General features: G+C 63.5%; 38 protein-coding genes and 1 tRNA gene (1 of these 39 only partly in view). 22 read left to right on the top strand and 17 right to left on the bottom strand.

Going from position 1 to position 57,671, the window contains the following annotated elements:
* Positions 1-100: 100 nt before the first annotated feature.
* Both asd and FKL89_RS16565 read left to right on the top strand, forming a co-directional pair.
* A complete protein-coding gene (asd, locus tag FKL89_RS16570; protein ID WP_156863844.1) occupies positions 101-943 on the top strand; it encodes an archaetidylserine decarboxylase in 843 nt (280 codons plus the stop codon).
* Between the two features lie 26 nt (positions 944-969).
* On the top strand, positions 970-1,965 hold the full coding sequence (locus tag FKL89_RS16565; RefSeq protein WP_238363399.1) for a catalase family protein: 996 nt from the start codon (positions 970-972) through the stop codon (positions 1,963-1,965).
* A gap of 101 nt (positions 1,966-2,066) precedes the next feature.
* Here the strand turns inward: FKL89_RS16565 and FKL89_RS16560 are convergent.
* The 7 genes from FKL89_RS16560 to nudC form a co-directional block, all read right to left on the bottom strand.
* Positions 2,067-2,142: transfer RNA gene (locus tag FKL89_RS16560), tRNA-Ala, on the bottom strand.
* Positions 2,143-2,155: 13 nt separating this feature from the next.
* The gene (locus FKL89_RS16555) at positions 2,156-2,899 is read right to left on the bottom strand and encodes a UDP-2,3-diacylglucosamine diphosphatase (protein ID WP_156863843.1); all 744 of its coding nucleotides are present in this window, start codon (positions 2,897-2,899) and stop codon (positions 2,156-2,158) included.
* A 100-nt stretch (positions 2,900-2,999) separates the two neighbouring features.
* Positions 3,000-3,509, bottom strand: a complete 510-nt coding sequence (locus tag FKL89_RS16550; protein WP_156863842.1) for a peptidylprolyl isomerase — start codon at positions 3,507-3,509, stop codon at positions 3,000-3,002.
* Between the two features lie 7 nt (positions 3,510-3,516).
* Positions 3,517-4,107: a peptidylprolyl isomerase gene (locus tag FKL89_RS16545; protein WP_156863841.1), complete on the bottom strand. Its 591-nt coding sequence runs from the start codon at positions 4,105-4,107 to the stop codon at positions 3,517-3,519.
* 46 nt (positions 4,108-4,153) lie between these two features.
* Positions 4,154-5,320, bottom strand: coding sequence for a L,D-transpeptidase family protein (locus tag FKL89_RS16540; RefSeq protein WP_162527557.1), 1,167 nt, complete (start codon positions 5,318-5,320; stop codon positions 4,154-4,156).
* A 148-nt stretch (positions 5,321-5,468) separates the two neighbouring features.
* A complete protein-coding gene (locus FKL89_RS16535; RefSeq protein ID WP_156863839.1) occupies positions 5,469-6,593 on the bottom strand; it encodes a nuclear transport factor 2 family protein in 1,125 nt (374 codons plus the stop codon).
* A 181-nt stretch (positions 6,594-6,774) separates the two neighbouring features.
* Positions 6,775-7,611 carry an NAD(+) diphosphatase gene (gene nudC / locus FKL89_RS16530; protein WP_156863838.1) on the bottom strand — a complete coding sequence of 279 codons (837 nt, stop codon included), beginning with the start codon at positions 7,609-7,611 and terminating at the stop codon, positions 6,775-6,777.
* A gap of 797 nt (positions 7,612-8,408) precedes the next feature.
* On the opposite strand from nudC, the gene FKL89_RS16525 reads away from it, so the two are divergent.
* The 4 genes from FKL89_RS16525 to FKL89_RS16510 all read left to right on the top strand — a co-directional run bounded on the left by FKL89_RS16525 (position 8,409) and on the right by FKL89_RS16510 (position 28,946).
* A complete protein-coding gene (locus tag FKL89_RS16525) occupies positions 8,409-18,875 on the top strand; it encodes a beta strand repeat-containing protein (protein WP_162527556.1) in 10,467 nt (3,488 codons plus the stop codon).
* A 14-nt stretch (positions 18,876-18,889) separates the two neighbouring features.
* On the top strand, positions 18,890-27,067 hold the full coding sequence (locus FKL89_RS16520; protein WP_156863836.1) for a beta strand repeat-containing protein: 8,178 nt from the start codon (positions 18,890-18,892) through the stop codon (positions 27,065-27,067).
* A gap of 151 nt (positions 27,068-27,218) precedes the next feature.
* A protein-coding gene (prfB, locus tag FKL89_RS16515; protein ID WP_337786217.1) for a peptide chain release factor 2 occupies positions 27,219-28,356 on the top strand; the annotation gives its coding sequence in 2 pieces (ribosomal slippage) (positions 27,219-27,293 and positions 27,295-28,356; 1,137 coding nt in all).
* Complete coding sequence (locus tag FKL89_RS16510) at positions 28,356-28,946, top strand: GNAT family N-acetyltransferase (RefSeq protein WP_162527555.1); 591 nt, start codon at positions 28,356-28,358, stop codon at positions 28,944-28,946. The genes prfB and FKL89_RS16510 overlap by 1 nt, the downstream gene beginning before the upstream one ends.
* A gap of 160 nt (positions 28,947-29,106) precedes the next feature.
* On the opposite strand, the gene FKL89_RS16505 is transcribed toward FKL89_RS16510, so the two are convergent.
* The 3 genes from FKL89_RS16505 to FKL89_RS16495 all read right to left on the bottom strand — a co-directional run bounded on the left by FKL89_RS16505 (position 29,107) and on the right by FKL89_RS16495 (position 32,244).
* Positions 29,107-30,582, bottom strand: coding sequence for a TRAP transporter large permease (locus FKL89_RS16505; protein ID WP_156863833.1), 1,476 nt, complete (start codon positions 30,580-30,582; stop codon positions 29,107-29,109).
* 12 nt (positions 30,583-30,594) lie between these two features.
* Positions 30,595-31,089, bottom strand: coding sequence for a TRAP transporter small permease (locus FKL89_RS16500; protein WP_156863832.1), 495 nt, complete (start codon positions 31,087-31,089; stop codon positions 30,595-30,597).
* 186 nt (positions 31,090-31,275) lie between these two features.
* Positions 31,276-32,244 (bottom strand): TRAP transporter substrate-binding protein, encoded by a 969-nt coding sequence (locus FKL89_RS16495; RefSeq protein WP_156863831.1) that lies wholly within the window; start codon positions 32,242-32,244, stop codon positions 31,276-31,278.
* Positions 32,245-32,423: 179 nt separating this feature from the next.
* Between FKL89_RS16495 and FKL89_RS16490 the strand changes: the two genes are divergently transcribed.
* A complete protein-coding gene (locus FKL89_RS16490; protein WP_156863830.1) occupies positions 32,424-32,777 on the top strand; it encodes a DMT family protein in 354 nt (117 codons plus the stop codon).
* A gap of 20 nt (positions 32,778-32,797) precedes the next feature.
* Here FKL89_RS16490 and FKL89_RS16485 read toward each other — a convergent pair whose 3' ends face one another.
* Positions 32,798-33,178 carry a tautomerase family protein gene (locus FKL89_RS16485; protein WP_156863829.1) on the bottom strand — a complete coding sequence of 127 codons (381 nt, stop codon included), beginning with the start codon at positions 33,176-33,178 and terminating at the stop codon, positions 32,798-32,800.
* Positions 33,179-33,431: 253 nt separating this feature from the next.
* Here FKL89_RS16485 and FKL89_RS16480 point away from each other — a divergent pair, with 253 nt between their 5' ends.
* Positions 33,432-34,334: a LysR family transcriptional regulator gene (locus tag FKL89_RS16480; RefSeq protein ID WP_156863828.1), complete on the top strand. Its 903-nt coding sequence runs from the start codon at positions 33,432-33,434 to the stop codon at positions 34,332-34,334.
* A 147-nt stretch (positions 34,335-34,481) separates the two neighbouring features.
* Here the strand turns inward: FKL89_RS16480 and FKL89_RS16475 are convergent, their stop codons facing one another.
* Positions 34,482-34,904, bottom strand: a complete 423-nt coding sequence (locus FKL89_RS16475; RefSeq protein WP_156863827.1) for a hypothetical protein — start codon at positions 34,902-34,904, stop codon at positions 34,482-34,484.
* Positions 34,905-35,009: 105 nt separating this feature from the next.
* Here FKL89_RS16475 and FKL89_RS16470 point away from each other — a divergent pair, with 105 nt between their 5' ends.
* Entirely contained in the window at positions 35,010-35,711 is a 702-nt protein-coding gene (locus tag FKL89_RS16470) for an ECF-type sigma factor (RefSeq protein ID WP_162527554.1), read from the top strand.
* Positions 35,704-38,400, top strand: coding sequence for a serine/threonine-protein kinase (locus tag FKL89_RS16465; RefSeq protein WP_156863825.1), 2,697 nt, complete (start codon positions 35,704-35,706; stop codon positions 38,398-38,400). Before FKL89_RS16470 ends, FKL89_RS16465 begins: the two co-directional genes overlap by 8 nt.
* An 80-nt stretch (positions 38,401-38,480) precedes the next feature.
* Here FKL89_RS16465 and rho read toward each other — a convergent pair whose 3' ends face one another.
* Together rho and trxA are read right to left on the bottom strand one after the other, a co-directional pair.
* Entirely contained in the window at positions 38,481-39,743 is a 1,263-nt protein-coding gene (rho, locus tag FKL89_RS16460) for a transcription termination factor Rho (RefSeq protein WP_156863824.1), read from the bottom strand.
* Between the two features lie 189 nt (positions 39,744-39,932).
* On the bottom strand, positions 39,933-40,259 hold the full coding sequence (gene trxA, locus FKL89_RS16455; protein ID WP_156863823.1) for a thioredoxin TrxA: 327 nt from the start codon (positions 40,257-40,259) through the stop codon (positions 39,933-39,935).
* Between the two features lie 184 nt (positions 40,260-40,443).
* On the opposite strand from trxA, the gene FKL89_RS16450 reads away from it, so the two are divergent.
* From FKL89_RS16450 to lolA, 5 genes are all read left to right on the top strand, one after another.
* Positions 40,444-41,127, top strand: a complete 684-nt coding sequence (locus tag FKL89_RS16450; protein ID WP_156863822.1) for an outer membrane beta-barrel protein — start codon at positions 40,444-40,446, stop codon at positions 41,125-41,127.
* A gap of 168 nt (positions 41,128-41,295) precedes the next feature.
* Positions 41,296-41,622, top strand: a complete 327-nt coding sequence (locus FKL89_RS16445) for a c-type cytochrome (protein ID WP_156863821.1) — start codon at positions 41,296-41,298, stop codon at positions 41,620-41,622.
* On the top strand, positions 41,622-41,942 hold the full coding sequence (locus tag FKL89_RS16440; RefSeq protein ID WP_181955204.1) for a c-type cytochrome: 321 nt from the start codon (positions 41,622-41,624) through the stop codon (positions 41,940-41,942). The genes FKL89_RS16445 and FKL89_RS16440 overlap by 1 nt, the downstream gene beginning before the upstream one ends.
* Positions 41,943-42,069: 127 nt before the next feature.
* Positions 42,070-44,448, top strand: a complete 2,379-nt coding sequence (locus tag FKL89_RS16435; RefSeq protein ID WP_156863819.1) for a DNA translocase FtsK — start codon at positions 42,070-42,072, stop codon at positions 44,446-44,448.
* 5 nt (positions 44,449-44,453) lie between these two features.
* Positions 44,454-45,077, top strand: coding sequence for an outer membrane lipoprotein periplasmic chaperone LolA (lolA, locus tag FKL89_RS16430; RefSeq protein ID WP_162527553.1), 624 nt, complete (start codon positions 44,454-44,456; stop codon positions 45,075-45,077).
* Between the two features lie 149 nt (positions 45,078-45,226).
* Here the strand turns inward: lolA and FKL89_RS16425 are convergent, their stop codons facing one another.
* Positions 45,227-46,951: a sensor domain-containing diguanylate cyclase gene (locus FKL89_RS16425; protein ID WP_156863817.1), complete on the bottom strand. Its 1,725-nt coding sequence runs from the start codon at positions 46,949-46,951 to the stop codon at positions 45,227-45,229.
* A 390-nt stretch (positions 46,952-47,341) separates the two neighbouring features.
* Between FKL89_RS16425 and FKL89_RS16420 the strand changes: the two genes are divergently transcribed.
* From FKL89_RS16420 to htpG, 3 genes are all read left to right on the top strand, one after another.
* Complete coding sequence (locus FKL89_RS16420) at positions 47,342-48,631, top strand: replication-associated recombination protein A (RefSeq protein WP_156863816.1); 1,290 nt, start codon at positions 47,342-47,344, stop codon at positions 48,629-48,631.
* Positions 48,632-48,655: 24 nt separating this feature from the next.
* Positions 48,656-49,573, top strand: a complete 918-nt coding sequence (locus FKL89_RS16415; RefSeq protein ID WP_156863815.1) for a DMT family transporter — start codon at positions 48,656-48,658, stop codon at positions 49,571-49,573.
* A gap of 124 nt (positions 49,574-49,697) precedes the next feature.
* Positions 49,698-51,644 carry a molecular chaperone HtpG gene (gene htpG / locus FKL89_RS16410; RefSeq protein WP_156863814.1) on the top strand — a complete coding sequence of 649 codons (1,947 nt, stop codon included), beginning with the start codon at positions 49,698-49,700 and terminating at the stop codon, positions 51,642-51,644.
* A gap of 62 nt (positions 51,645-51,706) precedes the next feature.
* Here the strand turns inward: htpG and FKL89_RS16405 are convergent, their stop codons facing one another.
* Complete coding sequence (locus FKL89_RS16405) at positions 51,707-52,441, bottom strand: class I SAM-dependent methyltransferase (protein WP_156863813.1); 735 nt, start codon at positions 52,439-52,441, stop codon at positions 51,707-51,709.
* Between FKL89_RS16405 and FKL89_RS16400 the strand changes: the two genes are divergently transcribed.
* The 3 genes from FKL89_RS16400 to FKL89_RS16390 all read left to right on the top strand — a co-directional run bounded on the left by FKL89_RS16400 (position 52,413) and on the right by FKL89_RS16390 (position 56,511).
* On the top strand, positions 52,413-53,414 hold the full coding sequence (locus FKL89_RS16400; RefSeq protein ID WP_337786216.1) for a LysR family transcriptional regulator: 1,002 nt from the start codon (positions 52,413-52,415) through the stop codon (positions 53,412-53,414). The two genes, FKL89_RS16405 and FKL89_RS16400, sit on opposite strands and share 29 nt — an antisense overlap.
* Before the next feature lie 36 nt (positions 53,415-53,450).
* Positions 53,451-55,031, top strand: coding sequence for a protein adenylyltransferase SelO (locus FKL89_RS16395; protein WP_156863812.1), 1,581 nt, complete (start codon positions 53,451-53,453; stop codon positions 55,029-55,031).
* Positions 55,032-55,233: 202 nt separating this feature from the next.
* Entirely contained in the window at positions 55,234-56,511 is a 1,278-nt protein-coding gene (locus tag FKL89_RS16390) for a M20/M25/M40 family metallo-hydrolase (protein WP_156863811.1), read from the top strand.
* Between the two features lie 24 nt (positions 56,512-56,535).
* Here FKL89_RS16390 and FKL89_RS16385 read toward each other — a convergent pair whose 3' ends face one another.
* Complete coding sequence (locus FKL89_RS16385; protein WP_156863810.1) at positions 56,536-57,396, bottom strand: DUF3592 domain-containing protein; 861 nt, start codon at positions 57,394-57,396, stop codon at positions 56,536-56,538.
* Positions 57,397-57,669: 273 nt separating this feature from the next.
* Between FKL89_RS16385 and FKL89_RS16380 the strand changes: the two genes are divergently transcribed.
* Positions 57,670-57,671: a 2-nt sliver of an ABC transporter substrate-binding protein gene (locus FKL89_RS16380; protein ID WP_238363397.1), read on the top strand. Its footprint extends 994 nt past the window's final position; just 2 of its 996 coding nucleotides fall inside the window; its start codon straddles the right edge of the window (only 2 of its three bases are visible, at positions 57,670-57,671); its stop codon lies off the right edge, out of view.

The raw sequence follows: 57,671 nt of genomic DNA, 5'->3' as shown, positions 1-57,671 counted from the left end.
TGAAATGCTAGCGCGCCATTGAATGCCCAAAGAGCCGGGAACGGCGTCCGGATCGCAGACAATACGCAAACCAGACTGTTCCGCCAGATACGCGTTCGCCATGCCAACACTTCAACACTTTCTGCCCAAGCGCGCGCTCACACAGATGGCAGGCTCTTTTGCCGGCTGGCGTGGTGGTGCACTGACAACGCTGGCGATCAAGCGCTTTGTGCGCCGCTACGGCGTGAATATGGACGAGGCGGCGAACCCCGACCCTGCTGCATACCCGACCTTCAACGAGTTCTTTACCCGGCCGCTGCGCGATGGCGCACGTCCTTTCGCTGAGGCCGATTTTCTTTGTCCGGTTGACGGCGCGATCAGCCAGTTCGGCCCGATTGCGGGCGACCAGATCTTTCAGGCGAAAGGCCACAGCTACAGCACGCAGGCACTGGTCGGTGGCGATGCGGCGCTGGCGGCGCGCTTTCAGGATGGCGCCTTCGCCACGCTCTACTTGAGCCCGAAGGACTATCACCGTATCCATATGCCCTGCGACGGCACGTTGCGGCAGATGATCTACGTGCCTGGCGACCTGTTTTCGGTCAACCCGGCAACGGCGCGCTCGGTGCCGGGGCTGTTCGCGCGCAACGAGCGCGTGGTGTGCGTGTTCGACACGGCACACGGCCCGTTTGTACTGGTGCTGGTTGGGGCGACCATCGTTGGCAGCATGGCAACCGTGTGGCACGGGGTGGTCAACCCACCACGCCTGCCGGAGGTGAGACGCTGGGACTATCCGCAGGCGGGCAACGGCGCCGTTGCGCTAGAACGGGGCGGCGAAATGGGCCGCTTTCTGCTGGGCTCCACCGTGGTGATGCTATGGCCAGCGGGCGCCATCAACTTCAACAAGGCCTGGCAACCCGCTGCGGCGATTCGCATGGGCGAGGCGATGGGTCTGCGGGCAAGCTGAGCCAAACACTTTTGAGGGGAACACGCATGGCTGACACGATGCAACCCAGCACTCACTGGAAGGAGCAGATTGCCGCTGACGAGGCTGAGCGATTCGCGCGTTACGGTGAACAATTCGCGGCGATTCAGGCGCGCAAATCAGCCAAGTACGGCAATGGCCGCGCGCTGCATCGCAAGCAACTGACTGCCGCACAGGGCACACTCGAGGTATTACCCGATCTGCCGGAATTCGCCCGCCACGGCCTGTTTGCATCGCCCGGAGTGCATGAGGTCTGGGTACGGCTTTCGAATGGTGGCATGGATCGCGCGCGGGATGCTGTGCCCGATATTCGCGGATTTGCGCTCCGCGTTTTCGGTGTGCATGGCGACTCTGCGCTGGGCAACGGGCCGGCGAAAAGTCAGGATTTCACGCTGATCAATCAGGAGAAATTCGCGTTTGCACGGAGCGACGAATTTGTCGATTTTGTGGTCGCTGCCGCCAATGGAAATGGTGCGCTCCTGAAATTCCTGATCAAGCGCTATGGCCTGTTTGGCGGACCTGCCCGCATTGCGCAAATGCTCAAGACCGTCAGCAGGCCCTTTGGCGGTTTCGCGACGGAAGCGCTGTTCAGCAACGTGCCGATGGCCTGTGGGCCTTATGCGGTACGGGTGCGCCTGGTGCCGGCCGACAGCAACGGCAAGGCGACGCCCGGTGCCAACAAGGACTGGGGCGGCGATTTCAGCGCCCGTCTGCGGCAGCAGGCACTGCACTGGGACATGCAACTGCAGCCCTACGTCAGCGAAAGACTGACGCCGATCGAGGATGCGTCGATCAACTGGACCAGCCCTTACACCACGGTCGTCCGTCTCACACTGCCACAGCAGGACACCACATCGACACAGGGACGGGAACTGTCCGAAAAAGCAGAAGCCTCGGTGTTTGACCCGTGGCAGGCACTCGCCGAGCACCGCCCGCTGGGCGATGTGCAGCGGGCTCGCAAAGTGGTTTATTTCGTTAGTCAGAAAGGGCGCGGTGCGGCGTAGTGGCGTAGCGACCGGTTGCAATGACCGTTGTCGCACACTTGCGGCAGCTCGACACCCAAAAAACAAAAGGCCAGTCACGCGGACTGGCCTTCAAGATGAGTTGGTGGAGAGGAGGAGGATCGAACTCCCGACCTTCGCATTGCGAACGCGACGCTCTCCCAGCTGAGCTACCCCCCCAACGTGGATCTGATTATAGCGAGGCCGGTTGCACGGTGCTTGCTGGCCAGGGGTGAACCGCGAAGTGGCCTTCTTCCCACGCCAGGTAACCGTAGTCCTGCTGCCAATCGGACAGCACCCAGCGCTCGCCGGCGCCGGAAAGCACGTGATGCGCAGGTCGGTGGGTGTGGCCGTGAATCAGGCAGTCGACACCGTGGCGCGCCATGACTTTTGCGATAGCGTCTACATTGGCGTCCATGATGTTCAACGCGGTGCCGGCCTTGTGTGCCTCGCTCGCGCGACGTAGACGCCGAGCGATGGCGGCGCGGAGGACCACTGGCAGACTGTTGCCAAAGACACGAAACGCAGCTGAGCGCAGTACGCGTCGGGCGCGCTGGTAGGCAACATCGTCTGTACACAGCTCGTCGCCGTGCAGCAGCAGTGCGCGGTGTCGGCCCAGCGTGACGATGGTCTCGGACGGAAGCAACTCTGCGCCGCAAGCCTTGGCGAATGCAGCCGCGATCATGAAATCGCGGTTGCCACGCGCGATGAAGACTTTAGTGCCGCGCGAGACCAGCTCGGCAAATCGGGCGCAGATGCTCCGCGCGTAGGCGTCGCGGGCGAGCAAGGCGTCACCCAGCCACACATGGAGCAGGTCACCGAGCACATAAAGCCGATTGGCCTTCGGCGCGACATCGCGCATGAAAACGTCAAAGCGTGCTTCGGTGATGGCGTCCTGTTCGCCGAGATGAAGGTCGGAAATGAAAATCGCGCGCATGAATCGCCTATTCTCCCCGAGGGTAAGCGGCAATCGTTACCGACTGCGCGCGGGTGAGGGACGATTCAGTGCGCGCGAAGTGCACCGGACTGTCGGCCGATCAGACGATGGTGGCCTTACTCACCAGAACGTCATCAACCGGCACGTTCTGATGGAAGCCGGCATTACCGGTCCGAACATCCTTGATCTTGTCCACGACATCTGTGCCCGACGCAACCTTGCCGAACACCGTGTAGCCCCAGGAATTGCCGGACGGCGCCTTGAAATCAAGGAATGCATTGTCGGCGACGTTGATGAAGAACTGCGACGAGCCAGAATGCGGATCGTTGGTGCGCGCCATGGCAACCGTGTATTTGCTGTTCTTCAGACCTGCCATGCTGGTGACCTGACCTTCATGCTCGATCGGCGCGCGACCGGCCTTCTGCTTCATGCCCGGTTCGAAGCCGCCGCCCTGGATCATGAAGCCGTCGATCACGCGGTGAAAGATGGTGTTGTCGTAGTGGCCGTCGCGGACGTACTGCAGGAAGTTGGCTGCTGTGTTGGGGGCGTTCGCCTCGTCGATGTCGAGGGTGAATTCGCCGTGATTGGTGGTGAATTTGACCTGTGCCATGAGGAGCCTATTTCTTTCCTAGCAGGGTAACTTTTTCGATAGTGACCGTGGTTTGCGGCACGTTTTGATGCATGCCCTTCGGCGACGTCGGCAACTCCGCGATCTTGTCGAGTACGTCCAGGCCGCTCACGACGCGACCGAAGGCGACATAGCCCCAGCCATCACGGCTCGGGAAGTTGAGCATGTCGTTATTGCCGTGATTGATGAAGAACTGCGCGGTGGCGGAATGCGGGTCGCCCTTGCGTGCCATGGCGATGGTGCCACGGTCGTTCTTCAAGCCGGCCTTGAGTGCCATTTCCGCTTCGTTCTGGATTGGGGCGCGGGTGGCTTTCTCGCTCATGTCGGCAGCGTGACCACCGCCCTGAATCATGAAGCCCTTGATGACGCGGTGAAAGATCAGGCCGTCGTACTGGTGCGACTTCACGTACTCGAGGAAGTTGGCAACCGTTTTGGGGGCCGCCGCCGGGTCCAGCTCAATGACCATGCTGCCCTGGCTTGTTTTCATTTCGACGCGCGGTTTGTCCTGCGCATGCGCAGCTGGTGAAAGCAGGGTGAGTGCGGCGAAGCCTGCGGCCGCCAGTTGAAGCAGTTTTTTCATGATGACTCAGTAAGTGAAGTGACTGAAGGGATGGGGCGTCGCGGGCTCAGGCCGAGCCCTCGTAAATGATCTGCCAGCGACCGTCAATGCGCTGCCAGAGCTGGCGCTTGCGAGTCTGCCCGCTCAGATTGCTGCTCTGGTAGTTCTGGTCAAAGGTGACGATGGCAAGGTCCTTCTCGCCCGGATATTGCACGGCGGAAAGATTGGCCAGTTCGATCTTTGCCCAAGTCTTGGCGGCATTGACGGCTGCTTTCTGCTCGCGCCATTCCGCCAGACGTTGCGTATCGCTGGTGAAGTTGCTGGCGTAATGCTGCAGGTAGCGGGGCGTGTCGAGGGCCTGCCAGTCGCTGCGCCAGCGTTCGACGGCGGTGAGCAGCCCCTGCGCATTTTTGCCCGCGGTATCTGGATCAACCCAGTCAATCGAGGTGGCGATCACGAACGGCGTACGGCCCGGCGTGACAAAGCGCTCAATGAGCTTGAGGTCGGGGTTGGATACCACCACGCAACCGTCGCTGGCGCGCGGTGCACGGGCGTAGGTATCGGCCGGAACACCGTGCAACCAGATGCCGTAGCCGTTGCGCCCCTGGCGCTTGTCCCATACGTTCGGGTAGTCCAGCGGAAAAGCGCCGGCACCATAGAAGTCGGTCAGTTTCTCGCGGGCGATTGAACCCTGCAGGATGTACGCTCCCAAGGGAGTGCGCTGATCGCCTTCACGCGCCTTGCCACCACCCGCCTTGCCGACCGTGGCATAGAAATCGGCGACACGAACCAGACGCCCGGCCTGGTTCTCCAGCACGTAGAGGCGTGACTTCTCGACATCGACGGCGAGCGCGAACTGCTGTGTCGGCGGCAGCCGCCAGAAATTGGTGGGCACCTGATCGGCACGTACCGAATCCACCTCACGCCGCACACGAGCTGCCGCTTCAGCGCGCAGCCCTTGCAGCTGATCTACCGGCTGCTGCGTATTGCCGACGCTTTGCAGTGGCCGTGCCTTGGCGAGCCAGAGATCGCCCTGCACCAGATGTGCAAGGCGGAAATTCGGGTAGCGATCCAGCAATTGCGCAATCGTCTGCCGCGCATGATCGAGCTGGGCGAAACGAATTTCGCGCAATGCCTTCAGCAACAGCGTTTCGGCATCGCTATAGCCCAATCCGGCGCCGCCCATCACCCCTGGCGGCACCAGCAACAACGCACCGACCAAGGTGGTCTTCAACGTCGACCGCAACATCAAGGGCCACTTCGAAGCGCCAGCGGCCCGGCGGCGGATCGGGCGCAACTGCAACGAGCGGCTCGCTGAGGGAAGCGCACTGAGGCCGCGTGGGCGCCGGATGGAAGATGGGAAACGCATCTGCACCGGATGGTCAACCCACGCGCTCTCGCGTGATGAGCCAGCGTGAGCCCTCCCTGGCGAGCGTCAGCGTCTTGCGCGAGCGGGTCTGCAAGGTGTCGGACGAATAGGCTTGACGGAACGTCACCCGCGCCTCGTTGGCAGAAACTGCCTCGACGGTGGTGCCAAGCAGCTCAACCTTGATCTTGCGCGGTGTGGTGATGCGTTCGCGTCGGGCGGCACTCCAGGCCGCACGCGTGCTGCCGTCCTCCGGTTTGAAACTCGGGGAGTAGGCGGCGAGGTAGCCGTCCGGATTGCGTGACGCCCAGTCTTTGGCCCACTTGTTCACCACAGCCAGAATTTCGGCATTGTTGTCTGGGGCTGCCGCAGCAGCAGGCGCTGCTGGTGCCGGCGCAACCTTGGTAGCTGCAGCGACCGGTGCAGGGGTCGGCGCAGCCGGCGGTGGCACTGGCGCTGCCGCTACGGCGGCGGGCGGCGATTTGGCCGCAGCAGCCACGCCGTTGGCAATGACTGCTGGCGGCGGTGTCGTTGACGGCAGCGCGGCAACGGTGGCAACCGCGCGTGGTGCAGTGTTTGCCTTTGGATTGGTCGAGAATAAATCGCGCACCAGATTGAGCTTGGTTGCGACGGTGCCGTTTCCCTTGTCCAGTTGCAACGCCCGGTCATAGGCCTGGCTGGCCAGCTTGGCGTAAATGTCGCCTAGGTTCTCATGGGCTGTCGAGTAGCTGGGGTGAGTCTGAATGGCGAGTTCGAGCGCAACGCGTGCCTTCTCGAACTGGCCCTTGGAGCTATAGAGTACCGCCAGATTGTTGTACGGCTCCGGTAGTTCCGGGTAGTCCTCCGTCAACGACTGGAAGGTCATGATGGCATCGTTGGTCTTGCCAAGCTCCGCCTGCGCGAGGCCGCGGATAAACCGGCCAACCGCATCTTTGGGGCGCCCGGTGAGGTAGGTGTTGACGCGGTCGAGCGCCTGCTGCGCCTGCCCGGCTTTGAGCACACGGTTGATTTCCTGCAACTCCGGATTGGCGGCTGGCTGCGCGTTTGCGACAGGCACCAGGCAATGCAAGGCAAGCGCGACCCCGATCGCAACGGCGTGATGTCGGCTACGGTGCAGGTCGCGAATACGGTGCAGGAACATGAAACGGTTTTCCCCAGAGTGAACTTTGAATTTTATTACGGTCATCCAAAGCAGCGATTGTGCCTTGGCGCGCGGCGCGCGTGGTGTTTGTCTGCCGGGACTGGGTTAGGAGCGTGCTGCGCCGAATTGGTTCACCAAGGTCGCCTTCATCGGGTACTTCGGTGCCAGATCAGCAGATTCATCAACATTCGGCCATTTTGCGGACGGTGTCGTCGATCAATGCGCGGGCGATCGAAATACGGGGTGGTAGCTGCGGCAGGGCGTCGTGCCGGAACCAGTCTGCCTCGGCGATTTCGTGGCCGTTGGGCCGCAGCTCCCCGCCCGCAAATTCGGCCGTAAACGCGATCATCAGGGAATGCGGGAACGGCCACGATTGCGAGGCGAAATAGCGGAGGTTGGTGACTTTGAGTCCGACTTCTTCCTCAACTTCGCGATGAATCGCATCCTCAATGCTTTCTCCTGCCTCCAGAAAGCCGGCCAGAGCGCTGTAGCGCCCGGCCGGAAAATTGACGTTGCGGGCCAGCAGGATTTCGCGGCCGCGGGTAATCAGGCACATCATGGCGGGCGAAATACGCGGATACGCCGTATGGTGACAGGACGGGCAGCGCCGCGCGCGCTCGGAGGCATCGCGAATCGTCGGTGTGGCGCAGGCGCCGCAGAAGCGGTGCGTGCGGTCCCATTCCAGCAGTTGGGTAGCGCGGCCGGCCAGTGCAACCAGAGCGTCCGGCATGCTGCCGAACAAACTGCGCAGGCCCGCCCATGCGGTGCCTGGAGGCGCGGGGTGGTCGCGTTCGACGGCGTAGGCCACCACAAGACGTCCCTGCCAGTGGCCGACGATCAGGCCTTCGGAGTCGGCGCCGATGACGTCGGACGACACGGGCGCGTCAGCCGCCTGGTTGACCAGCAGGTCACCGCCGCGGAAGACGAAAGCCAGGACGCCCTCCTGACCGGGCGGGCCAAGTGTGGATGCGTATGTCGTTGCGCTGGTCAGTGTGAAATCAGCAGGGGTGATCAGCATGGAGTTGGCAGACTGGCGTTGGCTGTGGCGGTGACTCGCCGGGAAGTCGCTCTTCGGCAAGTCAAGGACTGATTGCCTGCCAGAAGGCTGCAAAGCCAACTGACCGGGAAGAGACGAAAGCTGTGCGTCGAGCCCAAGTTCAGAATATTGGAAGGCGCGGTCCCCGCAGCAAAAGGTCAATGTGACTGGCTTCGTCACTTTTTAGCGATGGCAGGTCAATTCACAGCTTTTCGTTGAAACGTCCATTTGCATTGGCCTATGTTGTGTATTCAGCAAAAAGTCGACTTTTATTGAAATAGCCGTTGAACCCAATGTACGTAAGGATAATGCGAAAAAGTTGCCAATGTCATATTTGTGACCAGGATAGTCACGTTGTGACGCAATCATTATTTTATGATGTCGTCATAACTAACTGATTTTGTTGAGTATTTATTTTTGCTAGGGGTGTGCTTCGCAACGTAAAGCAGGTACACTCCGATAACAACCAACAGGCCGTGGACAAGGCTTGGGGTTAGTCGTCACCAGAGACTTAGAGTCGAGGATACAGGGTGGATCTCGTGAAGAACTTCATCGATTTGATGTTGCCGACCAAGTGTGAGCAGCGAAATGATCGCTGGCACGCAAGCGCGGCGGCAGTTGACTTGCAACGCGAGAGACGCGACGGGAAGCGAAAGGTTGGCATTCGGTCACGAATGGCGCGTTTCTTCCGATTGGCGCTGTTCGGCGCCTTGTTAACACCCTTCGTTGGTGCCGCTTTAGTGCATGCGCAGTCCAGCGCGTGTGTCGCCGGCGAGACGTTGACGACATTTTCGTTCCCCGCTGGCAGCTGGACGGCAGGCAATCTCACCGGCACTTACACGGCAGGGGCAGGCGCCGGTGCGGTCAACATTACGTTCACGGTCACGGGTACCACTGCGAATTTGGTTGGCGGCTCACCGAGCCTTCAGCAGCGCGGCAACATGAATAACTCGCTGTCCATTGATATGGACCAGGTTTCAGCCGGGCAAGCCATCGACATCACGATGGCATTCAGCAAGCCTGTGAACAAGTTGCGCTTCATTACCGGTGACGTTGACGGTGATCCCAACGGGGGCGGGCAGCAATGGGAAGACCGGCTCGTCTATACCGGATTGAATGGGGCGACTGCGGCCAACCCGACATTGGTCGGGAATGGCGCGATTCACACCGTCGCTGGCAACATGGTGACGGCGACATCGCTGACGGGCTGCGGCACTGCCGACGCCACCTGTAATGTCACTGCCAATTTTGCAAATCCGGTCAATCAGGTAGGGGCTTCGTTCATTGCCGGACCGGACATTGCAACGCCTACGCAGCAATACATCGGTTTCAATCAATTCGGTTTTTGTGTACCGAACGTGGACCTGTCGATGGTCAAGGACGACGGCGGAGCATCGTTCACCGCAGGCTCGACCGGCACCTACACATTCACTGTGACCAACAATGGTGGCGCCGCAACTACGGCTACCACGACGATGAAGGACATCCTGCCGGCAGGCATGTCGTTTGTCTCGCCGCTGACACCGGGTGGTGCCAACGGCGCACTGTGGGCCTGCGTCGTCTCGACAACCACCAATACCAACGACACAGCGACATGCACACGCGCCACCGGACTCGCGGCCGGCGCCAGCAACACGTTCACACTACCGGTGTCCGTCGCGCTGAGCGCATCCGGCACGTTGACCAATCGTGCCAAGGTGTTTGGCGGCGGCGACGTGAACAAGGCAGCCGAGACGACGACCGGGACGATTGCTTCCTGTACGACCGATGGTGTCAGCGGCGGCGGCGCGAATTCAGGCGCAGGGTGCGGCATTGAAAGCACCCCCATCATCGCGGCCAACGCGCCGACAGTAACCAAGGCGTTCGCTCCGACCAGCATTGGTGTCGGTGGTACCAGTGTCCTGACAATCACTCTCACCAACAACAACGCGGGTGTGGCGACACTTGCTGCCAACCTTGTCGACACATTGCCCGCAGGCGTGACGCTGGCAAATGCTACGTTTGGCGGGACTTGTACCGGTACCAAATCTGGGGTGGCCGGTGGGAACACTGTGACCTATGCGTCGGGCGGGACGATCCCAGCCGGCGCACCAGGCAGCTGCACGATTACCGCGAACGTAACGAGCAGCACGCCGGGAACGGTCACGAACACCATTGCGGCGGGAGCGCTGCAAACGAACTTTGGCAACAACGCGACGGCTGCGACAGCCAATCTGACGGTGGCGGCCAACGCGCCTACCGTTGCCAAGGCGTTCGCGCCGGCGAGCATCGCGGTGGGTGGGACCAGCGTACTGACGATCACACTAACCAACAACAATGCCACTGCAGCCACTCTGAGTGCTGCCTTGGTCGATACGTTGCCGGCAGGGGTCACGCTGGCGAATGCGACCTTCGGGGGTACCTGTACCGGCACCAAGTCCGGGGTTGCGGGTGGTGCGACTGTCACGTATGCGTCGGGAGCTACGATCCCGGGCGGGGCTCCTGGCTCATGCACCATTACAGCAAACGTGACCAGCAGCACCGTGGGCACTGTCACCAACACCATTGCTGCGGGGGCTTTGCAAACCAGTAATGGCAACAACGCAGCGGCGGCGACAGCCAACTTGACTGTCACGGCGAATGCGCCGTCGGTCGCAAAGGCTTTCGCACCGGCGACGATTGTCTCGGGAGGCACCAGCGTACTGACGATTACGCTGAGTAACAACAACGCGGTCGCGGCTACTCTTTCTGCAGCGTTGGTGGACACACTGCCGTCGGGGGTCACACTGGCGAATGCGACCTTCGGTGGTACCTGTGCGGGGGCCAAATCTGGGGTTGCGGGCGGCACAACGGTGACCTACGCATCCGGGTCCACGATACCTTCGGGCGCACCCGGGACTTGCACGATCACGGCGAACGTGACGAGCAGCACACCGGGAACGGTAACCAACACCATTGCTGCAGGTGCTTTGCAGACGAGCGTTGGTAACAACGCAGCAGCTGCTACCGCCAATCTGACGGTCAATTCACCCCCGGCGCTGACGGTAACCAAGAGCGCGACGCCGGCGGTGCTGGTGGTAGGTGCGACGGGTCAGGTGTACACGATCACGATTAATGTGGCCAATGGGCCGACGACGGCGGCGATCAACGTCAGTGACGTATTGCCGGCAGGGGTCACGACCAACGGAGCGATCACGGCGACGGGCGGCACCTTGAGTGGCTGTCCGGGGAGTGGGGCGACGAGTCTGGCGGCCTGCACGGTAGCCTCGGGCACCAATGGCCCGGTAGTGATCACGGTACCGGTGGCGGTGGCGGCGAATGCGGCGAACCCGACGGTGAACACGGCGACGGTGACCGGTGGCGGGGATCCGAACTGTACGGGCACGAACTGCTCGGGGACGACGACGAACCCGGTGATTGATGCGGTCAATGACGCGAGCACGGGTCAGCCTGGGCAGGCGGGGACGTTCAACGTCTCGACCAATGACAAATTCCCGGTGGGCTCGACGTTCACGCAGACGGCGACGACGTGTGTGCCGGCGGGGACGATGACGGGCGCTGTGGCGAACTTCACCTACCCGGGGACGACGGGCGCGAGCTGCACGGTGACGTACAGAGTGTGTGCACCGGCGCCGAACACGACGATCTGCGACACGGCGGTGTTGACGGTGACGGCGGGAGCCGCGCCGGCGCTGACGGTGACGAAGAGCGCCACACCGGCGGTGCTGGTGGTGGGTGGCACGGGTCAGGTCTACACGATCACGATCAGTGTGGCCAATGGGCCGACGACGGCGGCGATCAACGTCAGTGACGTATTGCCGGCAGGGGTCAGCACCAACGGAGCGATCACGGCGACGGGCGGGAGCTTGAGTGGCTGTCCGGCCAGTGGTGCGACGAGTCTGGCGGGCTGCACGGTAGCCTCGGGCACCAATGGTCCGGTGGTGATCACGGTACCGGTGGCGGTGGCGGCGAATGCGGCGAACCCGACGGTGAACACGGCGACGGTGACGGGTGGCGGAGATCCGACCTGCACGAACTGCTCGGGGACGACGACGAACCCGGTGATTGACGCGGTGAATGACGCGAGCACGGGTCAGCCTGGGCAGGCGGGGACGTTCAACGTCTCGACCAATGACAAATTCCCGGTGGGCTCGACGTTCACGCAGACGGCGACGACGTGTGTGCCGGCGGGGACGATGACGGGCGCTGTGGCGAACTTCACCTACCCGGGGACGACGGGCGCGAGCTGCACGGTGACGTACAGAGTGTGTGCACCGGCGCCGAACACGACGATCTGCGACACGGCGGTGTTGACGGTGACGGCGGGAGCCGCGCCGGCGCTGACGGTGACGAAGAGCGCCACACCGGCGGTGCTGGTGGTGGGTGGCACGGGTCAGGTCTACACGATCACGATCAGTGTGGCCAATGGGCCGACGACGGCGGCGATCAACGTCAGTGACGTATTGCCGGCAGGGGTCAGCACCAACGGAGCGATCACGGCGACGGGCGGGAGCTTGAGTGGCTGTCCGGCCAGTGGTGCGACGAGTCTGGCGGGCTGCACGGTAGCCTCGGGCACCAATGGTCCGGTGGTGATCACGGTACCGGTGGCGGTGGCGGCGAATGCGGCGAACCCGACGGTGAACACGGCGACGGTGACGGGTGGCGGGGATCCGACCTGCACGAACTGCTCGGGGACGACGACGAACCCGGTGATTGACGCGGTGAATGACGCGAGCACGGGTCAGCCTGGGCAGGCGGGGACGTTCAACGTCTCGACCAATGACAAATTCCCGGTGGGCTCGACGTTCACGCAGACGGCGACGACGTGTGTGCCGGCGGGGACGATGACGGGCGCTGTGGCGAACTTCACCTACCCGGGGACGACGGGCGCGAGCTGCACGGTGACGTACAGAGTGTGTGCACCGGCGCCGAACACGACGATCTGCGACACGGCGGTGTTGACGGTGACGGCGGGAGCCGCGCCGGCGCTGACGGTAACGAAGAGCGCGACCCCGGCGGTGCTGGTGGTGGGTGGCACGGGTCAGGTCTACACGATCACGATCAGTGTGGCCAATGGGCCGACGACGGCGGCGATCAACGTCAGTGACGTATTGCCGGCAGGGGTCAGCACCAACGGAGCGATCACGGCGACGGGCGGGAGCTTGAGTGGCTGTCCGGCCAGTGGTGCGACGAGTCTGGCGGGCTGCACGGTAGCCTCGGGCACCAATGGCCCGGTGGTGATCACGGTACCGGTGGCGGTGGCGGCGAATGCGGCGAACCCGACGGTGAACACGGCGACGGTGACGGGTGGCGGAGATCCGACCTGCACGAACTGCTCGGGGACGACGACGAACCCGGTGATTGACGCGGTGAATGACGCGAGCACGGGTCAGCCTGGGCAGGCGGGGACGTTCAACGTCTCGACCAATGACAAATTCCCGGTGGGCTCGACGTTCACGCAGACGGCGACGACGTGTGTGCCGGCGGGGACGATGACGGGCGCTGTGGCGAACTTCACCTACCCGGGGACGACGGGCGCGAGCTGCACGGTGACGTACAGAGTGTGTGCACCGGCGCCGAACACGACGATCTGCGACACGGCGGTGTTGACGGTGACGGCGGGAGCCGCGCCGGCGCTGACGGTGACGAAGAGCGCCACACCGGCGGTGCTGGTGGTGGGTGGCACGGGTCAGGTCTACACGATCACGATCAGTGTGGCCAATGGGCCGACGACGGCGGCGATCAACGTCAGTGACGTATTGCCGGCAGGGGTCAGCACCAACGGAGCGATCACGGCGACGGGCGGGAGCTTGAGTGGCTGTCCGGCCAGTGGTGCGACGAGTCTGGCGGGCTGCACGGTAGCCTCGGGCACCAATGGTCCGGTGGTGATCACGGTACCGGTGGCGGTGGCGGCGAATGCGGCGAACCCGACGGTGAACACGGCGACGGTGACGGGTGGCGGGGATCCGACCTGCACGAACTGCTCGGGGACGACGACGAACCCGGTGATTGACGCGGTGAATGACGCGAGCACGGGTCAGCCTGGGCAGGCGGGGACGTTCAACGTCTCGACCAATGACAAATTCCCGGTGGGCTCGACGTTCACGCAGACGGCGACGACGTGTGTGCCGGCGGGGACGATGACGGGCGCTGTGGCGAACTTCACCTACCCGGGGACGACGGGCGCGAGCTGCACGGTGACGTACAGCGTGTGCGCACCGGCGCCGAACACGACGATCTGCGACACGGCGGTGTTGACGGTGACGGCGGGAGCCGCGCCGGCGCTGACGGTGACGAAGAGCGCCACACCGGCGGTGCTGGTGGTGGGTGGCACGGGTCAGGTCTACACGATCACGATCAGTGTGGCCAATGGGCCGACGACGGCGGCGATCAACGTCAGTGACGTATTGCCGGCAGGGGTCAGCACCAACGGAGCGATCACGGCGACGGGCGGGAGCTTGAGTGGCTGTCCGGCCAGTGGTGCGACGAGTCTGGCGGGCTGCACGGTAGCCTCGGGCACCAATGGTCCGGTGGTGATCACGGTACCGGTGGCGGTGGCGGCGAATGCGGCGAACCCGACGGTGAACACGGCGACGGTGACGGGTGGCGGAGATCCGACCTGCACGAACTGCTCGGGGACGACGACGAACCCGGTGATTGACGCGGTGAATGACGCGAGCACGGGTCAGCCTGGGCAGGCGGGGACGTTCAACGTCTCGACCAATGACAAATTCCCGGTGGGCTCGACGTTCACGCAGACGGCGACGACGTGTGTGCCGGCGGGGACGATGACGGGCGCTGTGGCGAACTTCACCTACCCGGGGACGACGGGCGCGAGCTGCACGGTGACGTACAGAGTGTGTGCACCGGCGCCGAACACGACGATCTGCGACACGGCGGTGTTGACGGTGACGGCGGGAGCCGCGCCGGCGCTGACGGTAACGAAGAGCGCGACCCCGGCGGTGCTGGTGGTGGGTGGCACGGGTCAGGTCTACACGATCACGATCAGTGTGGCCAATGGGCCGACGACGGCGGCGATCAACGTCAGTGACGTATTGCCGGCAGGGGTCAGCACCAACGGAGCGATCACGGCGACGGGCGGGAGCTTGAGTGGCTGTCCGGCCAGTGGTGCGACGAGTCTGGCGGGCTGCACGGTAGCCTCGGGCACCAATGGCCCGGTGGTGATCACGGTACCGGTGGCGGTGGCGGCGAATGCGGCGAACCCGACGGTGAACACGGCGACGGTGACGGGTGGCGGAGATCCGACCTGCACGAACTGCTCGGGGACGACGACGAACCCGGTGATTGACGCGGTGAATGACGCGAGCACGGGTCAGCCTGGGCAGGCGGGGACGTTCAACGTCTCGACCAATGACAAATTCCCGGTGGGCTCGACGTTCACGCAGACGGCGACGACGTGTGTGCCGGCGGGGACGATGACGGGCGCTGTGGCGAACTTCACCTACCCGGGGACGACGGGCGCGAGCTGCACGGTGACGTACAGCGTGTGCGCACCGGCGCCGAACACGACGATCTGCGACACGGCGGTGTTGACGGTGACGGCGGGAGCCGCGCCGGCGCTGACGGTGACGAAGAGCGCCACACCGGCGGTGCTGGTGGTGGGTGGCACGGGTCAGGTCTACACGATCACGATCAGTGTGGCCAATGGGCCGACGACGGCGGCGATCAACGTCAGTGACGTATTGCCGGCAGGGGTCAGCACCAACGGAGCGATCACGGCGACGGGCGGGAGCTTGAGTGGCTGTCCGGCCAGTGGTGCGACGAGTCTGGCGGGCTGCACGGTAGCCTCGGGCACCAATGGTCCGGTGGTGATCACGGTACCGGTGGCGGTGGCGGCGAATGCGGCGAACCCGACGGTGAACACGGCGACGGTGACGGGTGGCGGAGATCCGACCTGCACGAACTGCTCGGGGACGACGACGAACCCGGTGATTGACGCGGTGAATGACGCGAGCACGGGTCAGCCTGGGCAGGCGGGGACGTTCAACGTCTCGACCAATGACAAATTCCCGGTGGGCTCGACGTTCACGCAGACGGCGACGACGTGTGTGCCGGCGGGGACGATGACGGGCGCTGTGGCGAACTTCACCTACCCGGGGACGACGGGCGCGAGCTGCACGGTGACGTACAGCGTGTGCGCACCGGCGCCGAACACGACGATCTGCGACACGGCGGTGTTGACGGTGACGGCGGGAGCCGCGCCGGCGCTGACGGTGACGAAGAGCGCCACACCGGCGGTGCTGGTGGTGGGTGGCACGGGTCAGGTCTACACGATCACGATCAGTGTGGCCAATGGGCCGACGACGGCGGCGATCAACGTCAGTGACGTATTGCCGGCAGGGGTCAGCACCAACGGAGCGATCACGGCGACGGGCGGGAGCTTGAGTGGCTGTCCGGCCAGTGGTGCGACGAGTCTGGCGGGCTGCACGGTAGCCTCGGGCACCAATGGCCCGGTGGTGATCACGGTACCGGTGGCGGTGGCGGCGAATGCGGCGAACCCGACGGTGAACACGGCGACGGTGACGGGTGGCGGAGATCCGACCTGCACGAACTGCTCGGGGACGACGACGAACCCGGTGATTGACGCGGTGAATGACGCGAGCACGGGTCAGCCTGGGCAGGCGGGGACGTTCAACGTCTCGACCAATGACAAATTCCCGGTGGGCTCGACGTTCACGCAGACGGCGACGACGTGTGTGCCGGCGGGGACGATGACGGGCGCTGTGGCGAACTTCACCTACCCGGGGACGACGGGCGCGAGCTGCACGGTGACGTACAGAGTGTGTGCACCGGCGCCGAACACGACGATCTGCGACACGGCGGTGTTGACGGTGACGGCGGGAGCCGCGCCGGCGCTGACGGTAACGAAGAGCGCGACCCCGGCGGTGCTGGTGGTGGGTGGCACGGGTCAGGTCTACACGATCACGATCAGTGTGGCCAATGGGCCGACGACGGCGGCGATCAACGTCAGTGACGTATTGCCGGCAGGGGTCAGCACCAACGGAGCGATCACGGCGACGGGCGGGAGCTTGAGTGGCTGTCCGGCCAGTGGTGCGACGAGTCTGGCGGGCTGCACGGTAGCCTCGGGCACCAATGGCCCGGTGGTGATCACGGTACCGGTGGCGGTGGCGGCGAATGCGGCGAACCCGACGGTGAACACGGCGACGGTGACGGGTGGCGGAGATCCGACCTGCACGAACTGCTCGGGGACGACGACGAACCCGGTGATTGACGCGGTGAATGACGCGAGCACGGGTCAGCCTGGGCAGGCGGGGACGTTCAACGTCTCGACCAATGACAAATTCCCGGTGGGCTCGACGTTCACGCAGACGGCGACGACGTGTGTGCCGGCGGGGACGATGACGGGCGCTGTGGCGAACTTCACCTACCCGGGGACGACGGGCGCGAGCTGCACGGTGACGTACAGAGTGTGTGCACCGGCGCCGAACACGACGATCTGCGACACGGCGGTGTTGACGGTGACGGCGGGAGCCGCGCCGGCGCTGACGGTGACGAAGAGCGCCACACCGGCGGTGCTGGTGGTGGGTGGCACGGGTCAGGTCTACACGATCACGATCAGTGTGGCCAATGGGCCGACGACGGCGGCGATCAACGTCAGTGACGTATTGCCGGCAGGGGTCAGCACCAACGGAGCGATCACGGCGACGGGCGGGAGCTTGAGTGGCTGTCCGGCCAGTGGTGCGACGAGTCTGGCGGGCTGCACGGTAGCCTCGGGCACCAATGGTCCGGTGGTGATCACGGTACCGGTGGCGGTGGCGGCGAATGCGGCGAACCCGACGGTGAACACGGCGACGGTGACGGGTGGCGGGGATCCGACCTGCACGAACTGCTCGGGGACGACGACGAACCCGGTGATTGACGCGGTGAATGACGCGAGCACGGGTCAGCCTGGGCAGGCGGGGACGTTCAACGTCTCGACCAATGACAAATTCCCGGTGGGCTCGACGTTCACGCAGACGGCGACGACGTGTGTGCCGGCGGGGACGATGACGGGCGCTGTGGCGAACTTCACCTACCCGGGGACGACGGGCGCGAGCTGCACGGTGACGTACAGCGTGTGCGCACCGGCGCCGAACACGACGATCTGCGACACGGCGGTGTTGACGGTGACGGCGGGAGCCGCGCCGGCGCTGACGGTGACGAAGAGCGCCACACCGGCGGTGCTGGTGGTGGGTGGCACGGGTCAGGTCTACACGATCACGATCAGTGTGGCCAATGGGCCGACGACGGCGGCGATCAACGTCAGTGACGTATTGCCGGCAGGGGTCAGCACCAACGGAGCGATCACGGCGACGGGCGGGAGCTTGAGTGGCTGTCCGGCCAGTGGTGCGACGAGTCTGGCGGGCTGCACGGTAGCCTCGGGCACCAATGGTCCGGTGGTGATCACGGTACCGGTGGCGGTGGCGGCGAATGCGGCGAACCCGACGGTGAACACGGCGACGGTGACGGGTGGCGGAGATCCGACCTGCACGAACTGCTCGGGGACGACGACGAACCCGGTGATTGACGCGGTGAATGACGCGAGCACGGGTCAGCCTGGGCAGGCGGGGACGTTCAACGTCTCGACCAATGACAAATTCCCGGTGGGCTCGACGTTCACGCAGACGGCGACGACGTGTGTGCCGGCGGGGACGATGACGGGCGCTGTGGCGAACTTCACCTACCCGGGGACGACGGGCGCGAGCTGCACGGTGACGTACAGCGTGTGTGCACCGGCGCCGAACACGACGATCTGCGACACGGCGGTGTTGACGGTGACGGCGGGAGCCGCGCCAGATTTGACGCCGACGTTCACTTTCGGCAGCACGTCGTACACGGTTGGTCAGACGCGGGAAGTGATCATCAACATCAATGAGATCAACGGAGTAACGACTGCAGGGCCGGTAACGTTCTTTGTGCCACAGCCACAGGGTGTTGCGTTTGATGACTACGTGTTCAACCCGACCCAGACCAATGCGACGACGCTGTCGGGTAGCCCGGCGGTGGACAACGTCAACTGGACCGCGTTCGACAACGGTGTCGGCCTCGTATTCACTCTCAAGGATGCGACGCCTGGCGTTCCGCTAACGGTTCCTGCCAATGGGCGGCGACGCATTGTGATTCAGACGACCGCGCGAGACCCGGGAGGCAAGGGCGCGATCACGGTAAACATTCAGGCTAACTCAGGCGGCGAGTTGCGCACCAACAACAACGTTGTTGTGCTGCTGACCTCGGTGCAGCGATAAGGGCGGGCCAGAACATGAAAAACAATGCCACCATGCTGATCACACGATTGATTGCCCACACGGGTGTCGCCGCCCGCAAGTATCTGGCTTCCAGTGTTGTAGTGCTTGCCGGCGCGCTGTCGGGTGTCTCCGCACATGCCCAGTTCGCGGAACCGGCGCTTTCCACGGCGGCGTTTTTCCCGATACGCACGCCGATCGGAACGACGTCGGAGTTGCGCTTTACCTTCGTCAACTCCGGAAGTACGCCAATTCCTGCGAATTCCATCGAACTGGCGATTTGTCCCGCGTTTAACTACTACACGTCGGCAGGGGCGCCGTTCGGACCTCTGGCAAGCTCATTCACCTGGACTCCACCCGGACCGACCGATGATGATTGCTGGCGTGGCATCAACAACGTTGCCATTGGTGCGCTGTTGGGTGGGCAGATTCGCCTAACCTACAACGCAAACGCGCTCACAGCCGGCCCGGAGCTGACCAACATCAACGTTCAGTTGATTGCCAATTTCGGGGCATTCGAGAATGCAACGGGCAATGACAACCTGCAGCCGGAGCTGGAAATTACTCCAGTTCCGACACTATCAGTCGCCAAGGTCGCCAGCGTGACGACAGCGTCGAGTGGCGACACCTACACCTACACCCTGCGCGTCAGCAACGGCGGCCCTGGTGCCAGCCGGCAGGGTACGGTCATCACCGACACTGTGCCTTCCGGGGTGACTATCAACAGTCTGGTCAACGGGAGCGGTTGGGTCTGCACACCGACTTCAGCGGTGGGGCCAGCGACTATTTCATGTACCAAGGCTGCTGGCGTTGCAATTGGCGCTACCAACGAAACTGTTGTCACGCTCAATGCCACCAAGACCGGCAGTGGTAGCGTGACCAATCTGGCCACGGTGACCAGTGGTGATCCGGCATGTACAGCGACGACCCCGCCTGTGCGCTGCTCTGCGACGGCGACGGTAGATGAAAGTCTGCCCGCGCTCACGGTCACGAAGACGGTAGGCAGTTCGCCGCTGGTCGTAGGGGTTCCGAATAGCTACACGCTTGCGGTGCAGAACACGGGTAATGCGGCGACGACAGCGGTGAGCACGATCACGGACACGATCCCGGCGGGTTTGACCATCGGGACGTTGCCGGCGGGTTGTTCGTCGGCGGGACAGACGGTGACCTGCACGGTAGCCGCTGGTCTGGCGGTAAATGGCTCGGCGAGCTTCGTGATACCGGTGACGGCAACGCTGTCTGCGGGCAATCCGGTGGTGAACACAGCCACGGTCAGCGGCGGTGGTGATCCGGGCTGTCCGGCGGCAGCGCGTTGCAGCTCAACGACGACGACACCGTTGAATGCACCGCAACTGACGGTAACGAAGACCGCAAGCGCGGCATCGTTTGTAGTCGGTGTACCAGCCAGTTACACACTGCAACTGAGCAACACGGGTACGGCAGCGACGACGGCGGTGACCACGATCACCGACACCATCCCAACCGGGCTGACGATTGGCACCTTGCCAGCGGGTTGCACTGCAGCGGGGCAGACGGTCACCTGCACAGTGGCTGCAGGCTTGGCGGCTGGTGGTAGCACGAGTTTCGTGATTCCGGTGACACCGACGCTGGCGGCGACGCCGTCAGTGACGAACACGGCGACGGCGAGCGGTGGTGGCGACAGCACCTGTCCGGCGGCGGCGCGCTGTTCCGGCACGGTGACTACGCCGGTTAATGCTCCCCAACTCACCGTCACCAAGACGGCAAGCGTTGCAAGCGCGCCGGCCAACGGCACCTTTACCTACACGATTGTGGTGAGCAACGCCGGAACGGCAGCTTCCAGCGCCGGCACCGTAGTTACCGATCAGGTGCCGGCCGGGGTCAATATCACGGGTCTCGCCGCAGGAGCGGGATGGAACTGCACGCCCACGACTGCAAGCGGTCCGGCGACGATCAGTTGCACCAAGGCCGCAGGTGTTGGCGCTGGGGTCAGCAATGAGCCTGTGGTGACGCTGAATGCCACCAAAACATCTACGGGCAGCGTGGCCAACACTGCGACCGTCACCAGCGGCGATCCAGCCTGCGTGGCGCCATTGCCGGCGCGCTGCACCAGCACGGTCACCGTCACTGATGCGAGCCAACCCAATCTGGTCGTGAACAAGTCCGCCAGCGTGGCGAGCGGTGCCGCTGGCACCAGCTTCACTTACACCATCGTGGTCAGCAACACCGGCCCTGTCGGATCCGCCTCCAACACCAGCATCGTTGACGCGGTGCCGGCCGGGATCAGCATTACCGGTCTCGTCAATGGCTCCGGCTGGACTTGCACACCGGGCACAACTACCGGACCTGCCAGCATTACCTGCACCAAGTCGGCGGGAGTTGCAGCGCTGACCAACAACGAAACCGTAGTCACGTTGAGTGCGACGAAGACGGTGACCGGTAGTGTTACCAACACGGCAAATGTGACCAGCGGCGATCCCGCGTGCGTGGCACCGCTGCCCGCCCGCTGTACCAGCACTGTTACGGTGGCCGATGCGGCCGACATGGCCAGCACGGTGGTCTGTACGCCGGATCCGGCGACGGTTGGGGCGACGGTCTCCTGTGCGGTGACCTGTACCAACGTCAGCACCGTGACAGCGCTGGGAGCGACGTGTTCGGTGACGAACGCGGCGAGCTTGCCGGCTGGGGCGACGGTGGTGTGTCCGAACGCGACGGCGCCGGTGGATGTAGCGGCGGGCAGCAGCCTGGGCTGCAACGTGATCTTCACGGCGACGGCACCGGGGACGGTGACGGTGAACTCGACGACGGGCGCGACGAACGAGCCGTCGGGAGCGTTGGGCAACAACAACGGCACCGACACGGTCGCGATCATTGCGCCGCCGACTGGATCGGACATGGTGAGCACGGTAAGCTGCACGCCGACGCCAGGGGTGGTGGGCTCTCCGATCACCTGTACGGCGATCTGCGAGAACGTCGGCACGGTCACGGCGACGGCGGCGAGCTGCTCGATCAACACCAGCGGGTTGCCGGGGGCGCCGGTGGCGAGCTGCTCGCCGAGCGCGAACGTCGCGCCTGGCGGCACGCTGGCCTGCACGGTGAGCTTCACGCCGACAGTGGCGGGATCGATCACGGTGCCGGCGACGACCAGCGCGAGCAACGAGGTGCTGACCAGCAACAACGACTCGAGCACGGTGGTGCCGGTGAATGGTCCATCTGCGGGAGCAGACATGACCAGCACGGTGAGCTGTGTACCGAACCCGGCGAACGCGGGGGCCACGGTGACGTGCACGGTGACGTGTACGAACGTGGGCAATGCGGCGGCGACGGGCGCGTTCTGTCAGGTAACGAACGCAGCGGGTCTGCCGGGTAACCCGACGCCGGCGTGTTCGCCGAGCGGCACGGTGGCCGTGGGTGGCACGCTGAGCTGCACGGTGAGCTTCACGGCGACGGGCAGCCTGATTGCGGTACAGGGTGGCACGGGGGCGACGAACGACGTCAACGGTGGGACTGACCCGACGGCGGGCAACAACCCCTCCGTGACCCCAGTCTCGGTGAACGCGGCGGCAGACATGGCGGCCACGTTCAGCAACCTGCCGACAGTAGTGGCACCGGGGCAGAGCTACACGGGCCTGACGCTGACCTGTACCAACGTTGGCCAATCGACGGCGACAGCAGCAAGCTGCGCCCCGAGCGCCGATGTGGGCACGGTGAGCAACGTGGTGTGCACGCCGACGCCGCCGACCGCCGTTGATGTAGGCAACAGCATCAGCTGCACGTTCGACTACAGCGCACCGGCCAACCCGCCGAGCAGCGATGTGGTGGCCACGGCAGTCACCTTCACGGGCAGCACCAACGCCAGCAACGACGGCAACACGGGCAACAACACGGCCACTGGCAGTGCCGCCATCATTGACGCGGTGAATGACACGGGTGGAGTGGGCTCGACAGCGGGCGGCACGGTCGCCATCCTCACCAACGACCAGCTGGGAGGCACGAGCAACCCGACGGTGGGAGCCGGTGGCATTACGGCGCCGACCATTGTTGTGGGACCGGGCACCACATTGCCTGGAGCCAGCATCAACGGCAGCAACCAGGTCGTGGTTCCGGCCGGCACGGCGCCGGGCAGCTACACGGTGCAATACCAGATCTGCGCGCAGGCGGTACCGACGGCATGTGACACCGCGATCGTCACGATCGTGGTCTCTGACACCAGTGCCGACATGGTCAGCGCCATCACGGTGCCGGCGGTAGCGGCGCCGGGCAGCACGGTCACGGGCAGCATTGTGTGTACCAACAACGGGCCGGCAGTGGCGACGAGCGCCACCTGTGTGGCCAGTGGAGTGGGTGTCAGCACGGGGGCCTGTGTGGCGAGTGCGGGCACGGCGGCCAGTTTGCCGGTAGGCGCCACGCTGACCTGTCCGGTCACGATCGTGATGCCGGGCACGGCGGGAGGTGGCGACACGCCGGAGACGGCGGTGGCGGTCACGGGCACGACGGGTGCGAGCAACGAGACGGTGACTGGCAACAACGGCAGCAATGGCTCGGTGGCCATCATTGACGCGGTGAATGACACGGGTGGAGTGGGCTCGACAGCGGGCGGCACGGTCGCCATCCTCACCAACGACCAGCTGGGAGGCACGAGCAACCCGACGGTGGGAGCCGGTGGCATTACGGCGCCGACCATTGTTGTGGGACCGGGCACCACATTGCCTGGAGCCAGCATCAACGGCAGCAACCAGGTCGTGGTTCCGGCCGGCACGGCGCCGGGCAGCTACACGGTGCAATACCAGATCTGCGCGCAGGCGGTACCGACGGCATGTGACACCGCGATCGTCACGATCGTGGTCTCTGACACCAGTGCCGACATGGTCAGCGCCATCACGGTGCCGGCGGTAGCGGCGCCGGGCAGCACGGTCACGGGCAGCATTGTGTGTACCAACAACGGGCCGGCAGTGGCGACGAGCGCCACCTGTGTGGCCAGTGGAGTGGGTGTCAGCACGGGGGCCTGTGTGGCGAGTGCGGGCACGGCGGCCAGTTTGCCGGTAGGCGCCACGCTGACCTGTCCGGTCACGATCGTGATGCCGGGCACGGCGGGAGGTGGCGACACGCCGGAGACGGCGGTGGCGGTCACGGGCACGACGGGTGCGAGCAACGAGACGGTGACTGGCAACAACGGCAGCAATGGCTCGGTGGCCATCATTGACGCGGTGAACGACAACCTGGGCAGTATTGGTGGTGTCGCGGGTGGCACGACGGCGACGTCGGTGCTGGGCAACGACACGGTGGGTGTTGCCGGGGCAGCGCTCACGCCGTCGGCCAACGTCACGCTGACACCGGGAACGGTCAGCACGCCGCCGGCGACAGGCAGCATCGTGATGAACGCCAACGGCACCATCACGGTGGCAGCGAACACCACACCGGGCACGTACACGGTGCCGTACACGATCTGCGCCAATCCGGCGGTGACGCCTGCGGCGTGCGACAACGCCACGGCCACGGTCACGGTAGGTACGCAGGCCGACATGGCCAGCACGGTGGTCTGTACGCCGGATCCGGCGACGGTTGGGGCGACGGTTTCCTGTGCGGTGACCTGTACCAACGTGGGCTCGGCAACGGCGCTGGGAGCGACGTGTTCGGTGACGAACGCGGCGAGCTTGCCGGCTGGGGCGACGGTGGTGTGTCCGAACGCGACGGCGCCGGTGGATGTAGCGGCGGGCAGCAGCCTGGGCTGCAACGTGATCTTCACGGCGACGGCACCGGGGACGGTGACGGTGAACTCGACGACGGGCGCGACGAACGAGCCGTCGGGAGCGTTGGGCAACAACAACGGCACCGACACGGTCGCGATCATTGCGCCGCCGACTGGATCGGACATGGTGAGCACGGTAAGCTGCACGCCGACGCCAGGGGTGGTGGGCTCTCCGATCACCTGTACGGCGATCTGCGAGAACGTCGGCACGGTCACGGCGACGGCGGCGAGCTGCTCGATCAACACCAGCGGGTTGCCGGGGGCGCCGGTGGCGAGCTGCTCGCCGAGCGCGAACGTCGCGCCTGGCGGCACGCTGGCCTGCACGGTGAGCTTCACGCCGACAGTGGCGGGATCGATCACGGTGCCGGCGACGACCAGCGCGAGCAACGAGGTGCTGACCAGCAACAACGACTCGAGCACGGTGGTGCCGGTGAATGGTCCATCTGCGGGAGCAGACATGACCAGCACGGTGAGCTGTGTACCGAACCCGGCGAACGCGGGGGCCACGGTGACGTGCACGGTGACGTGTACGAACGTGGGCAATGCGGCGGCGACGGGCGCGTTCTGTCAGGTAACGAACGCAGCGGGTCTGCCGGGTAACCCGACGCCGGCGTGTTCGCCGAGCGGCACGGTGGCCGTGGGTGGCACGCTGAGCTGCACGGTGAGCTTCACGGCGACGGGCAGCCTGATTGCGGTACAGGGTGGCACGGGGGCGACGAACGACGTCAACGGTGGGACTGACCCGACGGCGGGCAACAACCCCTCCGTGACCCCAGTCTCGGTGAACACCGTTGCCGATCTGGCTGTGCAGAAGAACGGTCCGGCCAGTGTGCCGGGTGGCAGTCCGGTCGTCTACACGATCACGTTGATCAACAACGGCTTTGCCGCGGCAGACGGCGCCACCTTCGTCGATACGCTTCCGGCGGGCTTGACCGGTGTCACCGCAACATGCACCGGCACTGGCGGCGCCGGCACCAGCCCGTGCGTCAATGTGTCGCTGAACGTGACGGGCAGTAGCGTCACCGGTGCCATCCCGGTCTTCCCGTCCGGTGGCAGTGTGCTGATTACGGTTCAGGGTACTGCTCCGGCCAATGGCACGCTGGTGAACGTTGTAACCATCACTGCGCCCGCAGGCATCTCCGACTCGGATCCGAGCAACAACACCAGCTCGGTCACAACACGCGTCGGTACGCCGGTGCAGCAGGCGGACGTCGCGGTGACCAAGGTTGGTACACAGGCTGTCGCAGCCTCAGGTGTCATCCGGTACGTCATTGATGTGGTTAACGCCGGACCGGCGCCCGCCAACGGCGCGCTGTTTACCGACAATGTGCCGGGTGCCATCACTGGTGTGACGTGGACCTGCACTGCGGGTGGTGGAGCGGTCTGTCCGGCAGCCACGGGCAGCGGCAATGCCATCACCCAGATCATCGCGACATTCCCGATGAACGGGCGCTTGCGCTATGTCGTGACTGGCACTGCACCGGGCACAGCGACAACTTTGGTCAACACGGCGACGGTCGCTAACCCGTCTGGCCTGACCGACCCGGATCCGAGCAACAACAGCAGCACCATTACGACGGCGGTTATTACGGCGCCGATACCGGTAGCCAATCTTGCCATCTCGAAGATTGGTCCCGCGACGGTGCTGCCTGGTGGTCAGGTGCGCTACACCATTGTGGCCATCAACAATGGCCCGGCGGCGGCGAATGGCGCGGTGATTACCGACACCTTCCCGACCGCAGTGTCGGGGTTGAGCTGGACATGTGCGGCCGCCTACGGCGCAACCTGTGGCGTAGCCTCAGGTGTCGGCAATCTCAACCTGACCTTGCCAAGCTTCCCGGCAGGCGGTCAAGTGACGATTACGGCTACGGGCACTGCGCCGGCCTCGGGTACGTTCCAGAACAGTGCCCGCGTTGTCTCGCCAAGCGATGTGATCGACCCGGATCCCACCGACAACATCGGCGGCCCGGTGGTGACCACGGTGCTCCTGGCGCCGGCGGATCTGGTGACCACAGTGACCATTGCACCGACCACACCGGCGCCCGGACAGCCGATTGTGGCGACGGTCACCATGGGCAACATCGGGCCCAGCCCGGCCGGCAATGCGGTGGTCACACTGCAGTTGCCACCAGGCAGCACCTTGGTGGTACCGTCGGCTGGTGGTGTCTACAACCCGGTCACCGGCATCGTTACCTGGCCAGTCATCCCGTATGTGCCGGCCAACACCAATCCGATCGTGACCTACACGGTCACCTTCGTTCCGCCGGCGAACGGTGGCACCTTGACCTCGACGGTCGGGACGCCAGATCCGGAGATCACACTGGTGAACAATCCGTCCACGGTGACGCTGTCTATCCTGGCGCTCGATGAGCCCAAGCAGATTCCGGTCACGCCGTGGTGGTTGCTGATGTTGATGCTGGGCGTGGCGGGCTTGCTGCCGCTGAGCCGCCGCCAAACGGCGAAGTAGCAGCGGGTCAAACACGGCCCCTCGGGGTCATGTGAGACACACTTGAAAACCGGGCTGCGCGCCCGGTTTTTTTTTGCACAGCGTCGTTCCATTGGGGCGAACGTAAAATCCATCACTCAAAGAACCGCCCTGCCGTAAAGCAGCACCGATCATGACCGTCGAAGATCTCATCAGCCAACTCAAACCCGCCATCGCTTCTGCGCGCGGCAAGGTAGACGAACTTCGGGGGTTACTTTGAGTACGACAAAAAGTCGCAACGCCTGCTTGAACTGAACGCGGAGCTCGAAGATCCGAAGGTCTGGGACGATGCCAATCGTGCCCGAGAGCTGGGCCGCGAAAAACGCCTGATCGATGGCGTGATCGAGAACATCAGCAGACTTACGACCGAGTCCCAGGGGGCTGCCGAGTTGCTCGAACTTGCCGAGATGGAGGGTGATGAAGCAACGCTGCTGAGCCTGAAGGCAGACGTTGACAAGATCACGGCCATCCTCGCTGATCTTGAGTTCAAGCGTATGTTCTCCGGTGAGCAGGACGAGTCAAACTGCTTCCTCGACATCAACGCTGGCTCCGGCGGCACCGAGGCGCAGGACTGGGCACAGATGCTGTTCCGCATGTATTGCCGGTACGGTGAGCGCAAGGGCTTCAAAGTAGAGGTGCAGGACGAGTCGGAGGGCGACGTCGCCGGTCTCAAAAGCGCCTCGATCAAGATTTCCGGCGACTATGCCTACGGCTATCTGCGCACCGAGACGGGTATCCATCGTCTTGTTCGCAAGAGTCCGTTCGACAGCAACGCGCGCCGGCATACATCATTTGCATCGGTATTCGTCTACCCCGAAGTTGACGATTCCATCGAGATCGACATCAATCCCGCCGACGTGCGCACCGATACCTTCCGTGCCAGCGGAGCTGGTGGCCAGCACATCAACAAGACCGACTCTGCCGTCCGCCTGACGCACATCCCGACGGGCATCGTCGTGCAATGCCAGGACGGCCGCAGCCAGCACACCAACCGCGATGTGGCATGGAAGCGCCTGCGCTCGCGCCTCTACGAGCACGAACTGCGCAAACGCATGGAGGCGCAGCAGAAACTGGAAGACACCAAGAGCGACATCGGCTGGGGGCACCAGATCCGCAGCTACGTGCTTGACCAGTCGCGTATCAAGGATTTGCGTACCGGCTACGAAGTCGGCAATACCGGGGCCGTCCTTGACGGCGATCTCGACGGCTTCATCGAAGCATCGCTGAAGGCTGGTGCCGACCTCGCCGCTGGCGGCAAGGGAGAGGAATAGTGCCGGCCATCGAGCATCCGCGCTTACTCAATTTGCCGCTGCGGCTCGAGGGCGAGAAAGTCGTTCTGCGACCGTACGCGCCCGGAGACGGCGAGCGCTTCTTTGCGGCGCTGGAGGAAGACCGCACCGACCTTGATCGCTGGATGGCATGGCCGGCAAGCCAGCACAGAACAGCAGACGAGGCCGAATCCTACGTGCGCAACATGGCCGGCAAATGGCTTACCCGCGACGCGTTGATCATGGGCATCTTCTCGAAGGACGAGCAGACCTTGTACGGCGGTACCGGTTTTCACGGTTTCGACTGGAAAGTGCCGTCACTGGAAATCGGCTGGTTCCTGCGCAAGAGCGCACGCGGTCAGGGTATCGCGACTGAGGCGATCCGTCTTTGCTGCGAGCTTGCGTTTGAGCACATTGGCGCCAACCGCGTCTGGGGCACGATTGACGTGCTCAACGAGGCAAGCTGGCGCGCAGCCGAGCGCGCCGGATTCACGCGCGAGGCGCATCTGCGTGGCGAATGCCGCGATCATCATGGCGTGGTGCGCGACACCTTTGTCTACGCGATGCTGGCCAGGGAGTGGGTCACAGGGTGATCAGCTTACTGCGAAAAAGCCCATCCGAACTGGGCTCAAAGCAGCAAATCGTCTAAAGTCGATATTTCCTGTTTCCGCCCAGCGAGCCCCGTGCGAATGCGGCTCTTCGCACAAAGCCAATGACCCGCAGGCACTGGCAATCGCTCTTTCTCCCCCGCGACTAACCGCCCTTCGCGTAAACCACGTCACGCAGGAACAGCGAAATCTGCGGCACATACGTGATCACCATCAGACAGGTCAGCACCACCAGCACGAACGGCACCAGTTGCGTAATGATGCGGTCGAGCGAGATCCGGGCCACCGTGCAGGCGGCGAACAGGTTCACCCCGAACGGCGGCGTGATCATGCCCAGTGCGAGATTGACCACCATCACGATGCCAAAGTGCACCGGATCGATGCCAAAGTGCACGGCGACCGGCGCCAGAATTGGCGCCAGTACGATGATCGCGGCGCTGGTTTCGATGAACATGCCAATCACAAACAACGCGGCGTTGACGCCGAGCAGAAACAGCATCGGGCTCTGCAACCATTCCTTGAGGAAATGCCCGATCGCGTCCGGCACACCCGCGCGGGTGATCAGATAGGCAAATAGCCCGGCGTTGGCAATGATGAACATGATCACCGACGACGACAGCGTGCTCTTGCGAAAAATCGGCAGCAGGTCGCGCAGGCCAATCTCGCGGTACACCACCATGCCGACGAACAGCGCGTAGACCACGGCCACCGCCGAAGCCTCGGTCGGCGTGAACACACCACCGTAGATGCCGCCGAGGATGATCACCGGCATCATCAGCGCATAGGCAGCGCGGCCATTGAGGCTGGCGCGCAGCTTCGGAATCAGCGAAAGGACAATGAAGTAAAGCGTGAACATCACGACGCCCACCATATCCGTGTAGCGGTCAAACGACTGCTCGTCATGACCGGTGCCGAACAGCGCCGGACCGACAACCTTGTTGCCCAGCACCAGCAGCGCGATGCCACCACCAATCAGCGCGAAATCGGCGAACGCAGAAGACAACGGCAGCTTGCCGTCGCCATCCTGCTTGCCCCAGCCTTTGCGTTTGCAGAGGAGGTAGACATAGAGCATCAGTCCGCCGCCAATCAGAAAGCCGGGCCCAAAGCCCGCGATGAACAGCTCACCAATCGAAATTTCGGCCGACACACCGTAGAGGATCATCGGAATCGACGGCGGGATGATCACGCCCAGCTCGGCGCTGGTTGCCTGCAGCGCAGCAGCCCAGTTGGTCGGGTAGCCGTGCTTGATCAGCGCCGGAATGAGAATGGCGCCGATGGCGAAGGTGGTTGCTACTGACGATCCTGATACCGCAGCGAAGATCATGCAGGTCAGCACGCAGGTCATCGGCAGGCCGCCCTGCACGCCGCCGACGATGCTCTTGGCAAAGTTAACCAGGCGCCGCGAGATGCCGCCGGTCTCCATCAGGTTACCGGCGAGGATGAAGAACGGAATCGCGGCCAGCGGGAACTTGTTGATGGAGGAGAACATCTCCTTCACCGACACCAGCATGTTGACGTTCCCGATGTAAATGCCGAACACGGCAGCGAGCCCGATGGATACGGCGACCGAGATGGTGAGTGCAAAGCACAGCACCATCGTGATGAGCATGGCGGTAGACAAGGTGTGCGCGTCCTATTGTGCGGTTTCGAGCTCGAGCCGCTTCGGGTCGAGGAAATTGCCGACAATGCCCAGCACGGCAAACAGCCCGCCCACCGGCATCGCAATGTAGGCCCAGAACATTGAATAGTCTTCGAGGCCAATGATCGTCTGCACGCGGCCGCGCTGCGAATAGTCCCAACCGACAATGATGATCACCGCGATCAGCAGCAGTGACGCCAGCATCACTACCGCATCCAGCACCCGCTTGTGGCGATCACTGGCCCAGCGGTAAAGCACATCCACGCTCACCATCGCGCCCTGGCGAAACGCCATCGGGATGCCCATGAACACCATCCAGATCAGCGAGAAGCGGATCAGCACTTCGGTCCACTCGGCGGGCTTTTCCAGCACGAATCGCGTGAGAATCTGAAACACACCGAGCCCAGCCGCCATCGCCAGCATGGCACAGGCGAAATACATCGACAGCGCCGTCGTCGCACGCTCCAGGCGCAGAAACATTTGTTTCATGATCTCCCCTTTTGCCTGATTGTAAGAAGCGCTGGCTGTCGGGTTGACTGCATCGAGGCCGATGCGTTCCGAAAAGCACGAAGCCCGCACGGGCGGGCTTCATGTTCGCAATCGGCCCGCACGGACGGGCTTCTAACGTTGCTTCGACCCGCATGGGCGGGCCTCCCGAGTATCGACGGTCGCTAACTACTTCACCGCGCGGATACGATCAATGTTCGCCTTGCCGAACTGCTTTTCGAACTCGGCGTTAACCGGGCCAAGCGCCGAGACGAACTTCGCCTTGTCGACGTCAATGACCTGCATGCCCTTCGAGCGCAGCTCGGCAACGCCCTTGGCATCGTCTTCGTCCACGCGTGCACGGTTGGCCTTGACAGCCTCCTTGGCGGCGTCGAGGAATATTTGCTTGTCGGCAGCAGAGAGCTTGTCAAAGGCCGCCTTGTTCATCAGGAAAATCGCGGGTGAATAGACGTGACCGGTGAGCGACAGATGCTTCTGAACCTGCTCGAACTTCGCGGCCATGATTACCGACAGCGGATTCTCCTGGCCATCCACCGTACCCTGCTGCAGCGCAGTGAACACTTCGGGGAACGCCATCGGCGTGGTCACGATGCCGAAGCCCTTGTAGGCCGCAATGTGCACCGGGTTCTCCATCGTGCGCATCTTCAGGCCTTTCAGGTCCTCCGGTGCGTTGACGGCCCGCTTGTTGTTGGTCATATGGCGCACGCCGTTCTCGCCCCAGGCCAGCGCCTTGAAGCCCTTGGCTTCGAATTTGGCCAGCATCTCCTGGCCGATCGGGCCGTCGAGCACCGCGCGGGCATGCGCCTTGTCACGGAACAGGAACGGGATGTCGAGGATACGTGCCTCGGGCACGAAGTTCGGCACCGGGCCGGTGGAGGTGAAAGTCAGCTCCTGGGTGCCCAGTTGCACTGCTTCGATCGACTCGCGCTCGCCACCGAGCGAACCCGAATAGAACGGCTGAATCTTGATGCGGCCATTGGTGCGCTTCTCCACTTCCTTCGCCATCGTGTCGATGGCGATACCCTGATGCGAGTTCTGTGCGACCGAAATGCTGATCTTCATTTGCGCCCAGGCGCCCTGCGACAGGGTGAGCGCGGCGGCGACGCCGATTGCCGAAGCAATAGCTTTCAATTTCATGAGTCCTCCTTGTGTTCGTACGGTATTCGTGTCGTGATGATGCGTTTGCCACGCCAGATACCGGCAGACCGGTCCGGCGCGCGACTGCCGAAGCGTAACGCAATCGAAGGCGCGGCCGCCGACTAAACTTCATTAGCAATAACCCGGCTTGCCACCACAATCATCGCACCTGCCGCATCATGACCAGTCTTCCACTTTGGGCCCAGACCGCCGGCCTCCTGATCCTGTCCAACGTCTTCATGACCTTTGCCTGGTACGGGCATCTGAAGAATCTGGCCAGCAAACCGTGGTGGATCGCCGCGCTGGTGAGCTGGGGTATTGCGCTGTTCGAATACCTGCTGCAGGTGCCGGCAAATCGGCTCGGCGCTACCGAGTTTTCGATCGCGCAACTGAAGATCATGCAGGAGGTGATCACGCTCGCGGTGTTCGTGCCGTTCGCGGTGTACTACATGAACCAGCCGGTCAAGCTGGATTTTCTGTGGGCGGGGTTGTGTTTGCTCGGGGCGGTTTACTTTGTGTTCCGGGGCGCGTAGACGTCCGCCAGCGTCGCCTGCTAGGCGTGCAGTATCCGCCCACCGGCGAATGACCAGTTCTCCCAGCCGACTTCCTTGAACACCACCATGACCTGTTCGGTATCGATGCCACCGGCCATGAGCCGCGCCATCAGATCGGCGAGCAGCGCACGCTTCACCTTCACGCTGCGCCCGACTGACCAGAGAATTTCGATCAGCAGAAAGTTGTCACTACGGGCGCCCGCAACATCGGGATAGCCCGGGTCGATGCGGACATTGTCCGGCGCAAGCTCGATGACGCGCTGAAAGCGGTCAGCCGCCGGCACGCCCACGCTGACCAGCGCAGCATGAATGGCATCAAGTACGACGGATTTGCAATCGGCGCTTTGCGGCTTGCAGGTGGTGAGGGTGACCAGCGGCATCATTCACCTCCGCAGACTTGTGGCTTTGGCGAGCGACGAAGCCAGTGGGCAACTGCGCGCCAGAATTCGCGGTGAAATTGCAGGCGCTCTGCATAGGGCGGGACGGCGTAGTAAGACATGAGTTTCTCCTCAAGGGATGTTTCGCGCATTCGCGACGCCCCGAACAATAGGCTGCCGTCGCACATCCGGAAACGATCTGTGGTGCAATTCGCTTTTGCAATTTCTGCAAAAGCAGACTGAGGCTGGGAATCGCATGAATCTTGACGACCTGCGGCTGTTCGTACGGGTGGCAGAGTTGGGCACGCTGTCGTCGGTGGCGCGCGAGCGTGACGTGGCTGTGAGCCAGATCTCGCGGACGATGAGCCAGCTTGAAGCACATTGCGGCGTGCAACTTCTGCGCCGGACGACGCACGGCCTGTCGCTGACGGCGGAAGGCGAGGTGTTCCTCGGCTATTGCCGCAACATCGCGCAGACGCTGGACGAACTCGACGGCGAATTCACCTCACGCGCCCGCAATGTGCGTGGCGTGGTGCGCGTCGCAGTAAGCGCCAACATGGCGCAGCACGTGCTGGTGCCAAGCCTGCCGGCGCTGGTGGCACGGCATCCGGGCCTCACCATCGAGCTGCAGGTGAGCGATGCGCTGGTCGACATGAGCCGCGACGGTATCGACATCGCCATCCGCACCGGCAGCACCCAAACCGAGGAGGTCATCGCCCGCCAGATTGGCAGCCACGGGCGCCGACTCTACGCCAGCCCTGCTTACCTCAAAAAGCACGGCAAGCCAAAGCACCCGGACGACCTGGCGAAACATCGCATCATCACTACCAGCACCGCGCCGCGACTCAACGACTGGCCGTTTGTGATCGACGGCAAGATGGTCGTGCGCCCAACGCACGGTCAGCTGCGCGCCAGCAGTACGGCGATCACCCAGGAAATGGCGCTGGCTGGCCTCGGCATCTGTCGCGTGCACGACCTGATCGCGGCACCGCTGGTGCGGCGTGGCGAACTGGTCGAAGTGCTCGCCAGATTCACCGACCAGCAGGTGGTGCCGGTTTACGCGATGATGCTGCCCGAGCGGCACCGGCTACCGAAGATTCGGGCTTGCGTGGATTTCTGGGCGGAGTGGCTGCCGCAATTCAGCGATTCACAGCAATAGCTGCCGCGCAAAATCGCTGTGTTCAAGGGATGTGCCCCCGGTTTTGCCGATCTTTTTTGGCCGATTGGGTCGACTTTGGGCAAAAACACGGTCTGAGCCCAATTGCAATGGCGACCTCAGCAAAAAGCTGTAAAGCGTCCGCGCCGGCTACTTTTGCTGCTGTGCCGCCTGTCTCATCATCTGCTCGGCCATCGCTCGCTGCTCCGGCGGCAGGTGTTTGATCGCCTCGGTGGCGTCACGCATCGCTTTCGCTGTGTGCTCGGCGTCCCACTGGCGACCGGCGGTGAGCACTTGCTCATCGCTCATGCCTTTGGCGCGTTGACCGTAGCGCTTGCGGTAATCGTCTGCCAGGCGCTTGTTGGCCTCGGCCTGCGCGGCGGCCCTGCGCGCTTGCACCTCGGCAGCCTGTTTGGCTGCGGCCTCGCGGGCGGCCTGCCGACGTGCGGCATCACGTGCCTCGGCGGCGGCGTCCCAGTCGGCGTGGGCGACCGCCGGCGCCACTACGGTCGCGATGCCCGAAAGCGCGATGGTGGTGCTGACGACGATGGCACGGAGTGATACGGATGTCATGTTGTGCTCCTGAAAGGGGTCTACACCATCACCTCCAGCGCATTCGATGTCAAAACGGCTCATGCCGACGGCATGAAATGCTCACTGCTTTCTTATACTGAACCCATGCAGCACCCGACCGCCGCGACCGTTGAACCGCCACTGGTCGAATTGATCGATGCCATCCACGATGCACCAACAGCGCTTGCAGGCCCGCTGGCGCGCTTCGCCGGTGGCGACGAAACCGAGGCGCAGGCGGTGGTGGACGAGCTGACGCCGCAGATCTACGCGGCGTTGAAGCGCGTCGCGCGCGCACAACTGCGCCACGAACGGGCCGACCACACGCTGCAGAGCACCGCACTGGTCAACGAAGCCTACGCGCGCATGTGCGAGGCAACCGGCCTGTCGCCTCGGGATCGCAGCCATTTTTTCCGCCTTGCTGCGCGCATCATGCGTCACGTGCTGGTGGATCACGCCCGGGCGAAACGTGCTGTCAAGCGTGGTGGTGACGTGCACATCACCCGCCTCGACCGCACGCTCACCGGCTACGCCGATCACGCCACCCGCCAGCTCGTTGCGCGCGACGCGGACGCGACTGACGCGGCCGTAGCGCAGGAGATGGATTTCATCGCACTTGATCAGGCCCTGCAGCGTTTGCAGGCGCTCAGCCCCCGGCAGGCCGACGTCGTACATCTGCGTTTTTTCGGCGACCTGTCGATTGAGGCGACGGCGGAGGTGCTGGGCCTTTCCATCGCCACTGTGAAGCGAGACTGGGCGGTTGCCCGTTTGTTCCTGCAACGCGAAATCGCGGCCGCTCGCGATGAGTGAGCAGCCGCCATCGGCGCCGTCCACGAGCAGCGTGGACGTGGTTTCAGAGGCCGAGCGCGAGCGCTGGCAACGGGTCAGCGACATCGTTGCCGACGCGCTGGAGATTACCGATCCGGCCCGGCGCCGCGCGTTTGTTGAGGCTGCCTGCGGTGACGACTCTGCACTCAACGCCGAAGTCGGGCAATTCCTGCGTCTCGCCGACAGCGACGCTCACACGCTGGAGCGCACGCAGGTGGCGCAACAGGTGCGAGATGCGCTGGCGCAAGGACTTGGACCGGACGGTGCGGACAAGCCGGAGGTAGCCTGGATTGGCCGCCGACTTGGTGCCTGGGAAATCGTGGCCGAGATCGCCCGTGGTGGCATGGGCGCGGTGTTCAAGGCGGTGCGCGCCGACGATGCTTACCAGCAGGATGTGGCGATCAAGTTGATCCGTGACGGTCGCGAGCGGCCCGACGTAGTCGAACGTTTCGTGGCCGAGCGGCAGATCCTCGCCAGTCTCGATCACCCCAACATCGCGCGCCTGCTTGACGGTGGTAGCACCGCAGAGGGGTTGCCATATTTTGTGATGGAGTACGTCGACGGCGAGCCGATCACGCAATATGCGCAAGCGCGTGCATTGCCGCTCGGGCAACGGCTGGCGCTGTTCGAGGCGGTGTGCGCCGCAGTGCAGTTTGCCCACCAGCGGCTCGTGGTGCACCGCGACCTGAAGCCCGGCAATATCCTGGTGACGAAGGACGGCGTGGTCAAGCTGCTCGATTTCGGCATCGCGAAGCTGGTTGAGGCCGACACCGGCGCTGCACTCGTCACCCAGCAGGTGATGACACCCGCGTACGCCAGCCCGGAACAGGTCCGCGGCGAAGCCGTCACTACTGCCACCGACATCTACGCGCTCGGCGTTGTGCTGTATGAGTTGCTGACCGGCACCTCGCCGTACCGGGCCAGGTCAACGCAGCCGCTGGATCTGGCGCGCGAAATCTGCGAGCGCAGTCCCGATGTGCCGAGCAGCGCGCTGACGCCCACACTGGTCAGCGGTGCTGCTACCCCGGCCTTGCCATCAGCAGCGCTGCGCCGCCTGCGCAACGGCGTTCGCGGCGATCTCGACAACATCGTGCTGATGGCGCTGCGCAAGGAGCCGGAACGGCGCTATGCGTCCGCCGAACAACTCGCTGACGATGTACGCCGCTATCGCGCGAGGCTGCCGGTGCGCGCCCGAGCCGATACCTTCGGCTACCGCACCAGCAGGTTCGTCTCACGTAACCGCTGGGCCGTAAGCTTTGCCGCGCTCGCGGTCGTGGGATTGCTCGGCGGCATTGCTGCGACCGCGTGGCAGGCCCGTGAGGCACGGCTGGCGCAGGCGCGCGCAGAACGCCACTTTGCCGATGTGCGCACTCTGGTCAACGGATTCATCTTCAAATTCTTCGACCAGTTGCAGGAGATTCCCGGTACCAGGGCCGTGCAGAAGGAAATGGTAGATACCGGCGCCGAGTATTTGTCGGCGCTGGCGAAGGACTCAGCGTCAGACCCGGCGCTGGCACTTGAGGCGGCCAAGGGCTTTATCAATCTGGCGAAAGTGCAGTCTCGGGACCTGGCCGATGCGAAATCGCAAGCGGCCTTGTTGCAGCGTGCACTTGCTTTGATTGGACAGGCTGCAGCGAACGGTGCTGATGCGATGCAGCGCATCCGGCTGGAGCTGGCGGCCCGCACCGAGCTTGCCGCTGCGCTGGTGAACGCCAGTGATGCCAGGGAAGCGGGCGTACAGCGTGCAGCGGCGATCAGTTTGGCGCGTACCGCGGTGACTTTCGCGGCCAATGAATCGATGCAATTGGCCCGCGCCGATGCACTGATCGAAGCGGCGAGACTGGGAGCGGTTGACGTACCGTCAGCCGAACGCTGGTCGCTGGCGCAAGAGGCGCTGGCCATTCATCGGGAGCTGGCACAACGCCGCCTTGCCGCCGATCTGCATGCCGAGGTGGAAGGCAAGCGTGCGATCACCACGCTTTACGTCGCGACCGTTGCCTCGGAGCACGCACCGCCCGAGATTGCGAAAGCGACGGCGCGACAACTGGGCGATGAGGCAGTTCGCGCGTTCGAAGCGCTGAATTTCGCCCGCCCGGGGCAAGTCGGCACTCTGGCCAACCTCGCGTTCGCCACCTCAATGGCGGCCGAACTGGCCCGCGAGGCAGGTGATCTCAACGGCGCACGAAACGGTTTTCGGCGTGCCCGCGAGCACGCGCAGGCGTTGGCCAGACTCGAGCCAAATCTGGCGCAAGCAAAGCTGAACTCCGTTGCCGCCGCGATGGCCGAGATCGAAATGGAGTTGTCAGCAAGGTCCGATCCGGTGGCACTGCACGCGCTGGTGCAGGCGACTCTGGCCGAAGCGGCCACCTTGCCCGCCAGCCTGGCTGCGGAGCGTCAGGGGGTTGCCGTGAGGGTGGGAATGGCGGCCTTGAGTGCGGAGGTCAAGCTGCGCTTGTGCGCGAGCCCGGCTGCTCCCACGGGCGGCGAGTGCGCCCAGATGATCGCCGAGGCCGTAGAGGGGTTTCGTGAGGCCAATCGCCTGCTGCCACAGATCGAAGACATGATCCAGCGCGACAATGGCGAAATGCTGCAACTGTTGAAAACAGGCGTCCAGCGCGCGGAGGCCGCATTGGCGTCACTGCCGCGAAAAAGCGGCAATGACAAACGATAGGATGATCGCCGCCAAAAGCGGCGGCGCCGGCGATCACGAACAAGCGAGACGGGCCGGAATCGTGCCGGCCGAGGGACGCACTAGCGCGCCCGCGTCATCGCCTCGAAGAACTCCTTGTTGTTCTTGGTCTCGCGCATGTGCTTCTGCAGCTTTTCCATCGCCTCGATCTCGTCCATTTCGGAGAACAGCTTGCGCAGGATCCAGGTCTTTTGCAGCACGCTCGGCTCGAGCAGCAGCTCTTCGCGGCGGGTGCCCGAGCGGCCGATGTTGATCGCCGGGTAGACACGCTTTTCGGCCATGCGGCGATCCATGTGGATTTCCATGTTGCCGGTGCCCTTGAATTCTTCGTAGATCACATCGTCCATGCGGCTGCCGGTATCGATCAGCGCCGTGGCGATGATGGTCAGGCTGCCGCCTTCCTCAATGTTGCGCGCCGCGCCGAAGAAGCGCTTGGGGCGCTGCAGCGCGTTGGCCTCAACGCCGCCGGTCAGCACCTTGCCGCTCGACGGCATCACGGTGTTGTAGGCGCGGGCCAGGCGGGTGATCGAGTCGAGCAGGATCACCACGTCTTTCTTGTGTTCGACCAGGCGCTTGGCCTTTTCGATGACCATCTCGGCGACCTGCACGTGGCGCGTCGCGGGCTCGTCGAAGGTGGATGCGACGACCTCGCCGCGCACGGTGCGCTGCATGTCGGTCACTTCTTCGGGGCGCTCGTCGATGAGCAGCACGATCAGCACGACGTCGGGATGGTTGCTGGCGATGGCGTGCGCCACGTGCTGCAGCATGACGGTCTTGCCGGACTTCGGCGGGGCGACCAGCAGGCCGCGCTGGCCCTTGCCGATCGGCGCCACGATGTCGATCACGCGGCCGGTGATGTTTTCTTCGGCCTTGATCTCGCGCTCGAGCTTGAGCGGCTCGTCGGGGAACAGCGGCGTCAGGTTTTCGAACAGCACCTTGTTCTTGCCGGCCTCGGGGGGCAGGCCGTTGACGCTGTCGAGCTTGGTGAGCGCGAAATAGCGCTCGCCTTCTTTCGGGGTGCGGATTTCGCCCTCAATCGAGTCGCCGGTGTGCAGGTTGAAACGGCGGATCTGCGACGGTGAAATATAGATGTCGTCGGTGCCGGCCAGGTAGCTCGCCTCGGGCGAACGCAGGAAGCCGAAGCCGTCGGGCAGGACTTCGAGCACGCCGGAGCCGCGGATGCTTTCGCCCTTCTTGGCCTGCTGCTTGAGCAGGGCGAAGATCAGGTCATGTTTGCGGAAGCGGTTCGCGTTTTCCAGCTCGTGAGCGGTCGCGATTTCGAGGAGTTCGGCGGCGGATTTGGCTTTGAGTTCAGCGAGATTCATGCTGTAGGGAGTGAGTGGCCACCCTCGGGCGGCGGAATGAGCGGCTCAACGCGATGAACATGCGGAGCGGGCTCGCGAAAGGGGAATGTGTGAACAGACTGGCGCTTGCGCGCTGAAGACTTTGTTTTTGCTGGGGAATTTAGCCCCGCCAGGACAGCGGGGCATTACTGAAACCGAATTGTGACGGGCTTAGACGTTGCTGTCAACAAAAGCGGTCAGTTGGGCCTTCGACAGCGCGCCAACCTTTTGCGCGGCCAGTTCACCGTTTTTGAACAGCAGCAGCGTCGGAATGCCACGGATTCCGTACTTGGCGGCCACTTCCCGGTTGTCATCGACATCGACCTTGGCGATTTTGATCTTGCCGGCGTGCGACACGGCGACTTCTTCCAGCACCGGCGCAATCATCTTGCACGGGCCGCACCACTCCGCCCAGAAATCAACCAGCACGGGCGTATCGGACTTGAGTACGTCGTCGCTGAAGGTGGCGTCGGTAACGTGGGTGATGTTTTCGCTCATGGGTGAATTTTCCTGTCGCGTCCGTCGGTTGATGCCAAAGATGAATGTTAGTTGATGTTGCGACGGGAAATTGCAAGTCTGGCCGACTGCCGTGCGCTTGACGATGGATGACGGCGAGGCGGGAACTCGCTCGCGAACGACAGGTCTAGTGATGGTTTCAACTAGAAAAAAGTGATTGGTCTCCATGAAGCTTCGTAACCCCTCCCTCCTTCGAACCTCCGTCGTTGCCGCCGGTTTGTTGCTGACCGCGACTGCTTTTGCGCAACAAAAGAGCCCGTTCTACGCCGGGTTCGGTGTTGGCGCCGCCATGACCGATGGCGACTACAGCGGGCAGGTTTTTTCTGCGACTCCGCCCGTGGATCCGCTTTTGTTCCGCGTTAACAGCGCTTCGCTCAACAATGGTTCCCGCTTTGGGGGCCGGATTTACGCCGGCTATCAATTCACGCCGCAACTCGCCGCCGAACTTGGCTACACCGACTTCGGCAGCCGCCGTTCCAGTTACGAAGTATTCGGGTCGACTGCCAACTACTTCGTCCGTGGCGATTTCAAGGCATCCGGCGTGTCGCTTGATCTGGTAGGCCGCCTCCCGGTGGCCAAGGACCTTTCTCTCAACGCCCGCGTCGGCGTGATGGAAACCAGTCTCAAGTACAGCGACTCCGACGGCTTCAGCGCGCCGAATACCCGGCAGGCCCGCCTGCATCTTGGCGTGGGCGCAGCCTGGCAGTTCGCCCCCAACATGGCCGCAACGCTCGACTACCAGCGCGTGAACGGTGTCGGCAAGACCTTTGCGTGGACGGCGACGGACACCAAAGCGAATGGGCGCCTGAACTACAACCTCATTTCTGCGGGTTTGCGTTTCGACTTCTAGGACACCACCGTTGGCAAGTCCGCGGTGTTGCACACCGCGGCCGCAATTTCTGTTGATCGCGGCAAACGTGGCGGGTTGCAAAGTGGCCTTGGCAACCCGGAAGCGCCGCAACATTGCGGGCGAGTGCTTATAATCGATAGGATTTTCCAAAATTCCTGAACTCGCTCCATGAAACGCTTCGCGTTGTTGATTGCCGCGCTCGGCTGGGCTGGCGCTAACGGAGCCCTCGCCCAGGCGCCGCAAGGTGACGCCAAGGCAGGCGCTCAAAAGATCCAGATGTGCCAGGGATGTCACGGCATTGAAGGCTGGCGCACTGCCTTCCCCGAGGTCTACCACGTGCCCAAGATCGCTGGCCAGCATTCGACTTATTTCGTCAATGCGCTGAAGGCTTACAAATCGGGTGAACGCAAGCATCCGAGCATGCGCGGCATCGCTGCCAGCCTGTCGGACAAAGACATGGCCGATCTTGCCGCCTATTACGCGGAGGCCAAATAATGAACAAGCTTCTCGCATCGATCCTCGCGGTGGCTGCTGCTGGCGCTGTGCAAGCAGCTGACGTGGCTGCTGGCGCTGCCAAGGCCAAGGAAGTGTGCGCGGCCTGCCATCAGGCTGATGGCAACAGCACTGACCCCAACAATCCTCGGCTGGCCGGCCAACATCGCGACTACATCGCCAAGGCCCTGCGCGACTACAAGTCCGGCGAGCGCAACAATGCCATCATGGGCGGTTTTGCCAAGGCGCTGAGCAAGCAGGACATCGAGAATCTGTCAGCCTATTTCGCGTCGCAGAAATCTGCGCTGGCGGCCAAGTACTGACCGGAGGCTGCTTCTTGGAAAGGCGCCCTGTGCAAACACGGCGCCTTTTTTGTTGCCCAGGTCGTGTTGACGCGCCCGAGCATCTGGTGCCTGGCAGCCGTGCTGCGGCGCCCAATAGAATTGGTCGATGTTTGAACGACTGAAGAGTCTGCTGATTCGGCCGCCGGCCAATCGCCGCAACCGTGGCGCGCGCGCCGCGCGTAGCGCATCGCCGGCATCGGCGCGGCTGGAGGCGCTGCGCCGCTGGATTGTGTGGTTGCTGTTGCTCGCGGCGTGGATTGCCGCCGCAGTAGCGCTGCTCGGCTACCAGTCGGCAGACCCGGCCTGGTCTACCAGCGGTCGTGCCACCAGCGTTCGCAATTGGCTGGGCCCGCTTGGCGCCTGGGTCAGCGACATTGCTTATTTTGTTTTCGGCGCCACGGTCTGGTGGCTGCTTGCTTTTGCCGCGCTGGCGATCTGGCGCGCCATGCCACGGGTGTCGTTGTTCCGCCCACAGGCGGACGAGGCCGACGAGACGGGTGATTGGGCGCCGGGATTGTCACTCCCGTGGCGCCTCGGCGGGCTGGCGCTGCTTATTGCCTGCAGCAGTGCGCTGGAGGCGGTTGCCATGCACCGCTGGTTTGCCGGATTGCCGCAGGGCGGCGGCGGTGCGCTCGGGCAAAGCCTTGGCTTTCCACTGCTCAAACTGGTTGGTTTCGTACCGGCGACGCTGCTGCTGATTGTGTTGATCTTCGTTGCCGTCACGCTGGCGTTTGCCATTCCGTGGCTTGATCTCAGCGAGCGCGTCGGCGCCTTGCTGCTGGATGGCTTCGCGGGCTGGCGTGCCCGACGCGAGGAAACACGCGAGATCAAGCGCGACTTTGAGATCGCAGCGCCGGAAGTCGAACTGCGCGATCTATATGTTCAGGAAGAAACGCGCCGAGTCGAGCAGCACGAGCCGATCCGGATCGTCGAGACCTTCGAGCCGGTGGTGCTGTCCGAACGTGTTGAACGCGAAAAGCAGACCACGCTGTTCGCCGAGATGCCGGATTCGACGCTGCCGCAGCTCGCGCTGCTGGAGCCGGTGCCGAGAGACCAGCCGGTGGTGTCGGCCGAGACGCTCGAGTTCACCTCGCGCCTCATCGAACGCAAGCTCGCCGAGTTCAATGTACCGGTCAAGGTGCTCGCGGCCTATCCCGGCCCCGTCATCACGCGCTACGAGATCGAGCCCGATGTGGGCGTCAAGGGTAATTCGATCGTCAATCTCGCCAAGGATCTCGCCCGCGCCATGAGCGTGATGAGCATCCGTGTGGTCGAGACCATCCCCGGCAAGTCCTGCATGGGCCTCGAAGTGCCGAATCCGCAGCGGCAGTCGGTCGGTCTGATCGAAATTCTCGGCAGTGCGGTTTACAACGATTCGTCGAGCCTGCTCACGATGGGCCTCGGCAAGGACATCGCGGGCCGCCCGGTGGTTGCCGATCTCGGCCGCATGCCGCACTGCCTGGTCGCGGGCACCACGGGTTCGGGTAAGTCGGTGGGCATCAACCAGATGATCCTCTCGCTGCTCTATAAGGCGGAGCCGCGCGAAGTGCGGCTGATGCTGATCGATCCGAAGATGCTGGAGCTTTCGATCTACGAGGGCATTCCGCATCTGCTGTGTCCGGTCGTGACCGACATGAAGCTCGCGGCCAACGGCCTCAACTGGTGCGTCAACGAGATGGAGCGGCGCTACCGGCTGCTGTCGCATGCGGGCGTGCGGCAGCTCTCCAGTTTCAATCAGAAAGTACGCGAAGCCAAGGCGAAAGGTTCGCCGCTGACCAATCCGTTCTCGCTGACGCCTGACGAGCCCGAGCCACTCGAAGAATTGCCGTTCATCGTGGTGGTGATCGACGAGCTGGCCGACCTGATGATGGTCGCCGGCAAGAAGATCGAGGAATTGATCGCCCGGCTCGCCCAGAAGGCGCGCGCTGCGGGCATCCATCTGGTGCTGGCGACGCAGCGGCCGTCAGTGGATGTGATCACCGGCCTGATCAAGGCCAACGTGCCGACGCGCATCGCGTTCCAGGTGGCAAGCAAGATCGACAGCCGCACGATCCTCGACCAGATGGGTGCCGAGGCGCTGCTGGGCCGTGGTGACATGCTCTACATGCTCGGTGGCACTGGCGTGCCGAACCGCGTGCACGGTGCCTTCGTGACCGACGACGAGGTGCATCGTGTCGTCGAACACTGGAAGGCGCAGGCGCCGGCGCAATACATCGAGGGCGTGCTCGAAGGCACCGACGCCGAGACGCTGAACGAAATCAATGGCGATGGGTCGAACGATGGTGAAAAAGATCCGCGCTTCGACGAAGCGGTTGCCGCCGTGGTGGAGAGCCGCCAGGCCAGCATCAGCTACGTGCAGCGCCGTCTGCGCATTGGCTACAACGGCGCCGCGCGGTTGATCGAGGCGATGGAGCAGGCCGGCATCGTGAGCCGCCCCAATGCGATGGGCAAACGCGAAGTGCTGGCACCGAAGCGGGAAGAATGAAACTGATGAAATCTACCGTCACTGTTGCTGCCGTACTGTTACTCGGCAGCACTGTCTTCGCGCAAGCGCCGGCCAGTGCGCTCACTGACTTCCGTTCGTACACGCGCGATCTGCAGTCGCTTGCGGGCACCTTCACGCAGGAAGTGCGCGACAAGAGCGGTCGCGTCAGCCGGCAGTCGTCCGGGAGCTTTGCCATCGCGCGGCCGGGCAAATTCCGCTTTATCTACGAGAAACCGTACAAGCAGACCATCGTCAGCGATGGCACCACGGTGTGGCTGTATGACGAAGACCTCAATCAGGTCACCATCCGCAAGCTGGGTGACACGGTCAGCGAGCAGCCTTTGGCGCTTTTGCTGGACCCGACCGCTGCCGATAAACTGTTCGAGCTGAAAGCGTTGGACCCGGCGGGATCGATTGGCTACGTCGAGGCGAAGTCAAAGAAGGCAGACGCGCCGTTCACTGACCTGCGGGTGGCGATGGTGGCCTTGCAGCCGAAAGAGCTCACCTGGCGCGATGCGCTGCAGAATGCCAACACTATCCGCTTCGGCGATCTGGCGAAGAACGGCAAGCTCGGTGCTGATGCCTTTTCGTTCGCGCCGCCCAAGGGCGCTGACGTCCTCAAGCAATAGATTCAACTTTTTGGCTAGAAGCCCGTTTCGCCTGGGCTTCGAACGCATTTGGTTGAAAAGTCGACTTTCCGTGAAATGGGGCCCGGCGCCGCACACGGAGGTCGATAGCGTAATAAGTTGACTTCGCCCGAACCTCAGGCGGCGGGTAGTTAGCGCCGCCCCGTACGTGCCTTTTTCACGCCGTACATCCGGGCATCCGCCACCTTCACCAGTTGCTCCAGCGTGCGCCCATCGCGCGGGTAGAGCGCGCTGCCGCAGGAGCCACCGGCGGTGACTTCGATGCCGGCGATTGCGACCGGCTGGTCCAGCGCGGCGGTCAGCCGTGCGAGCTGGGCGTCAAGCGCTTCATCGGACGGAATGCCCGACAGCATCAGCACGAATTCATCGCCACCATAGCGCGCGAGCACGTCGTCACGACGCATTGCCGAGGCGATGCGCTGCGCACAGACAGCCAGTACCGCGTCACCCACCGCGTGCCCATGCTCGTCGTTGACCAATTTGAAGCGGTCAAGATCGACGAACACGATGGCCAGCGTGGCATCGGGCTGTTGACTGATCAGCGCAGCAAAGCGCTTCTCGAAGGTGGCCCGGGTCAGGGCGCCGGTCAGCGGGTCCACCAGTAGCCCGTCCTTGAAGTCCTCCATCGCCCGCGCAATCACGCCCAGCTCATCACTGCGCCCCTTGAACAGCCGCTCCGGCGATTGCCCGCGGGCCAGCAGGCGGGTGGCCTCCGACAGCCGCCGCACGTCGCTGGTGACGCGGTGCATGATCCAGAGCCCGAGCGCGATGGCCAGCCCGACGGCGGCCAGACCAATGGCGACGTTTTGCAGGATGGTGCGCTGCACGTTGCCCATATGGTCGGAGCGCGGCACTGCGACCACCATCGTCCAGTCCAGTCCGGCGCTGTCGCGTTGCGCAGTGGCGCTCATGTGCACGCGACCGTCGTCACCATCGAATGAGTAGCGCGCAATCTCGACGCCGCGCACCGTGCTGCGGGTGGGCTCGACGTTGGCGCGCAACTGCTCCCACGCCCGCCGCACGAGCGGGTTGGTGCTCTCGCTGGCACGCAGGCGAACCGGCTGCCCCGGGTTGTCGCCGAACAGGGCTTCCGGCGTCGAGGTGGCGATCAGCGTGCCGTCACGTTCCACGATAAACGCCACGCCAGTACGGCTGACCTGCAGCCCGCGGACGAATTCAGTCAGCGCTGTCAGCGGGATATCGGTGGCGACCACACCGCGCTGGGCCCGCTGCTGGTTGAATACCGGTTTTGCCAGCGTTACCGTCAACGCCCGCGTCGTGAAATCGACATAGACCGACGACCAGGTCAGGGAGCCGCGCTGCGTGGCCTCGGCGAACCAGGGCCGGGCGCGCGGGTCGTAGTTGTCGGTGCGCAACACGGCATCACGCAGGCCAGGCCCGTGGGTGGTGTAGATCGTCCGTTGCGCAGTGCCAAGCTCGCGCCAGCGCAGCTCATAGTCGCCATCGGCCTTGCGGTTGAGGCCGACGAATTCGCCTTTGTGGGAGCCGTAATAGATGTAGCCCTCGTTGCCCGGATACAGGTTGGCCGCGATCCACATGCGCTGCTCGAACTGTGGCAGCAAGTCGGGCACCAGATCGGAATGTCTGGGGGCGTTACCGGCTGCCGCTACGTCGGGTGCGACCGCATTCAGCACCACGGACGAGCTGGCCAGATGGCGGCTGGTCGCCTGCGTCACTCGGTTGGAAATATCCAGCAGCAACTGCTCTGAGAGTTCATCGACGGCCTTGAGACCAGTCTGGTACGACAGCAGCGAAATCGAAACTGCCACCAGTATCACCACCCCGACGAACGGGATCAGCAAGGCAGCGCGCAACGACGAAAACATTCGAGACATCAGAATCAATCCAGCTCGCCGTTGTCTGGCGGCCACGCGCCGAGCGTCACAGGGCGCGAGACGGGGCGCGGGCCGCTGCGGACGGCGTAACCCCTTGTATCAAAAGCCGCCAGACTGCCGCTCATGCTCACGTCATGGCGGCATCAACGGTGTTCACGGTGATTCCCTGACGAGCCGCAGCCGGGTTACCTCGCGATCTGGCCGCATCGTCGTGTGCATGCGGTTTTCAGTCATGGTGTCAGTTGCCTCGCCAGTCACGGGCCACCGCTGCGGTCAGCGCATCGCAATGCGGGCGGCGGGTAAATTACCAGAAAGATCGGAATGTCAGTTGTCTGACCGCCCCGCGCCGAGCATTCCGGTGCAAAGGCGGTCGCTTGCTACGATTGCGGCATGGCTTCCCCGTCGAGAAACGCACCGCTGGCCGAACGCCTGCGACCCCAATCCATTGCCGAAGTGGTCGGACAACGGCATCTGCTGGGCGAAGGCAAGCCGTTGGCAAACGCCATTCAGGCCGGCGTGCCGCACTCGATGATTTTCTGGGGGCCGCCGGGCGTCGGCAAAACAACCCTGGCACGACTGCTCGCCGATGCGTTTGACGCGGAAATGATCGCGCTCTCCGCCGTGATGGCCGGCATCAAGGACATCCGCGAGGCCGTCGAGCGGGCGCAGATGACGCGCGAGCAGTTCAATCGCCGCACCATCATGTTCGTCGATGAGGTGCACCGCTTCAACAAAAGCCAGCAGGACGCCTTTCTGCCGCATGTCGAGTCCGGCCTGTTTACCTTCATCGGTGCCACCACCGAGAACCCGTCGTTCGAGGTCAATTCCGCGCTGCTGTCGCGTGCGCAGGTGTACGTGCTGGAAGCGCTCGACAACGACGCATTGGCGACGATGTTCCAGCGCGCGAAGGTGGCGCTGGACGCTACCTACTCCGTCGATGCCGATGCGCAGCAACTGCTGATCGACTACGCCGACGGCGACGGCCGCCGCTTTCTGAACTCGATTGAGCAGCTCGACGCGGCCGTGCGCGCAGGCAAGGTCGAGCAGATTACCGTCGATTTCGTCAAAGGTTCGCTGACGCGAGCCCGAGCTCGCTTCGACAAGGGCGGCGAGCAGTTCTACGACCTGATCAGCGCCCTGCACAAAAGCGTGCGTGGCAGCGATCCGGACGCCGCGCTTTACTGGTTCTGCCGCATGCTGGAGGGGGGCGCCGATCCACTTTACGTGGGCCGCCGCATGATCCGCATGGCCAGTGAGGACATCGGCCTCGCCGATCCGCGCGCGCTGGACATCACGCTTGCTGCAGTTGCGGCGTTCGAGCGACTCGGTTCACCGGAAGGGGAACTCGCACTGGCAGAAGCCTGCGTATTCCTCGCCGTCGCCGCCAAGAGCAACGCTGTCTACACCGCGTACAAGAAGGCCCGCAAGGCAGCTGCCGAAAGCGGCACCCGCCCGGTGCCGCTGCGCCTGCGCAACGCGCCAACCAAGCTGATGAAAAACCTCGGCTATGGCGACGGCTATCGCTACGCGCACGATGAGGAAGGTGGATTTGCTGCGGGTGAAGCGTACTTCCCGGACGACATGCCAGCGCAACAGTTCTACGCGCCGGTGGACCGTGGCATGGAAGCCAAAATCAGGGAAAAGCTCGACGCCCTGCGCGAACGCAATGGCAAGAAGTAAGCAGCAAGAAAGCCACGTCACCCAATGACACTCTCCGTTCAGGCCGCCGCCAACCGCCGCGGCATTCTCGCCATGATCGGCGCCATGACGTCCTTCGTCATCAATGACGCGTTCGTCAAGTACGCCAGCCAGTCGCTGCCTGGCGGGCAACTGATTGTCATTCGCGGCCTGTTCGCCATCGTGTTCCTGTTTGCTGGTGCCTGGTGGATGGGGCTGGTGCGCGGGCCGGAAGCCCGCCTGCGCGATCTGTGGCAACGCCCGGTGATCACACGCTCGGTGCTCGACGCTGTGTCGACGATGACCTTTCTCACGGCGTTATTTCATCTGCCACTCGCCAACGCAACGGCAATCAACATGGCGGCGCCGCTGTGCATCACGCTGCTCTCGGTGCTCTGGCTGGGCGAGCGCATTGGCGCCATGCGCTGGCTGGTCATCGCCATCGGGTTTGTCGGGGTGCTGCTGATCGTGCAGCCACGTAGCGAGGGCTTCAACGGCTATTCGCTGGTGTGTTTGTTGAGCACGTTCTTCGTCGCTTGTCGTGACCTGTACACGCGCCGCATCAACCCCGGTACACCGTCAATTCTCATCACCATTGGTACCGCGATTGCCGTCACCGCTTCCGGTGCCGTGCTGTCCTTGTTTCAGCAGTGGCAGCCGGTCACACTGGCCCAACTGGCCATGCTGGCCGCCGCGTCGGTGTTTCTGAGCAGCGGCTACATGCTGCTCATCCGCGCGATGCGGGCAGGTGACGTGTCGCTGATCGTGCCGTTTCGTTACTCCGGGCTACTGGCCGCGCTGACCATCGGCTTCGTCGTATGGGGCGAGATCCCGAACGCCCTCGCGTGGGCAGGCATTGCGCTGCTCGTCGCCGCCGGCCTGTACATGGTCATCTCCGAGCGGGCACGGGCGCGTGACCGTGTGCTTGAGTCGGCGCCGGAGTAGCACGCTCGCCGACCGACTACCGTCGACGCTTGAAAGTCCGATCACCGGCCCCATGTCCGCGTGAGAACCAATGTCCACAAGGCAAGCGGCGAATCGCCATTGCCAAACTGATCGCAGACACACCATGAGCAAACAAACCCTTTCCTTCCAGGCCGAAGTCGCCCAACTGCTGCACCTCGTTACCCATTCGCTGTATTCGAACAAGGAGATCTTCCTGCGTGAGCTGATCTCGAACGCTTCCGACGCCTGTGACAAGCTCCGCTATGAGGCGCTGGGCAATGCGGCGCTGTGGGAAGACCAGCCGAACCTCGAAGTACGCGTCGCCTTCGACAAGGACGGCAAAACCCTCACCATCACCGACAACGGCATCGGCCTCTCGCAACAGGAAGCCATCGACAACCTGGGCACCATCGCCAAGAGCGGTACGCGCGACTTCGTCAGCAAGCTTGAAGCCTCGCAAAAGGCCGATGCCAAGGAGCAGGGCGCGCTGATCGGGCAGTTCGGTGTGGGCTTCTATTCCGGCTTTATCGTCGCCGACAAGATCACCGTGGAATCGCGCCGCGCCGGCCTCAAGGCCGACGAGGGCGTGCGCTGGATCAGCGGCGGCACCGGTGAATTCGAGGTGGAGAGCATCACCCGTGACAAGCGCGGCACCAGCGTCATCCTGCACCTGCGCGATGACGCGCTGGAATACGCAAGCGCATGGCGGTTGAAGTCCATTATCGGCAAATACTCCGACCACATCTCCCTGCCGATCCTGATGCAGAAAGAGGAGTGGGACGCCGAGAAAAAGGAAAACGTTGTCAGGGACGAGTGGGAGACGGTGAACAAGGCCAGCGCACTCTGGTCGCGGCCCAAGAAGGATATCACCGCCGAGCAATACACCGATTTCTACAAGCAGATCAGTTACGACAGCGAAGCTCCGCTGGCGTGGAGCCACAACAAGGTGGAAGGCTCCACCGAGTACACGCAGTTGCTCTACATCCCGGCCAAGGCGCCGCAGGACCTGTGGAACCGCGACAAGAAGGCGGGCCTCAAGCTCTACGTGAAGCGCGTGTTCATCATGGACGACGCCGAAGCACTGATGCCGGTCTACCTGCGCTTCGTGAAGGGCGTGGTCGATTCTGCTGATTTGCCGCTCAACGTCTCGCGCGAGCTGCTGCAGGAAAGCCGCGACGTGAAGGCCATCCGCGAGGGCAACACGCGGCGTGTGCTGACCATCCTAGACGATCTGGCGTCTAGCGGTGACGACGCCGAAAAGGCCAAGTACGCGGACTTCTACAAAGAGTTCGGCGCTGTGCTCAAGGAAGGTTTGGGCGAAGACTTCGCCAACCGGGAGCGCCTGTCCAAACTGCTGCGCTTCGCCTCGTCAGGCGTGTCGCGCGAAGGCAAGGAGGGCGCGGACCCGTCTACCATCCTGCCCGGTGAAATGACCTCGCTGGCCGACTACAAGGCACGCATGAAGGAGGGCCAGGAGGCGATCTACTACATCACCGCTGACACACTCGCCGCTGCGAAGAACAGCCCGCAGCTCGAAGTCTTCCGCAAGAAGGGCATCGAAGTGCTGTTGATGACTGACCGTGTGGACGAGTGGGCACTGCAGTTCCTCTACGACTTCGATGGCACGCCGCTGCAATCGGTCGCCAAAGGCGCCGTGGACTTGGGCAAGCTGCAGGATGAGGCGGAAAAGAAGGCAGCAGAGGCCGCCGCCGAATCGTTCAAGCCGGTACTCGACAAACTCAAGGACGCGCTGAAGGACAAGGCGCAGGACGTGCGCGTCACTACCCGCCTCGTCGACTCGGCCGCGTGTCTCGTGGTCGAAGATGGTGACATGTCAACGCAGATGGCGCGCATGTTGAAGCAGGTCGGACAGAACGTGCCCGACCAGAAGCCGATTCTCGAAGTCAACGCCGAACACGCACTGGTGAAAAAGCTCGAAGCGTCCACCGGCGACGAAACCCGCTTCAACGATCTCGCCCACATCGTGTTCGATCAGGCGATGCTCGCCGAAGGCGGTCTGCCGGATGACCCGGCGGCCTACGTGAAGCGGGTGAATGCGTTGCTGGTTTAGGAGGGGCCGAGGCGGCCATGTTTCGGCCGCTTCGCACTACCACACCGATCGGCCATACTGGCTCAGACGAACATCGCTTCGGGCGCAGCGGGTTTTCGGGCGACGATAAACGGTCGCACGTCCTGACCGCGCGTACCATGCCGCTCCACACTCACGACAATCAACCCCTGATGTCGCATTGAATCGAGCAGGTCGTTTTCGCTCAGGTTGTGTACGGTCGGCGCCATGCCGACGAGTTGGGCCAGCGGAACAGCGACATTCGGTAGCAGCCAGTTCATTTCGCGCAGGCAAGGGGTCTTGGAGATCAACAACCCTCCGGGGCGCAATGCAGACGCGCATGCTTCGACGGTGGCCTCCAGATCCTCCACCAGATGCAGCACATTGAACGCGAGCACGCGGTCGTAACGGTTGGCAGATTCGCTATCGCAGATTGCGGCATCGTCAACGGCAAACTGCAGACGGGCATCGGGTGCGCGCGCCAGTTTCCCATTGGCGATGGCGATCATTTCGGACGCGACGTCGGTCGCCCGATAGCTGCGACAGAAGGGGGCGAGACGCAGCGCCGAGCTGCCCGTACCGCACCCCACTTCGAGCACGTCCTGCTGTGGCCCCAGATAGTTGATTGTGCGAGCGAGCGTCTGCTCGTAGCCGGGCAAGTCGGCGATCTTGCTCGCTGCGTATGCCCGCGCTTTGCGATTCCAGAAGCGTGCATCGCCCGTGACAACGCGGCGAATGGGTCGTGCTGCCGTCGTAGTGGCGGATCGCGATATGGAGCTGGAGAAGGATGAACCTGTCATTGACAATTCCTGGCCCGCTTGCAGTGTGGCCTCTACGTGCATGATATGTTCGATAACTCACGCCGAAAACGCTCCGACACGCATGATTCCCATACATAAACGCATGGACTGGAACCACCTTAAAGCGTTTCTTGAAACAGCGCAGGCGGGCTCCCTCTCAGCGGCGGCACGGCACCTCGGCACGACTCAGCCCACATTGAGTCGGCAGGTGTCAGCGCTTGAGCAGCAGCTGGGCGTGACGCTGTTTGAGCGGGTCGGGAGAACGATGCAATTGACGGAGGCGGGCTTGGCGCTTCTCGATCACGCTCGCGGGATGGGGGCGGCCGCTGATGAACTAGCGCTGGCCGCGACCGGGCAGTCGCGGTCAGTCGAGGGCATCGTTTCCATCTCTGCGACCGACGCATGCGCCATCTATCTGCTGCCGCCGATTGTGGCGCGCATCCAGGCCGAAAACCCGCGCATCGTGATCGAGATCATCGCGTCAAACGCGATCGCTGACTTGCAGCGGCGCGAGGCAGACATTGCTGTGCGGCACGTACGACCCGAGCAACCGGACCTCATCGGGCGGCATCTGCGGGACGCGACCGCGAGTTTCTACGCATCCAGCGACTGGGTCGCCCGGAACGGGCATCCGCGCTCAACGGCCGAGGCGGCGAAGTTCCCGTTCGTCGGTGCCGACCGCAGCGGCCAATTCCTCCAGTACATGCGCTCACTCGGCCTGCCGCTGGGTGACGCCAATTTCAATGTGTTGAGTGACAACTCCGTGGTGAACTGGCAGTTGGTACAACGCGGGCTCGGTATCGGCGTCATGGTGGACGAAGTTGCCGCGGCGACGCCCAATGTCGTGCGGGTTCTGGACGAGGTGCCGCCTTTCCGCTTCCCGATCTGGCTCGTGACGCATCGAGAACTTCGTACCGCCCGACGGATACGTGTGGTGTTCGATCAACTGGCACAAGCACTTGCTGGCGACTGATCACCTGCCGCATGCCGCTAGACGGATAATCGCGCCATGCTGAGCCTCACCAATCGCTTCCTCAACACACTCCCCGGCGACCCCAACCCGAACAACCATTCGCGGCAGGTGCATGGGGCGTTCTGGTCGCGGGTGACGCCGGCGCGGGTGGCGGCGCCTTCGCTGTTGCTGCATTCGCCCGAGGTGGCAGCGGTGCTTGGGTTGAGCGATGCGCAGATGCATTCGCCCGAGATGCTGGCGGCGCTCTCGGGCAATGGGCTGCTGCCGGGTATGGAGACTTATGCCACGGCTTATGCGGGCCACCAGTTCGGCAACTGGGCCGGGCAACTGGGCGATGGCCGCGCGATTCTGCTGGGCGAGGCGGTGGCGCCATCGGGCGAGCACTTTGAGCTGCAACTGAAGGGCGCCGGACCGACGCCGTACTCCCGTCGCGCCGATGGTCGCGCAGTGCTGCGTTCGTCCATTCGCGAATTTCTCTGCTCGGAGTCGATGCATCATCTGGGCGTGCCCACCACGCGGGCGCTTTCGCTGGTACTGACCGGCGATCAGGTGGAGCGCGACATGTTCTACGACGGCAACCCCGAGCTGGAGCCCGGTGCGATTGTCTGCCGCGTGGCGCCCACGTTCATCCGCTTCGGGCACTTTGAACTGTTTGCCTCGCGCGGTGAGCATGCGCTGTTGCGGCAGTTGATCGACTTCACGATCACGCACTACTTTCCTGCCATCGCCGCCCAGCACGCGGATGCGACCGAACGGATGCTGGCGTGGTACGCGGACGTGTGCTCGCGCACGGCGCGCCTCATTGCGCAGTGGATGCGCGTGGGCTTTGTGCATGGCGTGATGAACACCGACAACATGTCGATCCTCGGACTCACCATCGACTACGGCCCGTACGGTTGGGTGGACAACTTCGACCCCGGCTGGACACCCAACACCACTGACGCTGGCGGCAAGCGCTATGCGTTCGGTCGCCAGCCCGGCATTGCGCAGTGGAACCTTGCGCGGCTGGGCGACGCACTGGCGACGCTCGGCACCGCGACGCCCGAGGTGTTGGCGGATGCGCTCGAGGCGTATGAGCGGACGTATGCGGGCGAAGTGAACCGCATCTTCCGCGACAAGTTTGGCCTGCGCGACGATGCCGGGCACGCCAGCGACGCCAGCGAGAATGAGGCGACGATTGATGCGGCGTTCGCGTTGCTGGTGCAGCATGAGATCGACATGACGATCTTTTTCCGCGCGCTTGCCACGGCTGTGGCGGTGGATGACCTGCACCCGGCGTTCTACAGCGAGCGTGAATGGCAGGACGCGCGCGCCGCCTGGCAGGTGTGGTTTGACGGCTATGCCGCGCTGGTGGCGCGACAGCACGCGTCGCCTAAGCAGCGCGCGGCCCGCGTAGCGCGCATGAATGCGGTGAACCCGAAGTACGTCCTGCGCAATTACCTCGCGCAACAAGTCATCGATTCGGCGCACGCGGGCGACTACGCACCACTGGCCGAGCTGCTGGATGTGATGCGCAAGCCCTACGACGAACAGCCGGGTCGCGAGCGGTTTGCCGAGAAACGGCCCGACTGGGCGCGTACGAAAGCAGGATGTTCCATGCTCTCGTGCAGCAGCTGACGTGTGTCGGTCGTAGCCGCGATGAAGCGCAGCGGAATCGAGGCATTTGTTCAACGCGCCACATTCACCCTCGATTCCACTTCATTGCATCGAGGCTACGATGATGATCGCTAGATACTGTTTCACCTGCACACCGCTTGCTAGTGCGGTGACAGCAATGGCCGACTATGATGTGACGCTCCATGTCATCCGGTGATTCGCCATGATTCGCAAAGCCCTGTTCGTCGCCGTCGCCTTAGCAGGCGTTGCCTTGGCCCCACTCTCGCAGGCGCAAACCGCGCGCAATGAACCGCTTTGGCAGGCCGTGACGGCGGAGAAGCAGCCCGCGCTCGACACGCTGCGCGATCTGGTGAACTTCGAGTCCGGCAGCGGTGACCGCGAGGGCCTGGAGAAGATCGCTGGTTATGTTGCCGGCCGGCTGAAAACGCTGGGTGGTGAGGTTGAGCTGATCGAGGCGGACATGGCGACCGCCTACCGCATGCACGATACGCCCGAGAAAACCGGGCCGATGGTGAAAGCGACGTTCAAGGGTACGGGCAATCGCTCGGTGCTGCTGATTGCGCACATGGACACGGTGTATCTGAAGGGCATGCTGGCCAAGCAGCCGTTCCGTGTCGAAGGTGATCGTGCCTATGGTCTTGGCATTTCGGATGACAAGAGCGGTGTCGCTGCGATCATCCATGCGCTGACCGCGTTGAAGAAGACGGGCTTCAACCAGTACGGTCGCATCACGGTGTTGATCAACGGTGACGAAGAGATTTCCTCTCCGGGCTCACGCGCGCTGCTGACAGCGCTGGGCAGCGAGCACGACGCCGTGCTTTCATGCGAAAGCACCAGCGTGGCGAACGACAGGCTGTCGCTGGCGACCAGTGGCATCGCGGCGGTAACACTCAAGGTCACGGGCCGGGCGTCGCATGCTGGCAGTGCACCGCATCTGGGTGTCAACGCGCTTTACGAGCTGTCGCACCAGATGTTGCAGATGCGTGATCTGTCAAAACCGCAGCAGGGTCTCAAGATGAACTGGACGGTAGCCAACGCCGGCACCAATCGCAATGTGATTCCGGCGGATGCGGTGGCGTTTGCCGATGTGCGGGTGTGGAGCGTTGCCGACTACGACGGCATCGAGGCAGAAGTGCGCGCGCGGGCCAAGAAGCAGTTGCTGCCCGAGGCCAAGGTGGAGGTGGATTTCGTGCGCCGTCGGCCGCCGCTGGAGCCGACCGATGTGGCCAAGGCACTGGCAAAGCGTGCGGAAACAATTTACCGGGAAATCGGACGCGAGCTCACCGTGAGCAGCATCGCCGAGGGCGGCGGCACCGATGCGGCATTTGCTTCGCTGAAAGCGAAGGGCCCGGTCATCGAGCGCTTCGGTTTCGCCGGTTTTGGCGCGCATTCGAACGATGCCGAATACATCGCCATTTCGTCGATCGAACCGCGGCTGTATCTGCTGGCGCGGATGGTGATGGAGGTTTCGGCGCGCTGAGTGACGGTCCGACGTTCGGCGGCGTCAGTTCTTGTCGAAATTGTCGCCGCGCCCGCCGACGCCACCGCGTTTGACGGGGCTGTTGACGGCCTTTTTCTTGCCTTGACCGTAGCTGGTCGCCAGGGCTCCCGCTTTGAGCCGGCGACCGGGTTGCAGGACAACGCCGGTGGCGCGGCCGAGGGTGATGTTGATCGCGGCCCACATCACCAGCACGCCAACCAGGGCGAACAGCCCGACGAACAGTGCCGGTACCCATTCAATGCTGCTGTCGCTCAGCACCAGCATCATGACCGGAAAGATGAAGCCACACCAGGCGCCGGCGAAGCCCCACACGGGCGCGGCCTCGACCAGTCGACCGTACCAGGCGAAACGCGCAAACGCGCCCAGCATGCCGGCAAACCCGGCCAATGCGAAGATGGCGAAACTGGCACCCGCCAGCGCCTTTGGCCACAGGCGGCTTACCGGCAGATCGCGCGACAGCAGCGCAACGTCCGGCAGGCGCGGACTGACCCACACCTCCACGGTCTGCCCGGCCGCCTTGGCCTGCTCCAGTCGCTTGAACACGGTGGCGTTGAACGGCTCGTCGATCGCTTCGTCGTCCAGCACTGACAGGCGGCTGGTGTCGTAGGTTTTGCCGCCGACGGCGTAGCGCACGCTGTACCAGGTGAAGGTGCCGCCCTCGTCCTGCCCGGTGCGCGGCACGACGTCGCCCTGAACGCTCTGGTAGTCACGGGCGAGCGACCAGTTGCCCAGGGCCGTGGTAACCGGTTTCAACATGAAAAACCAGCCGCAAAGACCAAAGATGGCGGCGAACAAACTCCAGAGCAGGAACGCCAGCAGGCGTTTGCCCCACGATTGGTGCGGGTTGTTGGGGGTAGAACTCATGGCCGAATCATACGCACCGTTGATGTCCGGGATTGATGCAACTTTTGCGCGGAATGACTTTTGAACAGGGCTTGGCGCCTTATTTGTCAAAAAGTCGACTTTTTGGCAAACCAGCCGCTTAGCCCAATTAAATTGCAGCTCTTGCCATCAGGCTGTTGAACATAAATGTCCGCCAGTAATGACCGCAATCATCCGCTGTTGAGACGGAAGCAGGACGGCGATTGCGTCATCGCAGCGATAATCTGCCACCTCACCAATGCATCCGGAGATGCCAT

The sequence above is a fragment of the Casimicrobium huifangae genome (genome assembly GCF_009746125.1).
Lineage (GTDB): Bacteria > Pseudomonadota > Gammaproteobacteria > Burkholderiales > Casimicrobiaceae > Casimicrobium > Casimicrobium huifangae.
The sequence above is the reverse complement of the archived record's forward strand: the minus strand, read 5'-3'. Positions and strand labels throughout refer to the sequence as shown.

What these genes read in the sequence shown, in the direction of transcription:
- asd (WP_156863844.1), top strand. Translation starts at nt 101, where the DNA reads ATGCCAACACTTCAACACTTTCTGCCCAAGCGCGCGCTCACACAGATG.
- FKL89_RS16565 (WP_238363399.1), top strand. Translation starts at nt 970, where the DNA reads ATGGCTGACACGATGCAACCCAGCACTCACTGGAAGGAGCAGATTGCC.
- FKL89_RS16555 (WP_156863843.1), bottom strand. Translation starts at nt 2,899, where the DNA reads ATGCGCGCGATTTTCATTTCCGACCTTCATCTCGGCGAACAGGACGCC.
- FKL89_RS16550 (WP_156863842.1), bottom strand. Translation starts at nt 3,509, where the DNA reads ATGGCACAGGTCAAATTCACCACCAATCACGGCGAATTCACCCTCGAC.
- FKL89_RS16545 (WP_156863841.1), bottom strand. Translation starts at nt 4,107, where the DNA reads ATGAAAAAACTGCTTCAACTGGCGGCCGCAGGCTTCGCCGCACTCACC.
- FKL89_RS16535 (WP_156863839.1), bottom strand. Translation starts at nt 6,593, where the DNA reads ATGTTCCTGCACCGTATTCGCGACCTGCACCGTAGCCGACATCACGCC.
- nudC (WP_156863838.1), bottom strand. Translation starts at nt 7,611, where the DNA reads ATGCTGATCACCCCTGCTGATTTCACACTGACCAGCGCAACGACATAC.
- FKL89_RS16520 (WP_156863836.1), top strand. Translation starts at nt 18,890, where the DNA reads ATGAAAAACAATGCCACCATGCTGATCACACGATTGATTGCCCACACG.
- FKL89_RS16500 (WP_156863832.1), bottom strand. Translation starts at nt 31,089, where the DNA reads ATGAAACAAATGTTTCTGCGCCTGGAGCGTGCGACGACGGCGCTGTCG.
- FKL89_RS16495 (WP_156863831.1), bottom strand. Translation starts at nt 32,244, where the DNA reads ATGAAATTGAAAGCTATTGCTTCGGCAATCGGCGTCGCCGCCGCGCTC.
- FKL89_RS16490 (WP_156863830.1), top strand. Translation starts at nt 32,424, where the DNA reads ATGACCAGTCTTCCACTTTGGGCCCAGACCGCCGGCCTCCTGATCCTG.
- FKL89_RS16485 (WP_156863829.1), bottom strand. Translation starts at nt 33,178, where the DNA reads ATGCCGCTGGTCACCCTCACCACCTGCAAGCCGCAAAGCGCCGATTGC.
- FKL89_RS16480 (WP_156863828.1), top strand. Translation starts at nt 33,432, where the DNA reads ATGAATCTTGACGACCTGCGGCTGTTCGTACGGGTGGCAGAGTTGGGC.
- FKL89_RS16475 (WP_156863827.1), bottom strand. Translation starts at nt 34,904, where the DNA reads ATGACATCCGTATCACTCCGTGCCATCGTCGTCAGCACCACCATCGCG.
- FKL89_RS16470 (WP_162527554.1), top strand. Translation starts at nt 35,010, where the DNA reads ATGCAGCACCCGACCGCCGCGACCGTTGAACCGCCACTGGTCGAATTG.
- FKL89_RS16465 (WP_156863825.1), top strand. Translation starts at nt 35,704, where the DNA reads ATGAGTGAGCAGCCGCCATCGGCGCCGTCCACGAGCAGCGTGGACGTG.
- rho (WP_156863824.1), bottom strand. Translation starts at nt 39,743, where the DNA reads ATGAATCTCGCTGAACTCAAAGCCAAATCCGCCGCCGAACTCCTCGAA.
- trxA (WP_156863823.1), bottom strand. Translation starts at nt 40,259, where the DNA reads ATGAGCGAAAACATCACCCACGTTACCGACGCCACCTTCAGCGACGAC.
- FKL89_RS16450 (WP_156863822.1), top strand. Translation starts at nt 40,444, where the DNA reads ATGAAGCTTCGTAACCCCTCCCTCCTTCGAACCTCCGTCGTTGCCGCC.
- FKL89_RS16445 (WP_156863821.1), top strand. Translation starts at nt 41,296, where the DNA reads ATGAAACGCTTCGCGTTGTTGATTGCCGCGCTCGGCTGGGCTGGCGCT.
- FKL89_RS16440 (WP_181955204.1), top strand. Translation starts at nt 41,622, where the DNA reads ATGAACAAGCTTCTCGCATCGATCCTCGCGGTGGCTGCTGCTGGCGCT.
- FKL89_RS16435 (WP_156863819.1), top strand. Translation starts at nt 42,070, where the DNA reads ATGTTTGAACGACTGAAGAGTCTGCTGATTCGGCCGCCGGCCAATCGC.
- lolA (WP_162527553.1), top strand. Translation starts at nt 44,454, where the DNA reads ATGAAATCTACCGTCACTGTTGCTGCCGTACTGTTACTCGGCAGCACT.
- FKL89_RS16425 (WP_156863817.1), bottom strand. Translation starts at nt 46,951, where the DNA reads ATGTCTCGAATGTTTTCGTCGTTGCGCGCTGCCTTGCTGATCCCGTTC.
- FKL89_RS16420 (WP_156863816.1), top strand. Translation starts at nt 47,342, where the DNA reads ATGGCTTCCCCGTCGAGAAACGCACCGCTGGCCGAACGCCTGCGACCC.
- FKL89_RS16415 (WP_156863815.1), top strand. Translation starts at nt 48,656, where the DNA reads ATGACACTCTCCGTTCAGGCCGCCGCCAACCGCCGCGGCATTCTCGCC.
- htpG (WP_156863814.1), top strand. Translation starts at nt 49,698, where the DNA reads ATGAGCAAACAAACCCTTTCCTTCCAGGCCGAAGTCGCCCAACTGCTG.
- FKL89_RS16400 (WP_337786216.1), top strand. Translation starts at nt 52,413, where the DNA reads ATGGAGCTGGAGAAGGATGAACCTGTCATTGACAATTCCTGGCCCGCT.
- FKL89_RS16405 (WP_156863813.1), bottom strand. Translation starts at nt 52,441, where the DNA reads ATGACAGGTTCATCCTTCTCCAGCTCCATATCGCGATCCGCCACTACG.
- FKL89_RS16395 (WP_156863812.1), top strand. Translation starts at nt 53,451, where the DNA reads ATGCTGAGCCTCACCAATCGCTTCCTCAACACACTCCCCGGCGACCCC.
- FKL89_RS16390 (WP_156863811.1), top strand. Translation starts at nt 55,234, where the DNA reads ATGATTCGCAAAGCCCTGTTCGTCGCCGTCGCCTTAGCAGGCGTTGCC.
- FKL89_RS16385 (WP_156863810.1), bottom strand. Translation starts at nt 57,396, where the DNA reads ATGAGTTCTACCCCCAACAACCCGCACCAATCGTGGGGCAAACGCCTG.